Source organism: Kineosphaera limosa NBRC 100340, assembly GCF_000298215.1.
Classification (GTDB): Bacteria; Actinomycetota; Actinomycetes; order Actinomycetales; family Dermatophilaceae; genus Kineosphaera; species Kineosphaera limosa.
The window spans coordinates 1-42,061 of sequence record NZ_BAHD01000042.1 but is presented as its reverse complement, the minus strand read 5'-3'; the positions used below and the strand labels follow the sequence as shown (position 1 = coordinate 42,061).

Sequence of the window (42,061 nt, the reverse complement as noted above, 5' to 3'; positions counted from 1 at the left end):
GGGCGTCCGCGGCGACGAGGGACTTCTTGGCCATCAGCGGGTCTCCTTGAAGTCGACGTGGGCGCGGACGACGGGGTCGTACTTGCGGATGACCAGGCGGTCGGGCGTGCTTCGCCGGTTCTTCGTCGTGACGTAGCGGAAGCCGGTGCCGGCCGTGGATTCCAGGGTGATCTTGGGGCGGATCTGGGACTGCTTGCTCGCCATCAGAACTGCTCTCCCTTCGCGCGCAGATCGGCCACCACGGCCTCGATTCCGCGCTTGTCGATCGTCTTGATGCCCCGCGGGGACAGCATGAGCGTGATGGTGCGGCCCAGCGAGGGCACCCAGTAGCGGTGGGACTGCACGTTGACGTCGAAGCGGCGCTTAATGCGCACGTGCGAGTGCGAGATTGCGTGGCCGAAGCGGGGCTGCGCTCCGGTCACCTGGCATTTGCGTGACACGGACAACTCCTTCATAGTGATGAGAACGGTTCTCATTCTAATCACAACCCGATCCGGGAAGGACTTCCGTGACCCTCGAACCCTCGCCCCGCTCCCTGCGGGGGCTACCCACCGTGCTCGTCACGGGTGTCGACGAGGTGGCGACCGCCGGCGCGACCATGGCGCTGGCCTGGGATCTGCCCGACGCCGTCGTCGTCCGCCACCACATCGACGTCGAGACCCAGCAACTGCACCGCACCGTCAGCGATCTCACCGGGGTCCTCGAGCGGGAAGTGATCGATCTGGAGCACCTCTGCGTGAGCTGCGCGATCAGGGAGGACGTGCTGCCGACCCTGCGCCGGCTCGCCGGTCTCGGACGCTGGGGCGCGATCGTCGCGAACCTGCCGCTGTCTGCGTCGGCCGACCACCTGTGCCGGGTCCTGCACCTCGAGCGGGAGACCGACGTGCGCATCGCCGCGGTCGTCGCGGCCCTCGACGGCGAATCCCTCGTCGACTCCCTGACCGGCGACGTCCTGCTCGGCGAGGTCGGCCTGCACACCTCGCCCGAGGATCACCGGGGGCTGGCCGAGACGACGGGCGCGCTCGTCGCGTACGCCGACGTCCTCATGGTCGGCGACGCCGCGGACCCCGACGGGGTGGAGTTGCTGCGGGCCCTCGTCCGGCCCGGCGCCCAGCTGCTCGTCGACGGCGCAGTGCCCGACGCGCGCGGCCTCCTCCTCGGGGTCCACGACGACACTCGCTCGCGGGCGTGGACCGCCGAGACCCGAACGCTGCCCTGCCCCGAGCTGGACGCGCGGGCCGCGGCCGCCGTGTGGCGTCTCGATCTGCGCTCGGCACGGCCCTTCCACCCCGAGCGGCTGCACGAGCGGCTCGAAGAGATCGGTGCCGGCGCGCACCGCTCCCGCGGGTGCTTCTGGCTACCGACGCGGCGCGGGCAGATCTGTGCCTGGGACGGTGCGGGCGGCCAGGTGAGCATCGGGACGCTCGGGCCGTGGGGTCGCTCCGGCGCTCACACCCGTCTCGTCGTCACCGGCCTGCGCTCGCTCACGAGCGAGGCCCAGATCGCGGCGATCCGGGCGGCGTTCGAGGCGTGCCTGCTCACCGATGCCGAGATGGCGGCACCGCCGCACCACTGGAGTTGCGTGCAGGACGGCTTCGAGCCGTGGCTCGGGGACGTGCGGTCCTCGGCGGCCTGACCTCCACCCACTACGAGCCGGTCGCGTTCCGCGACATGCTGACCGGCACCGTCTACCTCTCCCGCTCGACGCGCATCCACCTCAGAGAGAGAAGTCGTCATGGCCGTTCCCAAGCGCAGGACCTCCCGCAGCAATACCCGCCACCGGCGCGCGAACTGGCGTGCCGACCCCGTCGCGCTCGTGCCGGTGCGGGCCGCCGGAGGCACCGTCCAGGTGCCCCGACGGCAGGCCCGCGCCGTGCAGCGTGGCCTCGTCGATCCGGTCGGCCACGATCGAGCGGGGGTGTGATCGCGATGCAGGTCCGCAACTCGCTCCGCGATCTGAAGTCCAAGCCAGGCTCCCAGGTGGTCCGCCGGCGCGGCCGGACCTTCGTCATCAACAAGCGGACCCCCCGCTTCAAGGCCCGGCAGGGCTGAGGCCCGCCGGAGCCCTGCACAGGCGGCGGCGATCCCTGGCAGTGCCGACGCACAGGCGTGACGCCGACCGTGGACCCATGGACCAGGCCCCGCACCGACTCCGCGGGATGCTGCTCGTGGGCGGCGGCGTCGTGCTGATTCCGTGGATCGCGGTGCTCTGGGCGCAGGCGCGCGCGACGCCGGACCCCCTCGCCTCCTTCTGGGTGGTGCTGGACGCGCTGGAGATGCTCGGACTCGTCGCCGTCGGAGCGGCAGCGCTTGCAGGGTCCCGGTGGCGTCGGCGGCTGGCGCCCCTGGCCGTCATCACGGCCACGATGCTTGCGTCCGACGCCGTCGTCGATGTCTCGACGGCCGTGGGCGACGCAGCGGTCGTCCACGCCTGGGGCATGGCGGTGCTCGTCGAGCTGCCGATGGTCGCCGTGTGCCTCTCGCTCGGGTCGCCTGGTCCGCCCGCGCCGGCCGGGGATCGGCTACCCCAGCGCTCCCCGCAGATCTCCTCGTCCCGCCAGAGCGGTTCCCCCGCGGTCGCACCGATCGTGGTGCGTCCATCGTTGCGGCGCTCCACGAACGGCTCAGCCGCCCGGATCCGCAGCAGAGGCCTGTCGAGGACTGGCTGACCTGACGGGCGGACGGGCCCGGCGGCGGTGCGGGCCCCATCCTGCCGCGCGCGGCCGCGAGTAGCTTGAAGCGCATGACTACCGTGCCCGAAGACCTCCTCCACCTGCTCACCGACCCCAACTACGGTGACCTCGCGACGGTGCGCCCCGACAACACCCCGCAGGTCAACCCGATGTGGTTCCTCTACGACGCCGACTCGAACACCATCCGCTTCACGCACACCTCGAGGCGCGCGAAGTTTCGTAACCTTCAGGCGAATCCGGCGATGGCGCTCTGCGTCGTGGATCCGGACAATCCGTATGTCTTCATCGAGCTGCGGGGCCGGCTCGTCGAGGTGATCCCGGACCCCGAGGGCGCGTTCTACCCGATCCTCGGCGCGCGCTACGGCAACCCGGACACGCCCGTGCCGCCGGACGCCGCCGACCGCGTGATCCTCGTCATGTCCATCGATCACCTCACGCGCAAGTAGACCGATCCGCAGCAGCGCCACGTCGCTGGCGCGTCAAAGGTGCGCTGGTCTGGCATGAGGCGGGTCGGGCGCGCGAAAAAGCCGGGCCTTGGGCCGTGGCGAATGTAGTACGTCAACGCGTCGGGCCCGGTCTGCCCGTTGCTACGCCGCAGGTCAGCGACTCGGGCACCGGGCGGATATCGGTTGATGTACTACGTTCGCCACCGGAACGCGGGCGTCAGCCCCAGCGCTGCCGCGATGAGGCCTTTCGCGGCGTTCGCCGCCGGACGTAGCGGATTCTTGACGTACTCGCGGCGGATCTCGCACTCGGGCTCGCGGTATCACCGCAGGTCAACGTGGTGTGGTTCGGCGGCTAGAAATCCCGAGTACGTCGAGAAGTTGCTACGTCCGTCAGCATCGGTGGCCTGGCGCCCCACGATGGGCCGGTAGCCGTCGGCGAAGGCGGCGGTCGTTGTCCGCCCGCGGCTCGGGACCGGGCCTGCCCCACCGATAGGGTCAGCGGACGGCAATCAAGGGGGAGGACGGCGATGGCGACGCAGGCTGCGACCGCAGGTGAGCGTTTGGCGAGTCCGTGGTGGCGACTGAGGCACAGTGCGTGGCTGCTCCCGGTGCTGCTCGGTCTCGGGATCTTTGCGTGGGTCGGCTTCGTCTATGTCGCCGCGCGCACGCGCAGGCCGTCGTTCGTCGCGCTCGCGGGGTTCTTCCTCGTGGCCGGCGCGGTCGCCGGGTTCTGGCCGAACGACGCGGACAACACCGGCGGCGGGGTCATGCTCTTCGTGTGGGCGGCGGCGATCGTCACCGCACTCATCATCAACCCGGGCTATCTGCGCTGGCGGGCCCAGTGCGGTCTACCACAAGAGGGTTCACCGGCCGCGCCGCCGGCTCAGACCTGGAACCCCTCCGCCGGCGACGGTCCGCAGGATTCGCTCCGCCGCCCCGGCCAGGCGCAGGGCCCGGTCTTCGGCGAGAGCGGCCGCTGGGAGACCCCGGAGCGTTGATCGGCCGGGGCCTGCGGCCGCAGACCCCGACGGAGGTCCCGAACGCCGACGCGAGAGAGACCTCAGCGGTGCGCTGAGGGCTCGGGCAGGGCGCACGAGTCGTCGGTGCACACGCCGTCGGCGGTGTCGGTGCCGAGGTGCTGGATCGGGTGCTGCTTGGCCCACACCTCGTCGAGGGCGGAGCGGAACGCCGCGACCGGCTGCGCCCCGGAGAGCGCGTACGTGTCGTCGATGAGGAAGAATGGCACGCCGCTGATCCCGAGCGCACGAGCCCTGGACTCATCCGCGCGGACGTCCTCGGTGTACTCGGTGCCGGCCAGCACCGCGCGGACGCGAGCCTCGTCCAGTCCGACCTGCGTGGCGACCTCGACGAGGGCGTCGTGGTCGCCGGCGCGCAGACCGTGGGCGAAGTAGCCGCGCATCAGGGCGGCGAGGAGCTCGCGGTCCCGGCCGCTCTCGCGGGCGAGGTGGACGAGCCGGTGGGCGTCGAAGGTGTTCGTGACGCTCGCTGTGCTCGTGTCGAACTCGAGCCCCACGGCGTGCGCCTTGTCGGCGATACCGCGCTGCATCGCGGTGACCTGGGCGGAGCTCGTGCCGAACTTCGCAGCGAGCGCGTCGGCCATCGGCCGATGCTCGCCGGGGGCTGCGCCGGGGTCGAGTTCGAAGGCGCGCGGCACGATCTCGACGTCGTCCCGGTGGTCGAACGACTCCAGGGCGAGCTCGAGGTGGCGCTCCCCGATGTAGCAGAAGGGGCAGGCGATGTCGGACCAGATCTCGATCTTCATGGCCTCACAAACTGTTTCACTCACACAACTATTCCTGGCCGGAAGGCGCTGCACCTCCAGCCGATGCGGCGGATTGCCCGGGGCCCCGCCATGCGGTGAACTGGCGGTCACCACGGTCGCAGCTGACCACGCGAGATCGGGAGGGACCTCATGAGCCTCGACACGATAGAGCTGCGCGGCCTGCGGCAACACAACCTGGCGGGCTTCGACCTCGACCTGCCCAAGCGCTCGCTCATCGTCGTGGCGGGGGTCTCGGGGTCGGGCAAGTCCTCGCTCGTCTTCGACACGATCGCGGCCGAGGCGCAGCGTCAGGTGAATTCGACGTTCAGCGCGTTCGCCCAGACGTATCTGCCGTCCTACGGGCGCCCGGAGGCGGACCGCATCGACCACCTGAGCGCATGCATCGTCATCGACCAACGCCGCCTGCAGGGCGGGCCGCGCTCCACGCTCGCGACGATCACCGGGATCGGCGACTGGATGCGGATGCTCTACTCCCGCGGGGTCGAGCCCTTCGTCGGCTACTCGAACGCGTTCTCCTTCAACGACCCCGCCGGCATGTGCCCGACGTGCCACGGGCTCGGGGTCGAGAAGGTGCTCGACGTCGACGCCTTCGTCGATGAGTCCCGCTCCCTGCGCGAGGGGCCCTTCGCGCACCCGGACTATCGGCCGGGCAAGCTGACGTGGCGGCGGTTCGCCGACAGCGGCCTCTTCGATGTCGACGTGCCGATCGAGCAGTACTCGACGCGGGAGCGGCACCTGCTGCTGCAGGCGCAGCCCGGCGAGGTGGAGCCGGCCGGCGCGCACGCGCTGCCCGGCCACTTCGAGGGCGCGCTCGTGCGGTTCCGGCGGATCGAGCTCGCCAAGGATCCCGCCGGCCTCAAGGGCGAGGCGAAGAAGGCGCATGAGCGGCTCGTGACGACCGGCCCGTGCAGCGAGTGCGACGGCACTCGGCTCAACGAGGCCGCCCGCAGCGCGACCCTGGGCGGCCTCACGCTGCCGCAGGCCTACGCGATGCAGGTCGACGACCTCGCAGCGCTCGTCGGCACGTGGGACCTCGGGCCGCTCGCCCCGCTCGCCGGTGACGTCCGCGCCCAGCTCACGCGGCTGGTCGACCTCGGCCTGGGCTACCTGAACCTGGCCCGCGACACCGCGACCCTCTCCGGCGGCGAGGCGCAGCGCGTCAAGATGGTCCGGCACCTGGGCAGCACCCTCAACGACATGCTCTACGTCTTCGACGAGCCGACGACCGGCCTGCACGCCCGGGACGTCGAGCAACTCGGGCGGATGCTGCTCGACCTGCGCGATCAGGGCAACACGGTCCTCGTCGTCGAGCACGACCCGGCCGTCATGGCGCTGGCGGATCAGGTGGTCGAGATCGGGCCAGGCGCGGGGCGCGAGGGCGGCGAGCTCGTCTTCCACGGTTCGTTCGAGGCGCTGCGGGCCGCCGACACCGCGACCGGCCGGGCCCTGCGCGAGGGGTCGCCGCCACCGCGCGAGCCGCGGAGGTCGACCGGCGTGATCCGCATCGAAGGCGCGAGTACCCACAACCTCAAGGACGTCAGCGTCGACCTCCCGACCGGTGTGCTCACCGTCGTCACCGGCGTGGCGGGTTCGGGCAAGTCGAGCCTCGTCCACGGCCACCTGCGCGCCGCGGCCCCGCAGGCCGTCATCGTCGACCAGGCGCCGATCCGCGGTTCGCGCCGCTCGACCCCGGCGTCGTGGACGGGGATGCTCGACGAGATCCGGCGTCTCTTCGCCCGGGCCACCGGGCAGCCGGCGGGGAGCTTCTCGCCGAACTCCGACGGCGGCTGCCGGGAGTGCGAGGGCACCGGCATCCGCTTCGTCGACCTCGGCTTCACCGACCCGGTGACCTCGACGTGCGAGACGTGCCAGGGCCGCCGGTTCCGGCCCGGGGTGCTGAAGTACACCGTCGACGGGCTCTCGATCGCTGACGTCTTCGAGCTGACGATGGAGCAGGCCCGCGACGTCTTCGGCGACACCAAGCTCGCCGCCCTCCTGGACCGCACCATCGAGGTCGGGCTCGGCTACCTCACCCTCGGGCAGAACCTCACGACCCTCTCCGGAGGGGAGCGTCAGCGCCTCAAGCTGGCCCGCGAGCTGACCGGCGACGCGCCCGTCGTCGTGCTCGACGAGCCCACGACGGGGCTGCACCTCAAGGACACGCGCCGGCTCATCGGCCTCCTGCACGCGATGGTCGACGCGGGGCGCACCGTCATCGTCATCGAGCACGACCTGCAGGTCATCGCGGCGGCGGACCACGTCATCGACCTGGGCCCCGAGGGCGGCCACGACGGCGGGCGCGTGCAGTTCACCGGCACCGTCGAGGAGTTGGCCCGCACCGACACGCACACGGGGCGGCACCTGCGCCTCGGGGTCGAGCGCTCTGCACCGGTTCAGGACACCTGCTGGGCGAGGGCGACGAGGATGCCCTCGGGCCCGCGGACGTAGGCCATCCGCCAGGCGTTCTCGAACTCCCCGATGCCGCCGACGAGCCCGTACCCGTTCCCCTCGAGGCGGGCGACCAGCGCGTCGAGGTCGTCGACTTCGAAGGCGACGCTGCGCAGCCCGAGCACGTTGGCCGCCGCGTCGTGCGTGCCGGGCTCGCCTGGGGGAGAGGCGAACTGCGAGAGCTCCAGTCCGGTGCCCCCGCCCGGCGCGTGGAGCATGACGATCTCCGTGCGCGCCCCCTGCATGCCGATGACCGTGTCGATGAACTCGCCCTCGATCGGCGTCCGGCCCTGCACCTCGAGCCCGAGCGCCACGAAGAAGTCGGTCACCAGGTCGAGGTCTGCGACGGTGATCCCGATGTGGTCGAAACGTCGAATCGCTCCCACGTGCCTCAGTCTCCCGGGCCGATCCGCGGCGCGGGAAACCCACGCGTCGTGAGTCGGTTCAGAGGGCGCTGGCGATATCCGTCTGGGTGAAATCGCCGCCCTTGAACAGCAAGGGCGCCCCCTCGACCTTGGCTAGTGCGTACGAGAAGCAGTCGCCCAGGTTGAGCCCGGCCACATGCCGTCCCTTGCCGAATCGGCGCCACGCCGCGATGGCGGCATGCGTCTGATCGGCATCGACAGGGACGGCCTCCACACGCAACTCTGTGAGGAGCGCCCTCAGGTCCTCGGATGCGTCAGGGCCCTGTCGGGCCTCGACGACGATGCCGAGTTCCACTTGCGTCGCGGCGCTGATCGACAGCTCTCCCGCTGACCGGGTCATGACCGAGAGCAGCACTTCGGCGTCGGGCTCACCGAACACGACTGCAGCGACGGCTGATGTGTCCAGCACGACCGTCACGTCGGGAGGCCCGTCTCGTCATATCCGAGGATCTCCTCCGCGCTCCGGCTGTCCAGCACCGCTCGGCGCCGGCCACGCGCGATGATCTCTCCGAGTCGATCATCCGCGCGGCTCGCGGAGGCCCGCGCGCGGACGCGCTGCAGCCGCTCCTCGAGCGCGCGTCGGGCCGCCACCGTGATGCTCTCGCCTGTCTCTGCCGCCAGCTCGCGGGCAAGACGATCCGTCTCCGGATCCTTGATGTTCAGCGCCATCTATCCACCATATGAGGTGGAAAGCTCCCTAGCAAGGAAGAACTTCCGCCGGGGATGGCACCCGACGATGCAGAAGAGCGCGGCGGCTCGGGCGCGGGCGGCCGGGCTCGTCAGCGGCGGCGGTAGATCTCGGCGTCGAGGCGGTGCCGGTCGACCTCGAGGGCGCCGCGGTCCCAGTGGCCGAGGTCGGCGCCGAGGGCGTAGGTCTCGTCGAGGAAAGTGAGCAGGGTCTTGGCCGGGTCGGCGCTGGTGCGCACGTCGGCGTAGGGCAGGATCCACTCGCCGAGGCTGTCGTCGTAGTGGCCGACGCTCACCGAACCCGTGTCGTAGCCCTTCGGCGCCGGGTAGGTGTAGGCGTAGAACGACCCCTCGGCCGACCCTCCGGACCAGAAGCCGGCGGCGGCGTTCTCCCGCGATTCGGCCTCCGTCATGACCCAGCGCGGGCACGACGGCGGGGGGCTGCCCGCCCACTCCGGGGCGACGCGACCCGAGAAGCGCACGCACGACAGATCCAACGAGCCCCAGAAGAGCTGCACCGGGCTGTCCTTGCCGGCGAACCCGGCCCGCCAGTCCTCGAAGACGCGGTTCATCGACAGCAGCTGACGCCAGTAGGTCGTCACGGGCTCGGCGTCGTAGGTCTTGTGCTCGGTGTCCTGCGCGAACGGCACGGCCGGCGACACCTCGTTCGGGCTGGGCACGATGATGCAGTCGAGCTTGAGTGCGGACATGGCGTCCAACGTCGCGGCGTAGAAGTCGGCGACGGTCCGCGGTTCGAGGGCAACGGAGCGCGTCGCCCCGTCGGTAGTGCGCAGCACGAGCTGGTGGTCCACGAAGTCGAACTCGGCGTCGAACGCGCGGTCGCCGGAGCGCATGAGCCGGGTCCGCAGCCCGCGGGAGCTCACCTCGTAGGTGACATTCCACCAGTGGTTGAGCAGCGGGGTCGAGACGAGCTGGATCTTGCCGACGATCTGCAACCACATGTGCAAGGTCTCGCGGGTGTCGGTCCAGCTGTCGACCGGCAACGCCGGCCACGAGGTGGAATCGGCCATGACGGGCTCCTTCGCGTCGAGGACGCCGCTGCACGGCGATCACCCGGCGGGGAGATCGGCTCGGCGGCGAGCAGGTGACGGTGACGATACCGAAGGCGGCGGCGCGTGCGGTCGGACAACGCCATCGGTCCGTTGGCGCTCGGCGACGTACACCTGTGGCCGCCGGTAGCAAGCCCCAGAATCGGGCGAGCGAGGTCGATCAGCCCGACCACCCTTGACGCGACTGATTAGGTGAGGGGCATGAAGAAGCTCATCAACGACCCCGCGGACGTGGTCTCCGATGCGTTGCGGGGCATCGAGGCCGCTCACCCCGGCCGGCTGCGGGTCGACCACCGGCACAAGCTCGTCGTGCGCGCCGACGCGCCGGTGGCGGGCAAGGTCGGGCTCGTCTCCGGCGGCGGCTCCGGCCACGAGCCGCTGCACGCGGGGTATGTCGGGCCGGGGATGCTCGACGCGGCGTGCTGCGGCGAGGTCTTCACCTCCCCGGTGCCCGAGCAGATCATGGCCGCGACGACGGCCGTCGACGGTGGCGCGGGCGTGTTGCACATCGTGAAGAACTACACCGGCGACGTCATGAACTTCGAGATGGCCGCCGAGCAGGCGCGGGCCGAGTCGGGCGTGCGGGTCGAGGCGGTCGTCGTCGCCGACGACGTCGCGGTGCAGGACTCGCTCTACACGGCCGGGCGGCGCGGCGTCGGCGCGACGGTGTTGGTGGAGAAGATCGTCGGGGCGGCCGCCGCGCAGGGCCGCGACCTGGACTCCGTCGCCGAGTTGGCGCGCCGGGTTGCCGGCGCGGGCCGCTCGATGGGCGTCGCACTGACGTCGGGCATCGTGCCGCACGCCGGCACTGCGACGTTCGACATCGCCGACGACGAGCTCGAGATCGGCATCGGCATCCACGGCGAGCCGGGCCGCGGCCGCGTGCCGATGGCACCGGCTCGCCAGATCGCGGCGATGCTCGTCGAGCCGATCCTGGCCGACAGAGACTTCACCAGCGGGCCCGTCATCGCCCTGCTCAACGGCATGGGCGGCACGCCGCTCATCGAGCTCTACCTCATGTACGGCGAGGTCGCGGCGCTGCTCGAACGCGCCGGCGTGCGCGTAGCCCGGTGCCTCGTGGGGGACTACGTCACGAGCCTGGAGATGGCCGGGTGCTCCCTCACGCTGCTCGCCGCGGACGAGGAGATGCTCGCGCTGTGGGATGCGCCGGTGGACACCCCGGGCCTGCACTGGGGGAGTGAGGGGGTCGGCACTTCGTCGGGTCCGGCACCCGCTGATTCGACGATCGCCGGGCCCGGGTCGCCGGCCGAGGCAGCGGCGTCCGAGTCAGCCGCTAGTCACGCGCCGGTGGAGGGCTCGGCCTCCGAGCCGACCGGCGCCCCGGCCTCGGAGCCGACCGGCGCCTCGGCCTCGGAGCCGACCGGCGCCTCGGCCTCGGAGCCGACCGGAGCTCCGGCCTCCGAGGGCACCGCGTCCGCGGCTGCGTGGACGCTCGATGTGGCCGCAGCTCACGCGTGGCTTGCCGACTTCGCGGCACGCGTGCACGCGAACGTCGACCTGCTCACCGACCTGGACCGGCAGATCGGCGACGCCGACCACGGCGCCAACATGGACCGGGGCATGCGCGCGGTCGCGGCGCTGCTGGTGCAGGACTTCGCGGACGCGGCGGCGCTGCTGAAGAAGGCGGGGATGACGTTGGTCAGCACCGTCGGCGGGGCGTCCGGGCCGCTCTATGGCACGTTCTTCCTCCGGCTGGCTGCCGCATTGCCCGACGGGGCCCCCGGCTCACCCGGCGTCGATGCCCGAGCCTTTGGTGCGGCCTTGCGGGCCGGCTACGACGGGGTGGTGGCCCGCGGCAAGGCTCAGGAGGGGGACAAGACGATGCTCGACGCGTTGGCCCCGGCGCTGCGCGCCTATGACGAGGCGGTGGGGCGCGGTGCGGCCGCCGCGTTCGAGGCAGCGACGGCTGCGGCGAACGCCGGTCGGGACGCGACGATCCCGCTCGTCGCCCGCAAGGGCCGCGCGTCCTACCTCGGGGAGCGCAGCGTCGGCCATCAGGATCCGGGCGCGACGAGCGCGGCGCTGCTCCTGGAGTCTGCGGCCGCCACGCTGGGCCGATGATCGGCCTCGTCGTCGTCTCGCACTCGTGGCCGCTGGCTCAGGCTGCGATCGAGTTGGCGCTGGAGATGGTCGGGGACGGCCGTGCGCCGATCGTGCTCCCGGCCGCCGGGCTGGACGAGACGACGCTCGGCACCGACGCGGCGGCGATCGCGGAGGCGCTCGAGCGAGCGGACTCGGGCGATGGCGTCCTCGTGTTGGTCGACCTGGGCAGCGCCGTGCTGTCGGCGGAGCTGGCGGTCGAGTTCGTCGATCCTGACCTCGCCGAGCGCGTCCTCATTTCCCCGGCGCCGCTGGTCGAGGGGCTGGTAGCGGCGGTCGTCGCAGCCGCCGCCGGGCGCGGGCTGCGCGACTGCGACGCCGAGGCGCGCCGCGGCCTGGCCGCAAAGGTCGCGCATCTGGGCGACCCCGCCGGGCCTGGCGATACCACACAAGAGCGTGTAATTGACTCGGCCGCTGTCGAGCCGGAGCTGGTCTTCACCTCGGTCATCGACCTGCCCGACGGGCTGCACGCCCGCCCGGCTGCGGCGCTGGCCGGCGCCGTCGGCGACCTCGACGTCGAGGCTTACGCCAGCAACCTCGGCCCGCCCACCTCGGGGCCCTCCCCGACGCAGCCCGAGGAGGTGGACGCCGGCAGCGCGATGAGCCTGCTGACCCTGGGCCTGCGCCACGGCGACACGCTGCACGTCCGCCTCCGCGGACCCGACGCCGACGCCGCGCTCGCGGCGCTCCAGGTGCTCGCCGCCGCCCGCTTCGGCGAACAGTAACTGGGCGAGCCGGTCGGGTCGGTCCCGCTTGCTCTGGTGAACACCACCACTGTCGACCCGCCTGCTCCTTTGCGCGGCTCAAGGTCTGAGGTGATCTGCGGTCGAACGCCTCGGGCGGTAATGCTCGACGTCGTGCCGGACATATTCGGGTCATGACGACAGATCGAGCAACGGCCGACGCGGACGACCGCGCCCGCTACGAGCGGGTCTTCGCGGCGACGCATCGACGCGTGCTCGCCTACGTCGTCCGTCGTGTCAGCGACCCGAGCGACGCGGTCGACATCGTCGCGGACACCTACCTGGTGGCCTGGCGGCGGGTCGCGGACCTTCCTGACGACGAACAATCGGTCGCGTGGCTCCTGGCAGTTGCCCGACGGTGTCTCGCCAACCATCGCCGAAGCCACACTCGACGCGTCGCACTGACCGATCGGTTGGCGGCATCGTTGGAAGCCATCGTGCCTCCTCCCGGGGAGCCGAAAGAGCTGTCCGACGTGCATCGGGCCCTGTCGCGTCTCGAGCCCGAAGACCTGGAACTCCTTCGCCTCCTCGAGTGGGACGGCCTCGACCGCGCGGAGATCGCCACCGTCCTGGGGATCAGCCGCAACGCCGTCCGGGTCCGCCTCCACCGGGCGCGACGTCGCTTCGCGAACGCGCTCGCCTCCGAACAGCCTCCGCAGCCGCACCCACGGGTCGCTGCACCTGCCTACTCCCGGGAGGGATCATGACCAGCACCCCAGACCACGCCCACCGCGCGCACGGCGACCCTCGTGGCCCCCTGGCCACGATTCCGGGCGCGGCCGCCCTGCGAAACGCGGATCCCGCCGCCTCGATCGACTGGGATGCCGTCGACATCGCCGACCTTCTGCGGATCCCCGATCTGGACGTCGCCGGCTCACGTGCCGACGAGGTTTCCGACAGCCCGAGCATTCGGCGGAGCAGGCGTCGGCGCGCCGCCACCGGCGTCGGGGGAGCGGTGGCCCTCCTTGCCGCCGGTGGCCTCGCCGCTGCCGCCGCGGCCGGATTCTTCGACGGTCCCCGGCCGGAGGTGGTGGGCGTGCAGTGCCGCAGCGGTTCCACCACTGCGGGCCTCGGCGCGATCGGCTCGGGCTCACCGATCGATGCCTGCGTCAAGGCGTGGCAGGAGCTCGGCCCGGTGCCGAACGATCTCGTCATGGCATCGCTGCCCGGTCAGGTCGTCATCGTCGCCCCGCGGGACGAGGTGCCGCCGGGCGCGACCGTCCTCGACGCGGCGCCCGCCATCGACGCCCGGACGGCCGAGCTGTCCGATGCCCTTCAGGACGAGATCCGCGGCGTCGGCCCGGGCGCCACGTGTCGCTCGGCCGACGACGTGCAGCGCCGCATCGGGGAGATCACCGGTGCGCTCGGGCTCCACGACATCCCTGTCACGCGTTCAGAGGAGGGCGGCTCGTGTGCCTTCGCCGCGCCGACCCCCGACGGCCACGGCATCCTTTTGTTCCTTCGGCCGCCGCCGCAGACGTCCGTCGAGGCCGATTGGCCTGGAGCGGTGGAGGCGAGTCGGGGGTGGCGGCTCTACATCGGTGACCTGAGACGCCTCACCCAGCAGCCCGGTGTGAGTGTGGAGGAGTTGAAGGCCGGTGCCGAGGCCGCGGCCCGTCACCGACTCGACATCGGCGCTCCTGGCAAGGAGCCGTTCCGGGTGGACATCGTCCCGACCACCGTCGGCAGCTCACCGAGGCTCTATCTGCGCGGCGGAGGTCCCGTGCAGATCTACGCCCCGCAGTGACCTTGTGCCGTTGCGCGCTCAGTCCATGGCCTCGATGCCCAACTCCCTCAGCTGCGCGGTGCTCGCCCGCATCCGGGCGATGAGGTCGGGGTCGGGCAGCTCGAAGCCGTGGAGCTCCTCGACGACGCGCAGTGCCTCGGTGGTGCGGTAGGAGCGGGTCGGGTTGCCGGGGAACCGCTTGTCGGTGACGTTCGGGTCGTCGTGGATCACCCCGAGCGGTTCGACGCGGTAGACGCGCGGCGGCCCGTCGCCCTGGGCCAGGGCCGCCGCGAGCGGGGCGCCGCCCTGCGAGGCGGTGAGGTAGATGTGCCGCGAGGGCTTGCCGGTGCCGTAGTTCGTCTGCCACCCGGGGGTGAGGAGGTCGCCCGGGCGCAGGTCGGCCTTCGTGCCGTGGAAGAACGGTCCCTCGTCGTCGACGACCCGCGGCGGCGGGGGTGGGTCGCGCAGCAGGCCGTCGAGTCGGTGCATGAGCTCGGCGACGCGGGTGCGACCCTGCGGCGCGCGCGGGTAGCGACTCAGGATGTCCCGCACGAGCGGGGTGGCGCGCACCTGCGCGTTGTACAGCAGATATTCGCCGACGACCGGGTCGTCGCCGCGGGACAGCTCCCCGGCCCGCGCCGCGTGGGCCGCCGCTCCGAGGATGTGCCGCACCTGCGACGCCTTGGCCAGCGGATGCAGGTAGGCCGAGGCGGCCGCGTCGCCGGCCGCGATGGCGGCGTGTCGCGCGGCTTCGGTCGGGGCGTCGGCCCCGGCGCGGTGCGCGGCCGGCGCGGCGACCCGCTGTCGGCGCGATCGGCGTTCCCCGCCCGCGAACGCCCGCGCGGCCGCCAGCGCTTCAGCCGGCCGCGGATCGGTCGGGCACGCCTGCTCGAAGAGACTCAGCGTCGGCTCGGCGCACGCCGCGGCATAGGCGGCGACCGCCCGAATCTCCGCCATCGTCAGCGCGAGCTGATCGCTCGAAGAGGCTGCGGCCGACGCCGGGCTCTCGGGGTTCATGTCCGCAGGCTAGTGCGGCGTTGCGTGAGCAGCTCAGGTCGCGCCCGTGGAGAACCGCGCGACGACCGTGACCGTGCCGGGGGCGACCTCGGTGAATCCGGCATCGCGCACCGCGAGGAGGCGATGGTCGCGCCAGCCGGCAGCGGGGTCGGCGACGTCGGTGAGTAGTTGCTGCCACGCCGCCGACGGGGTGCGAAGTACGCGGCTCGGACATCCGGCCTCGCGCCAGGCCGCGAGCGCCGGTGCGTCGGACGCGGCGAGGAGTGCGGCGGCGATCATGCCGGCGTGCCCGGTCTGGGCCATGAGCTTGCCCGCGGTCATTGCGGCGGCCGGTCCGTCGGCGGGGACGTGCACCGTGAGCAGCGGAGATCCCCCTTCGCGGAGGGGAGTGGCCGCTCCTGCGATGGGCTCGTCCGCTCGCCCTCGCGGGCCTGAGACGACAATCGGGTCGTCGTCGATCGGCATGTCGGTGCCGCCGACCTGCAGCTTCGACACCCGCTTGTCGAGCGCGGTCACGAGGCTGGGCACGAGCACCCGCACCTGCGTGTCACCCTCGGTGAGGGTGAGGCCGGGCAGGTCGGCGGTCGCCTCCCACTGCGCGCCGCGCGCCCGGCGCGTGACCTTGCGGATGTGGCCCTGGCTGTAGGCGCTCACGGCGTCGAACCACTCTCCGCCCGGCTCGGCGCGCGGGTCGGTGCACAGGGCCGCGCAGCCGGTGGCCGCGAGGGCGAGCGCCGCCTGCCAGCTCGGCGGATCGCCCTTCTCCAGGCGCAGCACGATCTGGATGGCGCGGATCTGCTCGGGATCCTCGTCGCGGTCGGTGAGCACCTGTGCCTCGTCCAGGCCCATCCACGCGGCATAGCGGGTGAGCAGGGGCTCCAGTGCGGCCCCGACGGGCGATCCGTTCGACACGATGCACTCACTTCTCTGGGCGGAGAGGGGAATCCCGAGCACTGTACGGCGACACCGTGGAGTGCCCCCCCGACTGCTGTCACAGAGGAATCGTGAAGCGCCGGCGCGGAACGCCGACGTCACGGGCTGGACGCCCCCTCTCGTTATGCTTCGGCCATGTCTCTGAGCAGCCCGCAGGAGCGACTCCGCGTCGCGCTCGACCTGGCTGACCTGGGTGAACAGATGATGCGAGCCCGTCTGCGTCGCGAGCAGCCCGACCTCGACGACGCTGCGGTGCAGGCCGCCGTCGAGCGCTGGCGCCAGGAGCGCCCCGGCGCCCTTCTCGGCGACTGCCCCGGCCGGCCCTACCCGCGACCCCTGGGAGGCCTCGGCCGATGACCAATGCCCTCGCCGAGTCGCTGACCCAGCTGGCACGCGATCTCGATCGGATGCAGGCGGCGTGGGCGTTGATCGGTGGGTTCGCGGTGTCCGTGTGGGTGGAGCCTCGATTCACTCGCGATGTCGATGTGTGTGTCCTGGTCGATGACGACGCGTCCGCGGAGCGCACGGCCCTCGAGCTGCGGAATCTCGGCTACACCGTGACCTCGGTCGTCGAGCACGAATACCGGGATCGGCTGGCCACTGTGCGCCTCGTCTCCCCGGTCTCGGGCGGGATTCTCGTCGACCTTCTTTTCGCGTCCTCCGGGATCGAGCCGGAGATCGTCACGGCCGCGACGGCATTGGAGATCGTGCCGGGACTCGTGGTGCCGGTCGCCGGTCCGGCCGAGCTCGTCGTGCTGAAGCTGCTGGCCCGCGACGACGACCTCCGACCGCAGGATGCCGCCGACCTGGTCGCGCTCCGCCCGACGCTGACCGAGGCGGACGTGGCGCGAGTCCGTGATCTTTCGGCTCTTGTCGTCGCGCGCGGCTTCGACCGTGAGCGTGACCTCGTCGGCCTGGCGCACGACTACCTCCACGGTCGGTGACGACCGCCGCCGACGGCCGGACCGTCGAGAGATCTGAGGACGACAGTCGGGGTCGCCTCCCGTAGGTTCGGCTGGTGACGATCTTGGATTCCGAGGAGTGATTCTGCCGAAGGTGCGGGATCCGCGGCTCGTGACGATCCGGCGTGGGGGCACGCTGACCGACGAGGACCACCACCTGCTGGCCCTGTGGGCGGCGACGTGCGCCGAGCATGTCCTTCCGCTGTTCGAGGCCGCGGTGCCCGACGACCCGCGGCCACGTGAAGCGATCGCGGCGGCCCGGTCGTGGGTGGCGGGCGAGCTGCCGATGATGCAGACGCGGGCCCTCGGCGGTCACGCGATGGGGGCGGCGCGACCGCTGCGCGGTGCGGCGCGGTTCGCCGCGTACGCCGCGGGTCAGGCGGCGGTCGTCGCGCATGTCGCGGAGCACGACCTCGGGGCGGCCGCGTATGCGATCAAGGCCGTGCGTGCGTCGGTGCCGCGTGCCGAGTCCGACGCCGCCGGCCGCGCCGAGTGCCGCTGGCAGCGGGCACAACTCCCTGACCAGATCCGTGCGCTCGTCATCGACGACCAGGCGCGTCGCAACGACATCTGCTGGTTGGTCTTCGCGGAATAGCCGAATCGAGTTTCCCGCCAGTGACTGGCACGGCGGGTCCCCATCGCGTCACCGCGCGCTGTCCTGCGCGGCGCATCCCGGGGCACCCACCTCTGCTTCCGGTCAAGCGCCCTGGGAGACGACCAGGTGGTCGAGGAGGAGTTCGCGGTCGCCGGTCGGCGCGAGCACGACGGAGACGGTCGCGATCCGACGCAGGTCGAGTTCGGGGTTGGCCGTGGTGAATTCGCGGGTGGAGACGACCCGGGTCTGCAGGACCGGTTCGCTCGATGCGCCCGATCGCATCCACGCCGCCTTGAGCGGGTCGGCGACGATCGGCGGCGGGATGTCGCGGACGCCTGCGCTCGCGCGGCGTCCGGCCGCGTCGGTGACCTCGACTGTGATCGCGGCCGGTTGGCTGCCGTCGACCGCGGCGACGTCGAGTCGCAGGGAGCCGCGAGCGCCGATCGCGACCGGCTCGGCGGGTCGGACGTCGAGCCTGCCACCGGAGCCCTCGAGGCGGACGATCCGGTTGTCGCCCGGACCCCACCGCAGGGGCTGCGCCACCACCTCCCACGTGGTCAGGCCCGACCCGGAGACCGTCACCCCCTTCGTGCCGACCGCCTTGTCGGGAGCCTGCGCGTCGAGCAGCACGACGTCGCGGCCCGAGCGCAGCGACGTGATCGTGCGGAGACGGTCGTCGGTCCGGTTGTCGGCGAAGAGGTTGCGCTGATCCTGCCCGCGCAGCGTCGTCGCGAGGAAGGCGGAGACGGCCTCCATCGTCGCGGCGCGCTGCTGCTCGGGGGTGATGAGCCGGCCGGTGTCGATGAGGTACTTCGCGGCTCCGTCGCCCAGGTCGCGACGGCCCCACAGGGTGTTGAACTGGCTGTGATCGGCACCGCCGAGATAGAGGGTCGCGCCGAGGTCGTCGCGGCCCAGCGTGGTGCGGGCGAGCTGGTCGAGCCCGCCGAACGAGGCGACGTCGACGTCGTGACTGCCCTGGATCGCGAGGTAGTCGACGCCCTTGAGCTGCACCTTCGCCCCTGCGCCCGTGAACTGACCGTCCGCCGGGGCGAGCGCGACGACCGAGCGGATCGGCACGTCGTAGTCGAGGCGCACGTCCTCCTGCCCGGGCACCGCGTCGCGCGGCTGCAGCATGGCGGCGACCGCGACGGCCTCCCCGCCGCGCGAGTGGCCGATGAGCGCCACCTTCGTCAGGTCGACGCGGCCCTTCAGCGGGCCGTCCGTGGCGATCTGCCGCCAGGCCTCGAGGTGCTCGAGCGGGAGCAGGGCGCGAGCGAGGTCGGCGCCGCCGATGCCGCCGCTGCGATCGAGCAGGGTCGTGGAGAGGAAGTTCGCGTCGATGCTCGCGACGACGGTGCCCTGGCTCGCGAGTCGCTCCGCGAGGTAGGCGAATCCGCCCTCGGAGAACTCCACGCTGCTCTTGTTGCCGTGGAGGATGAGCGCGAGCGGATAGGGGCCGGGTCCCTCGGGATACCAGACCTGCGCGTTGAGGGGGATCTGCGTCGCGTCGAAGCCCCAGTGTTGTGTGCGATCAGAGTCGCCGGTCCAGCCGGTGATGACCCGACTCAGGTCCACGGGCTTCGTCGTGAACCTCGCGCCACCGGCATACTCGGGGCGCAGCCGATCCGTGCCGCTGCCGTAGGCGAGGGTCTTGACCGGCAGGCTCCCGGGGCTCCCCGGATCTCCGGTGACATCCACCGTCGCCGGCCCCAGCGCGAGAGGCGCCGGAGGAGCCCCGGTCGGCGTGAGCAGCCACGCGAACGTGCCCCCCACGAGCGCCACCGACGCGATCGTCGAGACCGCTGCGACGGCGCGCCGCCCACCCTGCGTCAGCGCCCAAAGGCTCGTGCCGAGGCCCACCGCACCCACGAGGACGATCGCGACGAGCGCCCACCACCCGACGCGGCTCGCCCCCGGGCTCAGCGTCACGAGCAGCACGAGTGAGGCGAGCAGCACCGCGACGAAGCCCGCCGGAACCGCGACGAACCGCCCCACAACGAACCGGAGGACGAGCCACAGCACGAGCCCGACCGCGGCGACGATCCCCAGATCGGGGGCCAACGTGCGGAGCGAGGCCCCGAGGGCGGACGGGACGATCCGGTCGGCGGCGCTCCACCCCCACAACGCCAGGGCCGCGGTCGCCACCGCGACCGCCGCCCACACCCACCTCCCCGACGACTTTCGCCGCCACTGTCCTCGTCCGAATCGCCGTGTCGTCCGGCTTCTTTCGTCGTCGAACTCGCGCATGCCCCATAGCCCCTGACTGTTGGCTGCCCTTCGACGCTAAACAACTCCCGCCCCGATCGGTGCCTTCGCGCTGTGACCCCAGAGGTCGCGAAATCCCCAGTACGTCAAGAATCCGCTACCTCGAGCGAAAGCGGGCGTCGAGGTAGGCGCGCAGCCCACCGGGTAAGGCCGCGCTGGGCCGCCCCGGCGTCATAGTGGGGCCATGGGGCAGCCTGCGGAGCCGAGATCGATCTGGACGGTGGGGCACTGGACCTGCCCGCAGGACAAGGTCCTGGCGAACCTCGCCGGGCCGGGGATCGAGGCGCTCGTCGATGTGCGCGCGCAGCCCGGGTCGCGGCGCAGCCCCCAGTTCGGTCAAGACGAGCTGCGGCGCTGGCTCGGCGAAGCCGACATCGACTACCTGCACGTGCCGGAGCTGGCCGGCCGCCGCCGCAAGCAGAACGCCGACCCGGCGATCAACGCGGCGTGGCAGAACCAGAGCTTTCACAACTACGCCGACCACACCCTGACCCCCGAGTTCGCGGCCGGCCTGGCCCGGCTGGAGGAGCTGGCCGCCCGGCAGCGCACCGTCGTCATGTGCGGCGAGCCGATGCCGTGGCGCTGCCACCGGCTGCTCATCGCCAACGCCCTGGCCGCCCGCGGCTGGCAGGTGTCGCACCTCATGACCGACCAGCCGCCTCGCCCGCACGTGCTCGGCCAATGGGGCGCCACGCCCGCCGTCGACGACAACGGGCTGGTCACCTACCCCATCGGCGGCGTCCCGAGCGAGTGAGCCTGCCGACCAGGCAGGGCACACGCGGGGATCAGAGACGGGTGGGTCCTGAGCTCCAGCCGGCGGTGTGGAGGCGCTCGACGGCGTCGAGCATGAGGTCGAGCGCGAACGTGAACTCGTAGTCCTCGTCGCAGGCGGACGCTCCTGGGCGGCGGGCCCGAGCGTCGGCGGAGATGGCGAGAATGCCCGGGTAGTCGCCGGGGTCCGGCGATGCGGTCGTGCGCCGAGCGCCATCGGGGGCGGGCGAGCCTTCAGGAAACAGCTCGGGGCTGAAGCCCCAGATCCGGTTGCCGAGCGCGTGCATGACGTGGTGGGTGAGGTCGACCGACAACCCCCCGCGCAGGAAGTGTTGGACGAGGCACTCCATGTGGGCCAGGACGGCGGGGCTGCGCACGGTGCGCGTCTCGATCGCGCGGCGGGCCCACGGGTGCTCCCCGATCGCGCGTCGCGCGGCCAGAATGGCCGCGCGTACCTGCGCCTTCCAGTCGCCCTCCCGGGCCTGGCCGGGGATCTCGCGCAAGACCGCCTCGACCATGCCGTCGAGCAGGTCGTCCTTGCCGCCCACGTGCTTGTAGAGCGCCATCGGCACGACGTCCAGCGCGTCGGCCAGGTGTCTCATGCTGATGGCGTCGACCCCCTCGGCGTCTGCCAGTTGCACGGCCGCGGCCAGCACCGTCGCCCGGTCCAGGGGAGGTCGGCCAGGGGGGCGTGGCGGCATGAGCGCTTCCTCTCTTGACGTGGTGTACATCGTACACCTACCGTCGAAGCTCCAAAGGTGTACGCCGTACACCCAGTCATTCGAGGAGCTGCCATGCTCAGTCGTCGCACCACCGCCCAGATCGCCGGCGGCCTGTATCTGCTGACGCACGTCACGTCGGTCGCGGCCGTCCTGCTCTACGGCGGGCTGGGCTTCGACCCCGACGCCGCCCTCGCAGGCCGCTCGCCCGTCCTGCTCGGCGGCCTGCTCGAGATCGTCCTCGCTCTCGCGGTCACCGGGACGGGCATGGCGCTCTATCCGCTGGTGCGTGCCTATTCGCACGCGGTCGCGGCCGGCTACCTCGCGCTACGCGCCCTGGAGTCGTCGGTCATCCTCACCGGGGTGGCCGTCCTCCTGCCGCTCGTGGCCCGACCTGCGACCCAGGCGGCACCGGGGCTGTCGGCGGAGGCCGCGCAGGCCCTGCGGCTCGTGCACGACTGGACCTTTCTCATCGGCCCCGGCCTCATCGTGCCGATCCACACGGTGTTGTTGGCGATCCTGCTGCATCGGTGGCGGCTCGTGCCACGCGTGATCTCGGTGCTGGGCCTGATCGGCGGACCGTTGGTCGGCGCCGGCAACCTGCTCGTGATGTTCGGCCTCACCGCGCCGCTGGCCGCCGCGGCCATCCCCGTCTTCGCGTGGGAGCTCGGCCTGGCGTTCACGCTCATCGCGGGAGGGCTGCCCGCCGTGCCGACGCTGCCCGCCGTGCCGACGCTGCCCGCCGTGCCGACGCTGCCCGCCGTGCCGACGGAGCCCGCCGTGCCGACGGTCCCGACGGTGCGTGCCGGGGATGGCTAGGCTCGCGGGCGTGGACACGCTCAGATCTGTCGCCCTCTTCGTCGCCGCGGCAATCGCGGAGATCGGGGGGGCCTGGTTGATCTGGCAGGGCGTGCGGGAGCATCGCGGGTGGATCTGGATCGGCGCCGGGGTGATCGCGCTCGGCCTGTACGGCTTTGTCGCCACGCTGCAGCCGGACGCCAACTTCGGGCGAATCCTCGCCGCCTACGGCGGCGTCTTCGTCGCCGGCTCGCTCGTCTGGGGCATGGTGCTCGACGGCTTCCGCCCGGATCGCTACGACGTCACCGGTGCCCTGATCTGCCTCGTCGGGGTGGCCGTCATCATGTACTCACCACGGCCCGCCTAACAGATCGGGGCCCGCCTACACTTCGGCCCGTGCGAGCAGAGGTGCGGCGGGTGGAAACGCAGGAGCAGCAACGTGGGCAGCGGCTGCTCGACCGGGCGCGAGCCAGGTCGCGGCCGCTGGACCGGGTCGTGCGGGCGGTGGCGCACTACCGGGAGCGGGAGGGGTCGACCCTGGCGGCGGCGGTCACCTATTACGCGTTCCTGTCGTTCTTTCCCGTGCTGGCGTTGGCCTTCGCCGCCGTCGGCTTCATCAGCGCCTACATGCCGCACGCGCGCACGGAACTCGTCGAGGGCCTGCAACTGCTGTTGCCGGGGATGATCGGCACCGGCCCCGGGCAGTTGTCGCTGGCCACCCTGGAGGCGGCGGCCGGGCCGGTCGCCGGCATCGGCTCCCTCGCGGTGCTCTACTCGGGTCTGAGCTGGATCACGAGCATGCGCTCGGCGCTGCAGTCGATGTTCGACACTCCTAAGGCCGACCAGCCGGGGCTGGTGCGCGCTTACGCGCGGGATTTCGTGATGCTCGTGGTCATCGGGGTCGTGCTCGTCGTCAGCGTCGGCCTCGCCGGCATCGTCACCGCGGCGTCGTGGCGGATCGGTGACGCGCTGGGCCTGGGTGAGGGGCTGACGTGGCTGATCACCGGCAGCTCCGTCGCCCTCGGGATCGTCGCCAACGTCGTGCTCTTCGTCGCGATGTTTCGGCTGCTCGGCGAGCCGCAGTTCAGCGACGTCGCGGTGCGCCGCGGGGCTCTGCTCGGTGCCCTCGGCTTCGAGGCGCTCAAACAGGCGTCGACGTGGCTCCTCGCCTCGACCAGCAGCCAGCCGGCCTTCCAGGCCTTCGGCATCGCGCTCATCCTGCTCGTCTGGATCTACTACTTCTCCCGCGTCGTCATGTTCGCCGCCGCCTGGGTCGCCACCTCGGAGCAAACTCACCCGGAGCAAACTCACCCCGGGCAACTCACCCCCCGCCACCGATCCACCCTGCCAGGAAAGTAAGGATGCCGGGCAGGGTGAATCGATGGGCCCTCCTCAGAGGCCGTGTCGCTCACGGCTCGCTTTCTCCTGGGCCTTGAACTGCCCGAAGCGGGGCAGGAACTTGTCCCAGTCGATGATGTGGGCGTCGATCTCCGGGCCGTCGATGCAGGCGTGCTTGCGGATGTTCTTGCCGTCGATGACGACCGGAACCATGCACGCTCCACACATTCCTGTGGCGTCGACCATGATCGAGTTGAGGCTCGCGACCGTCTTGACGCCGTAGCGCCGGGACAGGTCGCTGACGGCCCGCATCATCATCGGCGGCCCGATCGTGACGACCTCGGCGACCGTGCGGCCGGTGCCGGCGGCCGCCGCGTCGAGCAGCTGCTCCAGCGGCCCGGTGACGAAGCCCTCGACGCCGAACGTGCCGTCGTTGGTCGTGTAGATGACCTCCAGCTGGTCGCCGAACTCGCGTTGCAGCGCGGCGACCCGCTCGTCAGGGCCCGTCCAGAAGAGCAGCCCTGCGCTGCGGAAGCCGCTGATGAGCGTCACGTGGTTGCCGGCCTGCAGGTGCGCGCGGGCGATCGGGTAGACCGGCGGCAGGCCCAGCCCGCCGGCGGTGAAGACCACCGTCTCGTCGTCGGCGTACCGGTGGATGTCACTGGCCCGCCCCAGCGGACCGGCGATCCCGGCGAACGAGTCGCCGACCGACATCGCGTTCATCTCGATGCTGCTCGTGCCGACCCCCTGGATGACCAGGCAGATCGTGCCCGCCTCGGTGTCCCAGTCGGCCAGCGTCAACGGGATAAGCTCCCCGTCGTCCCACGGCAGCACCCGCACGAACTGCCCGGCCTGCGCGGCGGCCGCGATGACCGGCGAGTGCACGACGATCTCTTCGATGCCGTCGGCCAGGTGCTGCTTGGACACGATGACCTGAGCCGTCGCCGCCTTGTCCGTGTAGTCCTTCGCAGCGGCCACCATCTCCCGGATCTGCGCGGGCGGCACGTCGAGGTGACCGATGATCTCCCTCGCCGCCGCCTGCCCGTCACCGGCGGCGTTGATGGCGGTCGACCCACCGCGAGCCGCGTCGCCGCCGGAGTACACGCCCTCGACGGACGTCTCCTGCGATCCGGCGTGCTCAAGGTCGATCGTGCCCCACTTCGTGGTGTGCAGGTCGGGCACCGAGTCCTTGATGATCGGGTTCGAGGAGTTGCCGAGCGCCATGATGACCAGGTCGGCCTTCATCACCTCGGTGGTGCCCGTCGCCATCGGGCGACGTCGACCGGAGGCGTCCGGCTCGCCGAGCTCCATGACGTCCAGCGTCGCGGCGGTGACGAAGCCCGTCGCGTCGTCACCGAGGAACTCCTGCGGGGAGCGCAGCGGGAGCAGGTTGATGCCCTCCTCCAGGGCGTGCTCGAGCTCCTCGACGCGGGCGGGCATCTCGCCCTTGGTGCGGCGGTAGACGATCGTGACGTTGCCGCCGAGACGGCGGGCGGTGCGGGAGGCGTCCATCGCCGTGTTGCCGCCGCCGATGACCAGCACCTGCTTGCCCTGCGTCGCCGGCAGCGGAGTCTCGTACTCCTCCCGCAGACCCTGCATGAGGTTGACGCGGGTGAGGAACTCGTTCGCGGACATCACGTTGAGGTAGTGCTCGCCGGGCACGTCCATGAACTTCGGCAGCCCCGCGCCGGTGCCGACGAAGACCCGCCAGAAGCCGGCCTCCCGCAGCTGCTCGATCGTCGCGGTCTTGCCGACGACGAAGTTCGGCACGAAGCGCCCGCCGAGCAGCTTGATCTTGCCGACGACGTCGTCGATGAGGTCGTTCGGCAGCCGGAACTCCGGGATCCCGTAACGCAGCACCCCGCCGAGCGCGTGAAACGCCTCGAAGACCGTGACCGGGAACCCCTCCGCGGCCAGCAGGTACGCGTTGATCAGCCCCGATGGTCCGGAGCCGATGATCGCGACCGGCGGCTTCGTCGCGGCGATCCACGGGTCGCGGCGGCCAGAGAACCGACGCTGGTCGGAGGTCGGGTCGACGAGCTTCTCCCGCTCGGGCAGGAACCACTCGAGCTGGCCGATGGCGATCGGCATCTTGTTCTGGATGCACACGCCCTGGCACTGCAGCTCCTGCGGGCAGACGCGGCCGGTGACGTCGGGTAGCGGGTTGCACGACTCGATGAGCTCCATCGCTTCGTGGAAGCGGCCGGTGCCCACCAACTCCAGCACCCGCGGGATGTGGATCTTGACCGGGCAACCGCCCTTGACCTGGGGTTTTCCGGCGATGTGGACGCCCACCTCGCAGGGCTTCTCCTCGCACTGCTTGTCGCGCAGCGCCTCCAGCCACACCAGCACGTCGACCTCGGTGCGGGTCAGCCCCTCGTTCATGTACCCGAGGTAGCCCTCGTTGACCAGGCCGAAGTCGGTGGCCCGCTGCTCGGGGGTGCGGATGTGCGGCGGGATCGAGTTGCCCGCCGGCCAGTCCTTACTCAGCCCCTTGAACATCGGATAGCGATCCGACAGGTGCGCGTCCAGTGCCCGGATGAACGACCGCTTGCCTTTCAGCGGCAGCGCCCACACGTACCGCATGAGCACCCGCGAGGCGTCGTCGCCGCGGGCCAGGATGCGCCACATCTCCCGCGCGAAGTCGGGACTCAGGTCGCTCTGCGCGAACTCCCACGCCACCGCGTTGACGCCGTCGTCGATGAACATCTGCCGGAACGCGACGGGGTCGCTGATGAGGCGGCGCCGCAGCAGTTCGAGCTGACGGTTGAAGCCCTCGACCTCCTCGCTGTGTTCGAGGACGTCGACGCGGCTGCGCGTCGACTCCAACGTCTGGTTCGCCTCGAGCCACTCGCCGAGCCGGTCGTTACCCGACCCGGCCGATGCCCCAGGATTCTGTGTGGTCGTCATCGGATGATCTCCGCATCGCACGTCTTCTTGACCCGATCCATCCGCTTGGTCAATTCGGGGGTGATCGGCACGGTCTCGAGCGCGCCGGGGATCATGCGGGCCACCTTGGCGGGGGCGCCGTCGATGACCATCGTCGTCGACTCGAAGAACTGCGGCAGCTCCTGGTAGCAGGTGCCGCAGTCGTTGCACAGCGGCACGTCGGCCTCCGCGAGGAAGATCGGTGCGTCCAGAGTCGCCGTCGCCGTCGCCGGAGCGCTCGGCGCCGCAGCGGGTGCGCTACCGGGTGCACTGCCCGCTGCACTGCCGGGGGCGACCGCGCCGGGCGCGACGCTCGCGGGTCGCATCCCGATCGAGGCGCCCAGCGTCACCGGCGCCCGACTGGTCGAGGCCAGCGACGCCATCGCGTTGGCGATGTCGTCGATCGCGCTCTCCCGATCACGCATCGACTGCTCGTAGCGGCCGCGCAGCTCCTCGAGGTCGTGCTTGTGCAGCGCGTCGAGCTGCGCCGCGTGGGTCCCGGAGAGGTACTGCAGCATCTGCCAGTACCGCTTGCGGTCCTTGACCAGCGCGACGATCTGCGCCGAGCACTGCACCTTGATGAGGTGCTGGTCGTCGTCGGTGGCGTACACGAACGGCATGTGCCCCGCCTGCTGCTCGCGCGGCAACTCGATGTACTCGCTCACCGGCAGCGCCACGGCCTCCAGGTCGGTCGGCAGCTTGTGGAACTGCTTGCGGAAGCGGGTCTCACCGAGCGCGAACTCCGCCGGCGTCAGCGGCGTCGTCAGCAGTTGGATCGAACCGTCGTCGCCCTTGTAGGCCAGGTCGGTCGTCGTCCACGTCTTGTCGAGGTCGGGGTTGCCCTCGATGGAGAACCAGTCGCTCAGCGTCGATCCGCGGCGCGGGTCGTGCACGAACACCGGGTTCATCCGCGACTCGACGGCCAACCGCGCCCGCCGTGCCGACGCCTCCTCCGGGATGCCGTGTTCGGAACCGCAGGGCGTGTAGATGTCGAGCACCGCCGGCCCGTCGCTGTACTGCAGGTAGTGCATCGAGTTGGTCAGGAAGTGCCCCTGCAGCGCCGTGCTCGTCGCGCAGACGAAGACGCCCGGGTGGAACGAGGCGAGCAGCCCCAGCTCCTTGCGGGACTCGTGCTTGCCGTCGTGGGCGGCGCCGAAGCGCGACAGGTCCGAATCCTGCGAGGTCAGGCTGGCCGTAGACGCCTGCCCGCCGGTGTTGGAGTAGACCCCGGAGTTGAGCACCATGACCTTGATCGGCGTCTCGCTGGCCAGCACCCGCGACATCGCGCCGAAGCCGATGTCGTAGGAGGCGCCGTCGCCGCCGATCGTCATCACCGTCGGCAGGAGGTTGAGTTCGGCCCTGGTGAAACCCGTCCAGCCCAGCGTCGCGATCGCCCGGTCGTGCTGCGCCGGGTCGTAGGCGTCGGCCAGCTCGAGGGCGGCGACTCGCATCGCGCGCACGTCGGCGGCGATGTGGGCGGCGGTCCCCTCGAAGATGCCCTTGGCCAGCGGCTGGGCGTCCTGGAACAGGCTGTTGACCCACGGGTCGACGTACGGGTTGTAGGGCATCGTGGAGGCGTAGACGCTGCTGCAGCCCGTGGCGTTGGCGATGATCGTCGGCGCCGGGCCGTTGCCCGTCGGGCCACCCTCTTGCAGGTAGAGCCGGTGCTCGAGGGTCTTCAACGCCGCGCCGATCCGGGCCTTGCGGGCCTCGTCGGTGACGGTGGCAGCCTTCGCGTACAGCCGGTCGACGAGGTCGCTGAGCTCGCGGATGTGCTCGGTGCGGCGGCGCTTGCCGATCGCGTGGCTGGTCGACATGACGAGCCGGATGGCGGTCACCTCACCGCAGCCGCGGCAACCGCCGTGGCCGCCGGTCGTCGCCCAGAACGTGTCGTGGTCGAGCATGAGGCGCTTGATGTCGCCGTCGGGGGTGTCGGCGCCCTCCATGAAGCGGCCCGGCGTGTTCGGCGTGGCCGACATGAACGCGAACCGCTGCTGCAGGCTCGTCAGCAGGTCGTCGTCCTGCTCGACGGCGGTCAGCGCGCCCGGCCCGCAGACGTCGACGCACTCCAGGCAGCCCGTGCACTTCCACGGGTCGATCGTCGCGGTGAACAGGCCACCGTTGCCCGGCTCCTCCTTCTCCACGGAGTCGAAGAACGGGCGGGTGCGCGCGACCGGATAGGTCGACAGCTCCGCAACGACCGCGTCGAACGTGCGGGTCAGCGCCGCATCCGAGCGCACGTGCGAGCCGGCGGCACCGGCGACGATCTCGTGGAACGGCTTGGCCTCGCGGTGGCGCAGCGCCTCGCGGGTCCGCTCGGAGATGCCGTACACCTCGCGGCGCAGGTCCTCGCGCTGCCCGGCCGTGGCCTCGATCCGCGAAATGGCGGTGAGCAGCAGGTCGTGGATCTCGTGGACCGTGTTGGGGATCGCGGCGTCGGGGCAGGTCAGCGCGCAGTCCATGCAGCCGGTGCAGATGTCGGGGTTGAACTCCGGCACGGTGCGCCGGAAGAGCCCCTTGTCCTTGCCGGCGGCGGTGCCCGCGGGAATGAACAGGCCGGCGCCCGGCAGCACCGGGGCCTCGCCGATCGTGCCCTCGCGGAACGGGCGCGCCATGACGTCCTCGTAGTACGCCGGGTCGAAGAGGCCGCTCGTGCGCTCGGCGCGGGTGCTCGGACACATCGACGCCGACAGTGCGACGGTCAGCAGCGGCTTGGGAGCCGGCGTGGAGCCGATCTCAGGGAACGCCTCCGACTCGTACTCCACCCGTTGGGTCGCGTCGATGCCGTCGAGGATGACGGCCATGTTCGACTCGACGACCGTGTCGCCCTTGCGCCCGAACTTCTTGACGATCTGCTTGCGGACCCGCTCCAGAATCTCCTCGCGGGAGGCACCGGAGGCGACCTTGTCGACATACGCCGCGACCGCTCCGATGAACGCGATGCCCATCATCCGGGTCTCGAGGTCCTGGCTCGGTGCGTGCTTCTTGGCGACCGCGAACGCATCGACGACGAAGAAGTTGATCTTCTTCTCCCGGATGACCTCGCGGGCACGTCGCGGCAGGTCACGCCAGATCTGCTCCGGCGACAGGCTCGTCTGCAGAATGAACGTGCCGCCGTGGGCCAACCCCTTGAGCGGATTGGCGTGAATGAACGCCTTGTGGTCCGGAGAAATGACGACCTCGACCTCTTCGAGCTCGGCGTTGGTCTGCAGAATCGGCTCGGGGCTGAGGGTGATGTAGTAGTTCGTCGGCGCGCCGGACTTCTCCGAGCCGTACTTCGGCGCCGACTTGCTGTGCATCCCCAGCACCCCGGCGAGGATGTCGGTGAGCAGTTTGCCGGTGGCGATCGTGCCGTAGCCGCCGACGGAGTGGAACCGGATGCGCATCGCCTCCGGCGGCAGCAGCACCGGGTTGTCGCCGGTCTCCAACGCCATGAGCTCGGTCTCGGGGTAGGCGGTGCGCAGCCGCTCCTGGATGTCCGCCATGTGCGGGTCCGGGTCCTTGTCGAAGAACTGGGAGCCGAGGTAGATCAGCGGCGCCGGGGCGTCGGCCGTCATGGCCTGCGCGGCGGCGATGAGGTGCCGCGGTTGTAGATCGTGGCCGCCCAGACCGAAAATCGCAGTGGTCAGTGTGGGGAGCTGCGCCAGGGCCGGGATGCCCGGGTGGCGTTCGGCGATCACATTCTGACCGGCCTTGAACAGGGCCGCGGTGACCAACGAGGTCAGCGCCGTCTGGTCGGAGCGTTCGAGCACCGTGACGCACTTCTTGCCCGCCAGGGCCGCCACGACGTCGGCCTCCGGGAAGGGCTGCAGCAGCTTGACGCTGACGAGGCCCGCCTTGATGCCCTGGGAGCGCAGGTACGGCAGCACCGCGCGCACGTCGTCGCCCACGGAGCCCAGCCCGACGAAGACGTAGTCGGCGTCGTCGGTGTCATAGGTGTGCACGGGGCTGTACGTGCGGCCGGTGAGCTCGGAGTATTCCTCCATCGCCTGCCGCACGAGGGCTGGCACCGCGGAGGCGAAGTGGGTGCGGTGATCGACGGAGCCGGCCTGGAAGTCGGGCTGGTTCTGCACCGGGCCGGTCAGACCCGGGTTGTCGACGTCGACGAGGGCGGGCACGAGCTGCCGAGTGCCCTTGGCCCACGCGTTGACCCACTGCCGGCGCCAGGCGCGGTGCAACTCGCTCGGCAGCCAGGCCAGGGTGGTGGCGACGAGTTCGCCGGCGTCGTCCGCCTCGATCTCCTCGCTGCGGGCCTCGAGGAACGCACGCAACGCTGTGACGTCTGCTTCGGGAATGTCCCGGCTGTGCCTGGTCAGGAAGCCGCCGAGCTGGAACGCGCGGCCCTTGGCGCCGAACAACATCTCCTGCGCCAACGTCGGGCACTGGATACGCCCGGCGGGGTCGCCGAGGTACTCACGCAACAACTCCGGCTCCGGCATGAGCGCCTCGGAGAGCATGTGGCTCGTCGCGAAGCCGTCCATCGTGTTGGCCACGGGGATCAGCGACAGCGACGACACGCGATACGAGATCGCCGCCAGGTCGGCCGCCTCCTGCGGGTTGGACCCGAAGAGCACCGTGTAGCCCGAGGACAGCAGCGCGTAGATGTCGTCGTGGCCGGCCATGACGTTGAGGGAGTGCTTGGAGACGACGCGCGCCGCGACCTGCAGCACGAACCCGCCGATCTTCTTGCCCACCGTGACGTAGTGGGACTCCATCGCGTAGAGGATGCCCTGGCTGGAGGAGGCGTTCGAGATGAACTGGCCGCCGGTGAGCGCGGCGCCGAGCGCGCCGCTCTGGGCCGAGTGCTCACCCTCGGGTTCGAAGAAGAACGAGTGCTTGCCCCAGACGTTGACACCCCCCTCCGCGCGGGCCGCCTCGTAGAGCTCGGAGATCTCGGTCGAGGGGGTGATCGGGTAGCCGATGACACCCCCGCAGACCTGACTCATCACGTGCGCGACCGCGCCGTTTCCGTTGATGACCGATGGGTTTCCCGGGTAGGGGGCATTGCTGTTCATGACGGCTCCCGCGGACGCCTTCGTCCGGCCGTGGGCCGCAGGTTTCACCACCGGCCCACATAGTGATCGGGTGGTACAAGGCCGATCATCCGCCGCTGCACCATGCGCGATCCGGGACCTTTGGGCCGCGTGATCCAAGTCACAGTCTTGTGTGCGGTGCGGCTTGTCGCGCTCGCGGCGTTCGGGCAGACCCTGCTGTACCCCCACCCGGCGGGCGCCTCACAGCAGGGGAGCGAGCATCCCCACGGTGTTCTGCACGAGCCGGGTGTGGAAGGGCCACGCCGCGACCTTGGCGTCGAGCACCTGGTGGGAGACCGACAGGTAGGTCTCCTGGCGAGCGCGGACCGCGGCCGTCGTGGTGGGGTCGGCGACGACGAGGTTGTTCTCGAAGTTCAACTGCAGGCTGCGGCGGTCCATGTTCGCGGAGCCGACGAGCGCGAACTCACCGTCGACCGTCATCGACTTCGTGTGCAGCAGCCCCAGCGGGTACTCGTAGATCTGCACCCCGGCCGCCAGCATCTCGGCGTAGTCGCTGCGGCTGGCGTCGCCGACCAGCCGCGAGTTGTTGCGGGCCGGAAAGATGATCCGGGTGCGCACCCCGCGGCGCGGGGCGGCGCACAACGCCCGCAGCAGCGCCTCGTCGGGCACGAAGTACGGCGTGGTGATCAGCAGGTCTGAGCGCGCGGCGAAGATCGTCGCCACGAACATGTCGGACATCGAGTTGCCGGGCGTCGTCGGTCCGGTGCCGAACATCTGCGCCACCGGGCCGTCGGAGAAGACCTGCGGCCCCGGCTGGGCGCTGGGCAGCGCCATGAGCTCCGCCTCGTCGGCGGGATTCTCGGCGAGCCAGCCGGTGAGGAAGATGTACTGCAACTGGCGCACGACGGGGCCCTCGCAGCGCAGGAAGATGTCGGCCCACGGCGCGTATTTGGCCGCCACGCGGAACTGCGGATCGGCGCAGTTTTGCGACCCGCAGTAGGCGATCGTGTTGTCGATGACAACGATCTTGCGGTGATTGCGCAGGTCCAGGCGTCCCACCGGCAGATGCCCCAGCCGCGGGATGTCGTTCAGGGTCACGACGGCGTGCACCCCGGCGTCCTTGAGCTGGCCCCACCGAGGTGAGCGGGTGAAGGCCCGCGAGCCGAGCGCGTCGACAGAGACCCGGCAGGAGACACCGCGGCGGGCGGCGGCGGCGACCGCGTCGGCGACCTTGCCGCCGGAGACGTCGTCGAGCCAGATGTAAAACGCGATGTGGACGCTGTCGGTGGCCGCGTCGATGTCGGCCACGAGGCTCTCGATCGCGAGCTCCGAGTCGAGCATCGGTCGGTCGGCGGAGGCGTCCGGGTCGCCGAGCAGGCGGATGTGGTTGCCGGCGACGGGTCCCAAACCGTCGATCGTCGTCCCCAGGTCGAAGACCTCACCGATGCGGTCCGGCATCGCGCTCTTGGGGGCCGTGGGGGTGCTCGGCTTCGGCATCGCGGCGATGACCTCGCGCAGCCGTCGTTCGCGCGCGCGGCCGATGCTCGTCTCGCCGAGCAGCAGGTAGGCGACGATGCCGAGCAACGGCACGGCGGTGATGACCGCGACCCAGGCGACCCGGGAGGCCGGGGTGCGGTTCGGCCGGGTCAACGCTCGGGCCGCGACGCCCAGGTGCCCGACGAAGATCAGCGCCGACAGCAGCGCCGTGAACCAGCTGTGGGGCCAGGAGAGCAGGGCGGACAACTCGAACCTCCACAGTGGTCGGGCGCTCTCGGCGCGATGCGGTGAGCTTAGCCCCGGCCTATCGCCCTCCGGCCCGTTGCCGTCGGTCTGCCCCGTCGGTCTGCGCAGTCGTCTGGAAAGGTGCGGGCTGCGGGCCTCCCGCGGGCGGCCGGGAGGGGCGGCTCCCGTGGCCCGGTCGACGGCATGCGAGGGTTTAGGGGAGGATCGAGCAAGCCCGACGCGGCCGACCGAGGAGGGACAACTGCCCATGTTGACCGTTATCTGCATGGTCCTCTGCGTGGCCCTGGTCGCCGGGGCCTGGCCGTTGGCGGGCCAGTGGCGCGATCGGCACGCGAGCCGTATCTACGAGGGACTGACCCCGGGCCTGACCCCTCCGGTCGGCGCGGAGCAGCCCACGCGGCCCATCACCGAGCGAGAACTGCTGGCCACGAACTACGCGGTGGCGTTCAACCCGCCCGAGGGAGTGCAGCCGCGCGAGGTGGGGCTGCTGCTGGACCGGCAGACGGGGCCCCGCGACTTGGCGGCCTCGATCATCGCGCTGGTCGTCAACGGATACCTGACGATGCGCAAGGACGACGAGGGCAACGACTGGATCGTCACCGTCAACCGCGACCCGCAGCGCCCGCCGCACGCCCCCGAGCCGGACAGCCTGTGGCTGCTGGACTACTTCGACTTCGGCGACGGGCAGCCGGTGAGCCTGTCGGCCGCCAAGCCGGGACTGCGCGACGCGTTCGCCCGGCTGGAGTCGGAGGTGCTGTCGTCGGCGGTCGAGAAGCAGTACATCGACCTCGACCCGCGGGGCCGCAAGGCTCCCACCGGCGGTCTGACGTTCGGGGCGGTGTTCGCCGCGCTCATCGCCGGCTTCCTCGGGCTCGCCGGCAACCCGCTGGCCTGGGTAGCGGCCGGTGGCGCGGGGGCGTTGGCCATCACCGCCGGGCGGGTGCGCGGCCCGATGGGTCGCCCCGCCGAGGGCACCGCCGCGTACTTCCGCACGATGGGCTTCAAGCGCTACATCGACACCGCCGAAGCCAACCAGATCAAGGTCGAGGACGCGGCCGGCATCTTCAGCCGCTACCTGCCGTGGGCCATCGCGTTCAACGCCGCCGACCACTGGACCGGGGTCTTCAAGGACGTCGCCCGCGGCGTCGACGAGGACATCGCCGCCCTCTGGGCCCCCGACCTCATCTGGATGGCGTTGTGGATGGACATCGCCTCCGGCGGCGCCCTCTTCGCCGGCCTCGGTGAGGCGCTGACCGACCTCACCGACGGCATCGGCGACCTCACCGGCGATGTCTTCGGCGACGGCGGCATGGGAGACGGTGGCTTCGGCGACGGCGGCGACGCGGGGGATGCCGGCGGTGGCGGTGACGCCGGCGGCGACGGCGGCTGGTTCGGCGGCGGTGGCGACGGCGACGGCGGCGGCTTCTTCGGCGACTTCGACTTCTGAGGCGCCGATCGCGCCGGGCCTGGCTGGTCAGTCGGGCAGCAGCAGGGCGTCCTCGTGCGGCTGCGGCGCGCCCGCCCGGATGCGCTCCCGGTGTTGCGTGTGGGTGCGGGTGAGCTCGGCGAGCACCGCGACGGCCTCCGGATCGTCGTCCACGCGCAGGTCGACGAACGGGTCGTCCCACGCCCCGGTCGGATGCTGCGTGGCGTGCCGCGGCGAGATCCGCACTTGCCCCGGCACCACCAGAACGGCCGCCGACTGACGGCCGCGGGAGTCGCCACCCTCGGCCTCACCGGCCAGCAACCCGGCGACCAGCCGCTCGAGCAACGACCCGTCACACCGCACGAAACCCTCGAGCAGCGCGGGCACCACCGACGACCCGGCCAGCGTGTTGCCCTGCGCGGACACCCAGCCCGGCGCCAGCGCCTCCCGCCCGGGCCGCGCCCCGTACTCCGTGTCCAGATTCCCGGCAGCCGCGGTGCATCCCGCGTCGGTGAACGCCGCCGCGCCGCTGGCGCTCACCACCGCCACCTGAGCGTCCGCCAGGTTGCGCTCCGCGGCGAGCCGGTCGATGGCCTGCGCCGACGAACAGCCCAGCTCCACGGCATCCAGGAGGTTTCGCCGCCACAGAGTCCAGGCCCCGGCCTGCGTGGCGGCCGCGCCGACCCCCGCCCGCGCCGCCAGGACGCGGGTCCCCACGGCCAGTACCCGGCTCGCGACGATCGCGCCGAACTGACCCGTCTCCGGGCAGCGCGCCAGCAGTGAGAAAGTCACCGCCCTACCGTGCCACACCGGCTCCCCGCCCGCGTCGTGATCAGGGCATTGACCAGGGCATTGACCGCTCCGGAGCCGCGCCACACCATGGAGCGATGGACGCCGATGTGATCGTCGTAGGGGCGGGGCTGGCCGGGTTGGTGGCGGCGGCCGAGGCCGCGGACGCGGGGCGCCGCGTCGTGCTGCTCGACCAGGAGGGGGAGCAGAGCCTGGGCGGGCAGGCGTTCTGGAGTCTGGGTGGCCTGTTTCTCATCGACAGCCCGGAGCAGCGCCGGATGGGCATCAAGGACTCCCCGGAGCTCGCTCGGCAGGACTGGTTCGGCAGCGCGCAGTTCGACCGGGAGGAGGACCGGTGGCCGCGGGCGTGGGCGCAGGCGTACCTCGACTTCGCCGCGGGGGAGAAGCGCAGCTGGCTGCACGCCATGGGGCACCGGCTGTTTCCCGTCGTCGGCTGGGCCGAACGCGGCGACGGTCGCGCCGAGGGGCACGGAAACTCGGTGCCTCGATTCCACATCACGTGGGGCACCGGCCCCGGCATCGTCGCGCCCTTCGAACGCCGGGTCCGGGAGCACGCCCTGACCGGTCGGATCCGGTTCGGGGCCCGTCGCCAGGTCGACGAGCTGATCGTCGACCAGGGCGCCGTCGTCGGCGTCCGCGGCACCGTGCTGGCCCCCACGACCGCCCCCCGCGGCGTGGCGAGCAGCCGGGAGGCGCTGGGAGAGTTCGAGTTACGCGCCCACGCGGTCGTCGTCACCGCCGGCGGCATCGGCGGCAACCACGACCGCATGTGGCACTACGTCGAGGGGCTGCGCAACTGGGATCCGATCTGGGCGAACCACGGCATCCGCATCCTGCCCGGCCCCTCCTCCCTGTGGCTCGACGCCGCCGGCCGCCGCCTTCCGGCCCCGTACTTTCCGGGGTTCGACACCCTCGGCACCCTGCGCCACCTGCGCGGCACCGGCTACGACTACTCGTGGTTCGTGCTCACCCAGCGGATCATCGAGAAGGAGTTCGCCCTCTCCGGCTCCGAGCAGAACCCCGACCTGACCGGCAAAGACCTCACCCTCACCCTCTCCCGCGTCAAACCCGGCGCGCCCGGCCCCGTCGAGGCGTTCAAGCGCCACGGCGAGGACTTCGTCGTGGCGGACACCCTCGAGCAGCTCGTCGCCGGCATGAACGCCCTCGCCGACGACGACGCGCCGACCCTCGATCCCGCCGACGTGCGTCGCACGATCGAGGCCCGCGACAGCCAGATCGACAACGCCTTCACCAAGGACGCTCAGATCACCGCCATCCGCGGGGCCCGCCACTATCGGGGCGACCGACTCATCCGGGTCGCCCCGCCGCACCGCCTGCTCGACCCCAAGGCCGGCCCGCTCATCGCCGTGCGCCTCCACGTGCTTTCGCGCAAAACTCTCGGCGGACTGGAGACGGATCTGTCCGGCCGGTGCCTGCGCGCCGACGGCTCGGTGGTCGCGGGTTTGTACGCAGCGGGCGAGGTCAGCGGCTTCGGCGGCGGCGGAATGATGGGTTACAACGCCCTCGAAGGCACGTTCCTCGGCGGTTGCCTGTTCTCCGGTCGGGTGGCCGGACGCGCGGCCGCGGCACAGACCGGCTGAGCACGGATTCGGATCGCTGGCCGCCGATCCGGCTCACCCCGGTAGGGTCCAGGTTGAGCACGCCGTAACAACGTTGATCGTCGCGCGACCCGATCGGCTCGCGTGGCCCTTCAAGGAGACGACATGACCCCCGATCTCACCCCCAAACTGCCTGGCCAGGAGCCCGACAGCGCGGCCCCCCCGCGGCGCGAGTCCCGCGGCCCGGCGGCTGAGCCGACGCACGCGCTGGCCCGCGGGCCGGTGGTGCCCCCCACCCGCTCGAGCGAGGGCTTCCTGCGGGAGTTCTTGCGCGAACTGCAGTACGGGCAGGGGGTCACGCTCGCGCGGTCCTCGCCCAACGACCAGTACCTCGCGATGGCCCGGGCAGTGCGCCACTACCTCATGGCCGACTGGCTGGAGACCGCCCGCCGCCGCCGCGAGCACCCGGCCAAGATGGTCGGTTACCTCTCGGCCGAGTACCTGTTGGGCCGCCAGCTCGACAACGCGCTGCTGGCCACCGACATGGTCGACATCGTGCAGGAGGCCCTCGCCGAATGCGGCATCTCCCTCGACACGATGCGCGCCCAGGAGGTCGAGCCGGGGCTGGGTAACGGTGGCCTCGGCCGTCTGGCCGCCTGCTTCATCGACTCCTTGGCCACGCTCGACGTCTCGTGCGTCGGCTACGGCATCCGCTACGAGTACGGCATCTTCCGCCAGACGTTCGTCGACGGCCGCCAGGTCGAGGTGCCCGACACGTGGCTCTCGTTCGGTAACCCGTGGGAGTTTCCGCACCCCGAGCGGGAGGTGGAGGTCAACTTCGGCGGACACACCGAGCAGTACACCGACGAGGACGGTCGCGAGCGCACGCGCTGGATCCCGGGTTGGAACGTGCTCGGCGTGCCGTACCACTACATGGTGCCCGGCTACCAGAACGGCGTCGTCAACACGCTGCGGCTGTGGAGCGCCCGCGCGACCCACGCCTTCGACCTGCAGATCTTCAACTCCGGCGACTACGCCGAGGCCGTGCGCGCGCAGACCTTCGCCGAGAACATCACCAAGGTGCTCTACCCCGAGGACTCCACCCCGCAGGGGCGTGAGCTGCGGCTGCAGCAGCAGTACTTCTTCGTCGCGTGCTCGCTGAAGGACTACATCGACCAGACGCTGCCTCCCGACTTCGACCTCAAGCGGCTGCCCGACCAGATCATCTTCCAGCTCAACGACACCCACCCCGTCATCGCGGTCCCCGAGCTCATGCGCCTGCTGATCGACGACAAGGGGATGGAGTGGGACGAGGCCTGGGAGATCACCCAGAAGTGCTTCGCCTACACCTGCCACACCCTGCTGCCGGAGGCCCTGGAGGTCTGGCCGGTCGAGCTCGTCGGGCGCCTGCTGCCGCGGCACCTGGAGATCATCTACGGGATCAACGAGCGCTTTTTGGAGCAGGTGCGGGAGGCGTTCCCCGGCGACGAGCTGCGCGTGCGCCGGATGTCGATCGTGCAGGATCACCCGTTCCGCGCGGTGCGGATGGCGCACCTGGCGACGGTGGCCGGGGCCAAGGTCAACGGGGTCGCCGAGCTGCACTCGCAGTTGCTGCGCGACAAGCTGCTGCCGGACTTCGCGCAGATGTACCCCGACAAGTTCACTAATGTCACCAACGGCGTGACCCCGCGTCGCTTCGTGCGGCAGGCCAACCCCGCTCTCTCCGAGCTCATTTCGGAGGCGGTGGGCCCGGGTTGGGAGCGGGACCTGAGCCGGCTCTCGGGGCTGGAGAGCTTCGCCGAGGACCCGGAGTTCCGCGAGCAGTTCCGCCAGGCCAAGCAGGCCAACAAGGAGCGGTTGCGTGCGCTGCTCTTGGTGCGCGACGGGGTCGAGCTACCCGAGGGGCACCTGCTCGACGTCATGGTCAAGCGGCTGCACGAGTACAAGCGGCAATCGTTGAAGCTGCTGCACGTCGTCACGCTGTACGAGTCGATCCGCTCCGGCGAGGTGGCGGCCGAAGACGTCACGCCGCGCACCGTGATCTTCGGCGCCAAGGCAGCCCCGGGCTACCACATGGCCAAGGAGACGATCGCGCTCATCAACGCGGTGGCCAAGACCATCAACGCCGACCCGGCGGTCAAGGGGCGGCTGGCGGTGGCCTTCCCGGCGAACTACAACGTGACGCTCGCCGAGACGCTCATTCCGGCCGCGGACCTCTCCGAGCAGATCTCGCTGGCCGGCATGGAGGCCTCCGGCACCGGCAACATGAAGTTCGCGCTCAACGGGGCGCTGACCGTCGGCACCGACGACGGCGCCAATGTCGAGATCCGGCAGCTGGTCGGCGACGACAACTTCTTCCTGTTCGGCATGAGCGAGCCGGAGGTCGCGGCGTTGCACGCCTCGGGCTACGTGCCGAGCCAGGTCTACGCCGACAACCCGCGGCTCAAGCGAGTCATCGACCTCATCGCCTCCGGGGCGTTCACCGACGGTGACCCGGGCCGCGTCAGCGCGTTCGTCGACGACCTGTTGTACAACGACCGGTTCATGGCGCTGGCCGATTACCAGTCGTACATCGACGTGCAGGAGCGGATCGACGCGGCGTACGCCGACACCGAGGCCTGGACTCGCTCGGCCATCCTCAATGTGGCGCGCGCCGGGTTCTTCTCCTCCGACCGCTCGATGCACGACTACCTCGACCGCATCTGGGGCGCCGGCATCCGGCTCTGAGGTAGCGCGTATCGACGTCGCTCGAAGCGGCGGTGGCAGATTGCCACCGCCGCTTTCGCGCTTCTTGTGGCGGGTGCTTCAGCGCCAGCCGAGTTCGCGGCCGACGGCCAGCACCTGCTCGACGACGTGGGCGTTGTACTCGACGCCCAGCTGGTTGGGCACGGTCAGCAGCAGGGTGTCGGCTGCGGCGATGGCCTCGTCCTGGGCGAGCTGACGAACCAGCTCCTCGGGCTCCGCGGCATACGTCTTGCCGAAGGTCGACCGCATCCCGTCGATGATGCCGACCTGGTCGGAACTGCCGCGCTCGAGCCCGAAGTAGCTGCGGTCGGTGTCGGTGACCAGCGGGAAGATGCTGCGCGACACCGACGTGCGGGGCTGCCACTGGTGCCCGGCGGCGCGCCAGGCCTCGTGGAAGAGGCGGATCTGCTCGGCCTGCAGTTGGTGGAACGGGAGGCCCGCGTCCTCGGTCAGCAGGGTGGAGCTCATGAGGTTGAGGCCCTCCTTGGCCGCCCATTGCGCGGTCTCCCGCGACCCGGCTCCCCACCAGATGCGCTGGCGCAGGCCCTCGGAGTGCGGCTCGATCCGCAGCAGCCCGGGCGGGTTGGGGAACATCGGCCGCGGGTTGGGCTGCGCGAATTGCTGCCCGTCGATCACCTCCAGAAACCGGGCGGTGTGCCGGCGCGCCAGCTGCGCGTCCGACTCGCCCTCGCGGGGGTGGTGGTCGAAGTGGCGGTAGCCCTCGACGACCTGCTCGGGTGACCCGCGGCTGATGCCGAGCTGCAGGCGTCCGCCGCTGATGAGGTCGGCCGCGCCGGCGTCCTCGGCCATGTACAGCGGGTTCTCGTAGCGCATGTCGATGACGCCGGTGCCGATCTCGATGCGCTGGGTCTTCGCGCCGACGGCTGCCAGCAGCGGGAACGGCGAGGCGAGTTGCCGCGCGAAGTGGTGCACGCGGAAGTACGCCCCGTCGCCGCCGAGCGCCTCGACGGCCTCGGCGAGTTCGATCGATTGCAGCAGCACGTCGGAGGCCGAGCGCGTCGCCGACTGCGGATGCGGGGTCCAATGCCCGAAGGAGAGAAAGCCGATGCGCTTCATGTGACGTGTCAACAATTCGGGCCCGCCGCTATTCCCGGAGCCGCCTCGGGGCCGGGCGCTGCGCTGCTGGCGCAGGGCGCTAGCAGCGGTCCCGTCAGGTGGGTGGCGCGTCGAAAGGGTCGACGATGTCGAGTTCGGCGATGTCCTCGAAATCCTTGGTGTTTCTCGTGGCCAGCGTCGCGCCCAGAGAGCGGCAGATCCCCGCGATCTGCGCGTCCGCCAGGGTCATCTGGTGTCCGCGGCGCAGGCTCTCGACGAGCACGCCGGCCGTAGCGTGGGCGGCCGCAAGATCGTACGAGGTGATGGAGTCGGTGAATCGGCGCAGCAGCCCGTCCCAGCGCTGCTCGAGATCTCGGCGACGGCGACCCGCCGGCATCCGGCCGAGGCCCCGCTCGACCTCCTCGACGGTGATGACGGTGATGGTCAAATCCGCTCGACGAATGCCCTGCGCCCACCGCAGGACCGCCGTGTTCGGCGCGTCCTTCATGAACTCCGAGACGACGTTCGTGTCCGCGATGATCACGAGATGATCACGACAGGTCGATCGGTCGGGCGTGGTCCATGCGCTCGGGGATCTCCAATTCCACGCCGTTCCCGGCGAAGGCGTCATGCAGTCCAAGCAAGATGTTCTCGCCAGGCGGCCCGACGGCATGGTCCAAGATGGCCCGCACCTCCGCCTCGACGGACCGACCATTAGCGGCCGCGCGCTCCCGCAGCCGGGTATGCGTTAGCTCGTTGACTTGCCTGATGGTGAGCGTGCCCATGGCAACCACCTCCGTGATAGCAATGCTAGCACTCGCCAGGCATGTCGTCTCGGGGTGCGGCGATGGCGCTCAGGCCGCAGCCGTGATCGCGGCGAGGGCCTCGTCGAGGGGGGCGCGGTTGCCGGGGCGCACGACGCGGTCGACCTCGGTGCCGTCGCGCAGGAAGATCAGGGTGGGCCACAGCTTCACGCGGAACGAGCGGCCGAGGGGGCGACCCGGGCCGTCTTCGACGCCGATCACGGGCACGTCGGGGTGGTCGGCCAGCGCGGCGCTGACGTATCGGTCGGCGGCGAGGCAATAGCCGCACCATTCCGTGCCGAAGGCGAGCACCAGGGGTCCGGTGGTCGCGTCGATGTCGTCACGGGTCGGCTGCTCAGTGCGGTAGTCGGTCACCACCCCAGCATGCCCGCCCCCTGCCCGCCCCCCGCATCTCGCCCCCACGCGGGCCGCCGCC

At 71.1% G+C, this 42,061-nt stretch carries 40 protein-coding genes; 21 read left to right on the top strand and 19 right to left on the bottom strand.

The features are described 5' to 3' along the window. Positions 1-33: 33 nt before the first annotated feature. Complete coding sequence (rpmG, locus tag KILIM_RS12825; RefSeq protein WP_006593127.1) at positions 34-204, bottom strand: 50S ribosomal protein L33; 171 nt, start codon at positions 202-204, stop codon at positions 34-36. Beyond that, positions 204-440: a 50S ribosomal protein L28 gene (rpmB, locus tag KILIM_RS12820; RefSeq protein ID WP_006593126.1), complete on the bottom strand. Its 237-nt coding sequence runs from the start codon at positions 438-440 to the stop codon at positions 204-206. Before rpmB ends, rpmG begins: the two co-directional genes overlap by 1 nt. 68 nt (positions 441-508) lie before the next feature. On the opposite strand from rpmB, the gene KILIM_RS12815 reads away from it, so the two are divergent. The 6 genes from KILIM_RS12815 (at position 509) to KILIM_RS12790 (ending at position 4,137) form a co-directional block, all read left to right on the top strand. Then, the gene (locus KILIM_RS12815) at positions 509-1,636 is read left to right on the top strand and encodes a CobW family GTP-binding protein (protein WP_006593125.1); all 1,128 of its coding nucleotides are present in this window, start codon (positions 509-511) and stop codon (positions 1,634-1,636) included. A gap of 99 nt (positions 1,637-1,735) precedes the next feature. Then, complete coding sequence (rpmF, locus tag KILIM_RS12810; protein ID WP_006593124.1) at positions 1,736-1,924, top strand: 50S ribosomal protein L32; 189 nt, start codon at positions 1,736-1,738, stop codon at positions 1,922-1,924. 5 nt (positions 1,925-1,929) lie between these two features. Further along, the gene (gene ykgO / locus KILIM_RS12805) at positions 1,930-2,052 is read left to right on the top strand and encodes a type B 50S ribosomal protein L36 (protein ID WP_040563294.1); all 123 of its coding nucleotides are present in this window, start codon (positions 1,930-1,932) and stop codon (positions 2,050-2,052) included. A 77-nt stretch (positions 2,053-2,129) separates the two neighbouring features. Further along, entirely contained in the window at positions 2,130-2,669 is a 540-nt protein-coding gene (locus tag KILIM_RS22450; protein WP_006593123.1) for a hypothetical protein, read from the top strand. Positions 2,670-2,743: 74 nt separating this feature from the next. Further along, entirely contained in the window at positions 2,744-3,139 is a 396-nt protein-coding gene (locus tag KILIM_RS12795; protein WP_006593122.1) for a PPOX class F420-dependent oxidoreductase, read from the top strand. 527 nt (positions 3,140-3,666) lie between these two features. Further along, complete coding sequence (locus tag KILIM_RS12790; protein ID WP_006593121.1) at positions 3,667-4,137, top strand: hypothetical protein; 471 nt, start codon at positions 3,667-3,669, stop codon at positions 4,135-4,137. A gap of 62 nt (positions 4,138-4,199) precedes the next feature. Here the strand turns inward: KILIM_RS12790 and KILIM_RS12785 are convergent, their stop codons facing one another. Beyond that, positions 4,200-4,922 (bottom strand): DsbA family oxidoreductase, encoded by a 723-nt coding sequence (locus KILIM_RS12785; RefSeq protein WP_006593120.1) that lies wholly within the window; start codon positions 4,920-4,922, stop codon positions 4,200-4,202. A 150-nt stretch (positions 4,923-5,072) separates the two neighbouring features. On the opposite strand from KILIM_RS12785, the gene KILIM_RS12780 reads away from it, so the two are divergent. Continuing rightward, positions 5,073-7,391, top strand: coding sequence for an ATP-binding cassette domain-containing protein (locus tag KILIM_RS12780; RefSeq protein ID WP_006593119.1), 2,319 nt, complete (start codon positions 5,073-5,075; stop codon positions 7,389-7,391). Here KILIM_RS12780 and KILIM_RS12775 read toward each other — a convergent pair. The 4 genes from KILIM_RS12775 to KILIM_RS12760 form a co-directional block, all read right to left on the bottom strand. Next, positions 7,337-7,777, bottom strand: coding sequence for a VOC family protein (locus KILIM_RS12775; protein WP_006593118.1), 441 nt, complete (start codon positions 7,775-7,777; stop codon positions 7,337-7,339). The genes KILIM_RS12780 and KILIM_RS12775 overlap by 55 nt on opposite strands. A gap of 58 nt (positions 7,778-7,835) precedes the next feature. Next, positions 7,836-8,234, bottom strand: coding sequence for a type II toxin-antitoxin system VapC family toxin (locus tag KILIM_RS12770; RefSeq protein WP_006593117.1), 399 nt, complete (start codon positions 8,232-8,234; stop codon positions 7,836-7,838). Continuing rightward, on the bottom strand, positions 8,231-8,485 hold the full coding sequence (locus tag KILIM_RS12765; protein WP_006593116.1) for a type II toxin-antitoxin system VapB family antitoxin: 255 nt from the start codon (positions 8,483-8,485) through the stop codon (positions 8,231-8,233). The genes KILIM_RS12770 and KILIM_RS12765 overlap by 4 nt, the downstream gene beginning before the upstream one ends. Before the next feature lie 110 nt (positions 8,486-8,595). Beyond that, positions 8,596-9,534: a DUF5996 family protein gene (locus KILIM_RS12760; protein ID WP_006593115.1), complete on the bottom strand. Its 939-nt coding sequence runs from the start codon at positions 9,532-9,534 to the stop codon at positions 8,596-8,598. A gap of 240 nt (positions 9,535-9,774) precedes the next feature. Here KILIM_RS12760 and dhaK point away from each other — a divergent pair, with 240 nt between their 5' ends. From dhaK to KILIM_RS12740, 4 genes are all read left to right on the top strand, one after another. Then, entirely contained in the window at positions 9,775-11,655 is a 1,881-nt protein-coding gene (gene dhaK, locus KILIM_RS23335; RefSeq protein WP_006593114.1) for a dihydroxyacetone kinase subunit DhaK, read from the top strand. Next, positions 11,652-12,419, top strand: a complete 768-nt coding sequence (gene dhaM / locus KILIM_RS12750) for a dihydroxyacetone kinase phosphoryl donor subunit DhaM (protein ID WP_006593113.1) — start codon at positions 11,652-11,654, stop codon at positions 12,417-12,419. The genes dhaK and dhaM overlap by 4 nt, the downstream gene beginning before the upstream one ends. Positions 12,420-12,571: 152 nt before the next feature. Beyond that, on the top strand, positions 12,572-13,144 hold the full coding sequence (locus KILIM_RS12745) for an RNA polymerase sigma factor (RefSeq protein WP_006593112.1): 573 nt from the start codon (positions 12,572-12,574) through the stop codon (positions 13,142-13,144). Beyond that, positions 13,141-14,184, top strand: a complete 1,044-nt coding sequence (locus KILIM_RS12740) for a hypothetical protein (RefSeq protein WP_006593111.1) — start codon at positions 13,141-13,143, stop codon at positions 14,182-14,184. Before KILIM_RS12745 ends, KILIM_RS12740 begins: the two co-directional genes overlap by 4 nt. An 18-nt stretch (positions 14,185-14,202) precedes the next feature. On the opposite strand, the gene arr is transcribed toward KILIM_RS12740, so the two are convergent. Both arr and KILIM_RS12730 read right to left on the bottom strand, forming a co-directional pair. Beyond that, positions 14,203-15,180 (bottom strand): NAD(+)--rifampin ADP-ribosyltransferase, encoded by a 978-nt coding sequence (gene arr, locus KILIM_RS12735; protein ID WP_006593110.1) that lies wholly within the window; start codon positions 15,178-15,180, stop codon positions 14,203-14,205. Between the two features lie 33 nt (positions 15,181-15,213). Next, on the bottom strand, positions 15,214-16,092 hold the full coding sequence (locus tag KILIM_RS12730) for an aminoacyl-tRNA hydrolase (RefSeq protein WP_006593109.1): 879 nt from the start codon (positions 16,090-16,092) through the stop codon (positions 15,214-15,216). 156 nt (positions 16,093-16,248) lie between these two features. Here KILIM_RS12730 and KILIM_RS12725 point away from each other — a divergent pair, with 156 nt between their 5' ends. From KILIM_RS12725 to KILIM_RS12715, 3 genes are all read left to right on the top strand, one after another. Next, the gene (locus tag KILIM_RS12725) at positions 16,249-16,470 is read left to right on the top strand and encodes a hypothetical protein (protein WP_006593108.1); all 222 of its coding nucleotides are present in this window, start codon (positions 16,249-16,251) and stop codon (positions 16,468-16,470) included. Then, a complete protein-coding gene (locus KILIM_RS12720) occupies positions 16,467-17,057 on the top strand; it encodes a nucleotidyl transferase AbiEii/AbiGii toxin family protein (RefSeq protein WP_006593107.1) in 591 nt (196 codons plus the stop codon). Before KILIM_RS12725 ends, KILIM_RS12720 begins: the two co-directional genes overlap by 4 nt. A gap of 97 nt (positions 17,058-17,154) precedes the next feature. After that, positions 17,155-17,670, top strand: coding sequence for a putative immunity protein (locus KILIM_RS12715; RefSeq protein WP_006593106.1), 516 nt, complete (start codon positions 17,155-17,157; stop codon positions 17,668-17,670). A gap of 102 nt (positions 17,671-17,772) precedes the next feature. On the opposite strand, the gene KILIM_RS22445 is transcribed toward KILIM_RS12715, so the two are convergent. Then, on the bottom strand, positions 17,773-19,833 hold the full coding sequence (locus KILIM_RS22445; RefSeq protein WP_006593105.1) for an alpha/beta hydrolase family protein: 2,061 nt from the start codon (positions 19,831-19,833) through the stop codon (positions 17,773-17,775). Between the two features lie 286 nt (positions 19,834-20,119). On the opposite strand from KILIM_RS22445, the gene KILIM_RS12705 reads away from it, so the two are divergent. After that, positions 20,120-20,689 carry a DUF488 domain-containing protein gene (locus KILIM_RS12705; RefSeq protein ID WP_040563276.1) on the top strand — a complete coding sequence of 190 codons (570 nt, stop codon included), beginning with the start codon at positions 20,120-20,122 and terminating at the stop codon, positions 20,687-20,689. A gap of 31 nt (positions 20,690-20,720) precedes the next feature. On the opposite strand, the gene KILIM_RS12700 is transcribed toward KILIM_RS12705, so the two are convergent. After that, positions 20,721-21,407 carry a TetR/AcrR family transcriptional regulator gene (locus tag KILIM_RS12700; protein WP_006593103.1) on the bottom strand — a complete coding sequence of 229 codons (687 nt, stop codon included), beginning with the start codon at positions 21,405-21,407 and terminating at the stop codon, positions 20,721-20,723. Between the two features lie 93 nt (positions 21,408-21,500). On the opposite strand from KILIM_RS12700, the gene KILIM_RS12695 reads away from it, so the two are divergent. Genes KILIM_RS12695 through KILIM_RS12685 form a run of 3 tightly spaced genes read left to right on the top strand, consistent with a single transcriptional unit; the run spans position 21,501 to position 23,582 of the window. Beyond that, positions 21,501-22,244, top strand: coding sequence for a DUF4386 domain-containing protein (locus KILIM_RS12695; RefSeq protein WP_006593102.1), 744 nt, complete (start codon positions 21,501-21,503; stop codon positions 22,242-22,244). A 10-nt stretch (positions 22,245-22,254) separates the two neighbouring features. Next, a complete protein-coding gene (locus KILIM_RS12690) occupies positions 22,255-22,590 on the top strand; it encodes a YnfA family protein (RefSeq protein ID WP_085956010.1) in 336 nt (111 codons plus the stop codon). A 50-nt stretch (positions 22,591-22,640) separates the two neighbouring features. Then, the gene (locus KILIM_RS12685; protein WP_006593100.1) at positions 22,641-23,582 is read left to right on the top strand and encodes a YihY/virulence factor BrkB family protein; all 942 of its coding nucleotides are present in this window, start codon (positions 22,641-22,643) and stop codon (positions 23,580-23,582) included. A 33-nt stretch (positions 23,583-23,615) separates the two neighbouring features. On the opposite strand, the gene KILIM_RS12680 is transcribed toward KILIM_RS12685, so the two are convergent. From KILIM_RS12680 to cls, 3 genes are all read right to left on the bottom strand, one after another. Continuing rightward, positions 23,616-26,471, bottom strand: coding sequence for a sulfide/dihydroorotate dehydrogenase-like FAD/NAD-binding protein (locus KILIM_RS12680; protein ID WP_006593099.1), 2,856 nt, complete (start codon positions 26,469-26,471; stop codon positions 23,616-23,618). Next, a complete protein-coding gene (locus tag KILIM_RS12675; RefSeq protein ID WP_006593098.1) occupies positions 26,468-31,504 on the bottom strand; it encodes a 2-oxoacid:acceptor oxidoreductase family protein in 5,037 nt (1,678 codons plus the stop codon). Before KILIM_RS12675 ends, KILIM_RS12680 begins: the two co-directional genes overlap by 4 nt. Positions 31,505-31,723: 219 nt before the next feature. Further along, positions 31,724-33,226: a cardiolipin synthase gene (gene cls, locus KILIM_RS12670; protein WP_006593097.1), complete on the bottom strand. Its 1,503-nt coding sequence runs from the start codon at positions 33,224-33,226 to the stop codon at positions 31,724-31,726. 247 nt (positions 33,227-33,473) lie between these two features. Between cls and KILIM_RS12665 the strand changes: the two genes are divergently transcribed. Further along, positions 33,474-34,673, top strand: a complete 1,200-nt coding sequence (locus tag KILIM_RS12665; protein ID WP_006593096.1) for a DUF2207 family protein — start codon at positions 33,474-33,476, stop codon at positions 34,671-34,673. 27 nt (positions 34,674-34,700) lie between these two features. Here KILIM_RS12665 and KILIM_RS12660 read toward each other — a convergent pair whose 3' ends face one another. After that, complete coding sequence (locus KILIM_RS12660) at positions 34,701-35,444, bottom strand: DUF1028 domain-containing protein (RefSeq protein WP_006593095.1); 744 nt, start codon at positions 35,442-35,444, stop codon at positions 34,701-34,703. A gap of 95 nt (positions 35,445-35,539) precedes the next feature. Between KILIM_RS12660 and KILIM_RS12655 the strand changes: the two genes are divergently transcribed. Then, entirely contained in the window at positions 35,540-37,063 is a 1,524-nt protein-coding gene (locus tag KILIM_RS12655; RefSeq protein ID WP_006593094.1) for an FAD-binding dehydrogenase, read from the top strand. A 123-nt stretch (positions 37,064-37,186) separates the two neighbouring features. Further along, on the top strand, positions 37,187-39,748 hold the full coding sequence (locus tag KILIM_RS12650) for a glycogen/starch/alpha-glucan phosphorylase (RefSeq protein WP_006593093.1): 2,562 nt from the start codon (positions 37,187-37,189) through the stop codon (positions 39,746-39,748). Positions 39,749-39,826: 78 nt separating this feature from the next. On the opposite strand, the gene KILIM_RS12645 is transcribed toward KILIM_RS12650, so the two are convergent. The 4 genes from KILIM_RS12645 to KILIM_RS12630 form a co-directional block, all read right to left on the bottom strand. Further along, complete coding sequence (locus tag KILIM_RS12645) at positions 39,827-40,843, bottom strand: LLM class flavin-dependent oxidoreductase (protein WP_006593092.1); 1,017 nt, start codon at positions 40,841-40,843, stop codon at positions 39,827-39,829. Between the two features lie 94 nt (positions 40,844-40,937). Beyond that, on the bottom strand, positions 40,938-41,366 hold the full coding sequence (locus tag KILIM_RS12640; RefSeq protein ID WP_006593091.1) for a type II toxin-antitoxin system VapC family toxin: 429 nt from the start codon (positions 41,364-41,366) through the stop codon (positions 40,938-40,940). A gap of 7 nt (positions 41,367-41,373) precedes the next feature. Then, a complete protein-coding gene (locus KILIM_RS12635; RefSeq protein ID WP_006593090.1) occupies positions 41,374-41,607 on the bottom strand; it encodes a FitA-like ribbon-helix-helix domain-containing protein in 234 nt (77 codons plus the stop codon). A 69-nt stretch (positions 41,608-41,676) separates the two neighbouring features. Next, positions 41,677-42,000 carry a thioredoxin family protein gene (locus tag KILIM_RS12630; protein ID WP_217997103.1) on the bottom strand — a complete coding sequence of 108 codons (324 nt, stop codon included), beginning with the start codon at positions 41,998-42,000 and terminating at the stop codon, positions 41,677-41,679. Between the last annotated feature and the right edge of the window lie 61 nt (positions 42,001-42,061).

Coding starts and splice junctions, on each gene's coding strand:
- dhaK (WP_006593114.1), top strand. CDS start 9,775: ATGAAGAAGCTCATCAACGACCCCGCGGACGTGGTCTCCGATGCGTTG.
- rpmF (WP_006593124.1), top strand. CDS start 1,736: ATGGCCGTTCCCAAGCGCAGGACCTCCCGCAGCAATACCCGCCACCGG.
- KILIM_RS12795 (WP_006593122.1), top strand. CDS start 2,744: ATGACTACCGTGCCCGAAGACCTCCTCCACCTGCTCACCGACCCCAAC.
- KILIM_RS12650 (WP_006593093.1), top strand. CDS start 37,187: ATGACCCCCGATCTCACCCCCAAACTGCCTGGCCAGGAGCCCGACAGC.
- KILIM_RS12665 (WP_006593096.1), top strand. CDS start 33,474: ATGTTGACCGTTATCTGCATGGTCCTCTGCGTGGCCCTGGTCGCCGGG.
- KILIM_RS12675 (WP_006593098.1), bottom strand. CDS start 31,504: ATGAACAGCAATGCCCCCTACCCGGGAAACCCATCGGTCATCAACGGA.
- KILIM_RS12765 (WP_006593116.1), bottom strand. CDS start 8,485: ATGGCGCTGAACATCAAGGATCCGGAGACGGATCGTCTTGCCCGCGAG.
- KILIM_RS12780 (WP_006593119.1), top strand. CDS start 5,073: ATGAGCCTCGACACGATAGAGCTGCGCGGCCTGCGGCAACACAACCTG.
- KILIM_RS12700 (WP_006593103.1), bottom strand. CDS start 21,407: ATGCCGCCACGCCCCCCTGGCCGACCTCCCCTGGACCGGGCGACGGTG.
- KILIM_RS12725 (WP_006593108.1), top strand. CDS start 16,249: ATGTCTCTGAGCAGCCCGCAGGAGCGACTCCGCGTCGCGCTCGACCTG.
- arr (WP_006593110.1), bottom strand. CDS start 15,180: ATGAACCCCGAGAGCCCGGCGTCGGCCGCAGCCTCTTCGAGCGATCAG.
- KILIM_RS12740 (WP_006593111.1), top strand. CDS start 13,141: ATGACCAGCACCCCAGACCACGCCCACCGCGCGCACGGCGACCCTCGT.
- KILIM_RS12635 (WP_006593090.1), bottom strand. CDS start 41,607: ATGGGCACGCTCACCATCAGGCAAGTCAACGAGCTAACGCATACCCGG.
- KILIM_RS12655 (WP_006593094.1), top strand. CDS start 35,540: ATGGACGCCGATGTGATCGTCGTAGGGGCGGGGCTGGCCGGGTTGGTG.
- KILIM_RS12790 (WP_006593121.1), top strand. CDS start 3,667: ATGGCGACGCAGGCTGCGACCGCAGGTGAGCGTTTGGCGAGTCCGTGG.
- rpmG (WP_006593127.1), bottom strand. CDS start 204: ATGGCGAGCAAGCAGTCCCAGATCCGCCCCAAGATCACCCTGGAATCC.
- ykgO (WP_040563294.1), top strand. CDS start 1,930: ATGCAGGTCCGCAACTCGCTCCGCGATCTGAAGTCCAAGCCAGGCTCC.
- KILIM_RS12705 (WP_040563276.1), top strand. CDS start 20,120: ATGGGGCAGCCTGCGGAGCCGAGATCGATCTGGACGGTGGGGCACTGG.
- KILIM_RS22450 (WP_006593123.1), top strand. CDS start 2,130: ATGGACCAGGCCCCGCACCGACTCCGCGGGATGCTGCTCGTGGGCGGC.
- KILIM_RS12695 (WP_006593102.1), top strand. CDS start 21,501: ATGCTCAGTCGTCGCACCACCGCCCAGATCGCCGGCGGCCTGTATCTG.
- KILIM_RS12745 (WP_006593112.1), top strand. CDS start 12,572: ATGACGACAGATCGAGCAACGGCCGACGCGGACGACCGCGCCCGCTAC.
- KILIM_RS12680 (WP_006593099.1), bottom strand. CDS start 26,471: ATGACGACCACACAGAATCCTGGGGCATCGGCCGGGTCGGGTAACGAC.
- KILIM_RS12760 (WP_006593115.1), bottom strand. CDS start 9,534: ATGGCCGATTCCACCTCGTGGCCGGCGTTGCCGGTCGACAGCTGGACC.
- KILIM_RS12785 (WP_006593120.1), bottom strand. CDS start 4,922: ATGAAGATCGAGATCTGGTCCGACATCGCCTGCCCCTTCTGCTACATC.
- dhaM (WP_006593113.1), top strand. CDS start 11,652: ATGATCGGCCTCGTCGTCGTCTCGCACTCGTGGCCGCTGGCTCAGGCT.
- KILIM_RS12645 (WP_006593092.1), bottom strand. CDS start 40,843: ATGAAGCGCATCGGCTTTCTCTCCTTCGGGCATTGGACCCCGCATCCG.
- KILIM_RS12720 (WP_006593107.1), top strand. CDS start 16,467: ATGACCAATGCCCTCGCCGAGTCGCTGACCCAGCTGGCACGCGATCTC.